Origin of the sequence: Streptomyces sp. NBC_00258, from assembly GCF_036182465.1 — a bacterium.
GTDB lineage: Bacteria > Actinomycetota > Actinomycetes > Streptomycetales > Streptomycetaceae > Streptomyces.
The window spans coordinates 11,477,528-11,535,198 of the sequence record NZ_CP108081.1 but is presented as its reverse complement, the minus strand read 5'-3'; the positions used below and the strand labels follow the sequence as shown (position 1 = coordinate 11,535,198).

The window sequence follows — 57,671 nt, the reverse complement described above, 5'->3', positions numbered from 1 at the left end:
TGGCCGCCCAGGGGGATGTCCACGTGGTAGGAGCCCAGTTCCCCGAACTTGATGCGCACCTCCGCGCCGAATGCGAGACGTCCGATTGTGAGCGGACCGAGTGCGACGATGTCGTACCGGGCCATGAACTCAGCGCTGCCGTCGGGCACGTCGATGAAGTTGGCGTAGAAGCGTTCTTGGATGACCTGCCGAGCCTCGTCCACATCCGTCGTCCGGAACTTCAGCAAATCCTGGCCCTGGTTGGGCGAGCGGTGCATACCCCAACTTCCTGCGCCTTTGGACCGTACGAGGGTGCACACTATCGTTGCCCACTGCTTGCTACCGTGGCCCTATTTTTCCTTCTCGCGGCGGGTTTGGCCGGACCGGGACTCCGCCTCAGCCTGACCTTGTCGGAGATCTTGGTTGCGCCGTGAGGCGCTGTGGTTCGAGTGGAGGTGAAAGACCATCACCTCTGGCCTGTCGCAGCAGGTCAGAGTAGCTGAGGGCAGCCTGATCCGGGTGGTGCCGGGGGAGGCGGGAGCGGCCCTGACAAAGCCGGGATGTACCAGTACTGCCAGATGGTGCGGGTCCGGCGAGCGAGACGAAGAGGAGTACGCGAGGAACCGGCGTAACTACGTCCTTCAACCCCGACACCGGCTCGAACCTGGTGGATCTGGGCCGGGCGCGGTGCATCACGTCGTCCGAAGGGTCGGCGAGAACTTCCACGACCGTATTCAAGAGCGGGCGTGGGAGGCCACGAGGAAAGCCTGCGGCGTACTCATGGCGAGGCCGCTGGGACACAGTCGGGCTCCTACTTCGACAAACGAACCACAGTGAACACGGGAACCGTCCGGTCACAGCTCCGTGCTCCTCATCTCCCTGATGAGGACTGCGGATAGGCGCACCGACAGCCGAACGGATCGGGCGGGGCGGAGCCGCCGTAGTACTCCGAGGCCGGGAAAGCCGGTCACTTGGGGAAGGGCGGCAGCGGAGAACATGGAAGGAGGGACTGCAATGCCAGAAGACACCTCGCTGAACAGCGGGGATCTGAGCCCTCGGGCTCGGGTACTGGAGATGCAGACCAAGCTGCACCATTGGGCGACGGCAGATCCGGGCCGTCGGTTCGATGACCTGTTCAACCTCGTGCACGACCCGGCGACGCTGACCATGGCGTTCGCCCGGGTCGCCGGAAACCAGGGTGCCCGCACTCCCGGCGTCGACGGCCTGACGGTCATCGAGGTCGAAGAGCGGATCGGGGCGCCCGGGTTCCTGCACGACCTGCGGGCCGCTCTCAAGGACGGCTCGTTCCGACCTCTTCCAGTGCGGGAACGCAAGATCCCGAAACCGGGCGGGGCGGGGAAAGTCCGCAGCCTCGGCATTCCGACGGTCGCGGACCGGGTCGTGCAGGCCGCGCTGAAGCTGGTGCTGGAGCCCGTCTTCGAGGCCGACTTCACGCCGGTCTCCTACGGTTTCCGGCCCGGCCGGCGGGCCCAGGACGCGATCGCCGAGATCCACCACTTCGGCACCAACGGCTACCGCTGGGTGCTGGACGCGGACATCGAGGCATGCTTCGACCGGATCGATCACGTGGCCCTGATGGACCGCGTGCGCGCCCGGGTGAAGGACAAACGCGTTCTGGCCCTGGTCAAGGCGTTCCTGAAAGCCGGAATTCTGACGGAGCTCGGCGAGAACAAGGAAACCATGACCGGGACCCCGCAGGGTGGAATCCTCTCCCCGCTGCTGGCCAACATCGCCCTGTCGGTGCTCGACGAGCACCTGATGGAGCCATGGAAGCCGGGTGGGGCGATGTCCACCGCATGGCAGCGCCAAAGCCGCCGCCGTCGCAAGCAGCTGCCGAACTGGCGAGTCGTCCGCTACGCGGACGACTTCGTCGTGCTCGTCAACGGCAGCCGCGAAGACATACTGGCGGTGCGCGAGGACGTCAGTCAGTTGCTCAAGCCGCTGGGTCTTCGCCTGTCACAGGAAAAGACCCAGGTCACGCACCTGGAGGACGGAATCGACTTCCTGGGGTTCCACATCCAGTGGCGCCGCAAGAAGGGGACGGATCAGTGGCACGTCTACACGTTCATCGCCAAGCGCCCTATCCGGCAGCTGAAGGCGAAGATCCGAGCCCTGACCCGCAGGCAGTCGCAACAAGATCTCAAGTCCCTGCTGATCAGGATCAACCAGATCGTGCGGGGCTGGTCCGCCTACTTCCGGCATGCCGTGGCCAAGAACCAGTTCAGCGCACTCGCCGATTTCATCTGGTGGCGAGTGATGCGGATGCTGAGGGTCCGGCACCACTGGACGTGGAAGGACATCCGCCGACGGTTCGTCACCCCCAGTGGGGTGTGGCGGCCGATCTCGGCGGAGGGGACCGAGCTCATCGACATGGCAGCGGTGGTCGTCACCCGATACCGCTGGCGAGGAGCCCGCATCCCCAGCCCATGGACTGAGATTCGAGCCTGATGGGTGTCTCCGTGGAGAGCCCGTTGCGTTGAGAGGCGCACGGCGGGTTCGGCGAGAAGTCCGGGGAAACGGACCGGGAGTGATCCCGGCACCGCGCCCCGGGCTTACTCAGCACTTCTGAAAAGGCCTCTCCGTCCTTCAACCTGGGTTGGACGTCGACGGAGTGGAGCCAGGATGATCCTGGCTCCACCCGTGGTGCGGGCGTGTCACTGGAACTGTGCGAAGAACCTCCAGATCTCTGCTTTGGTCCAGGTGGTGACGCCGCTTTCGCCGGAGGAGCCGTCGACCGGACCGGGTATGTGGCCTCCGTCGAACGCGGCCCATTGGACCGGGTATCCGGCACGGCAGCCCGAGTAGGTGGTGGTGATGTGCGTTCGGCTGCCCGGGGCGGGCTCACGCGGGCTTTGGGCAGTGCAGCCGTTGTTGGCGACGAACTTGTCGCGCAGGGACCGTCCTTGCCCGATGTTGAGCACGTTGTCGCTGATGCCGTGGATTCCGAAGTAGGCGATGGGCTGGGTGCCTCCGCTGCACCCGCTGATCTGAGCGCCGGAGATGACAGCGACGGCCCTGAAGACGTTCGCCCGGCTGCAGGCGAGTGCGTAGCTCATGCCGCCGCCCCAGCTGAATCCCGTGGCGAAGCGCTGTGCCGGGTTGACACAGAGGCCGCCCTCGATTCGCCGGATCATGTCGTCGACGAAGGTGATGTCCTCATCGCCCGAATTGGCCCAGCCGTTGCCGAGGCCCTGTGGGGCGACGAGGATGGCGCCGTTGTTCGACTGTTCCTGTTGGCCGTAGTAGGACCAGGCGTTCCCGCTCGTGCCGCCCGAGGCGACGTCGCCGGCGGTTCCGCCCCGCCAGTGGAACGCGAAGATCAGCCGGTAGGGGTGGCTGTTGTCGTAGTTGGCGGGAACCCTGAGGATGAAGCTGCGGCTTTTGCCGCCGCTCTGAATCGTGTGCGTACCGCTCGCCAGAGTCGGGGCGCTGCCGCATCCTCCGCCACCGCCGCCGCCGGACGACAGCTTGACCATCTGCCACTGCTGGTTGGCGCCGGCCCAGTCGGAGTACTGGACGACGTTGCCGCCGTCGGCGGTGGAGGCGCCCTGCACCTCCACCGCCTTGCTGCTGGTGCGGTTGATCAGCCGGACGTGGCCCGCGTCCGAGTCGGCCAGGCGGAACTGCTGGTTGGCCCCGTTGTGGTCGGCCCACTGCTGGATCGCGGCACCGTCTGCGGTCGAGGCGCCGGCCACGTCGAGAACCTTGCCCGAATGCCGGGCCTTGAGGCGGTAGAAGCCGCCGCCGGAGTCCACGAACTGCCATTGCTGGTTGGCTGCGTCGTTGCGCGCCCACTGGCTGACCCGCGCGCCGTCAGCGCTGGACGTGCCAGAGACGTCCAACGCCTTGCCGCTGTTGCGATTGACCAGGACATACCAGGCATTGGTGTCCACCGTCGCCGCCTCGGCGGGCGCCGGATTTACCGCAGTGAGCATGCCGATCGCGAGGGTCGCCGCCACCACGGCGGCGACCCGGGACCACCAGCGGTGTCTGCGCGGAGCGGCGGGGGAAGCCGCACCGTAGGTCTTCATCGATTCACCCCTTCGTCTGTGACAGGTCCCATCAGGTGCGGGTCCAGCGTTGGTTGCTGCCGTTCGCGCAGGAGGAGAGCTGGATCAGGGTGCCGTTGGCGGTGCCGCCTGCGACGGCGTCGAGGCAGAGGCCGGACTGGACGCCGGCGATGGATCCGTCGGAGTTGAGGCGCCATTTCTGGTTGTCGCCGCCCCAGCAGCTGTAGATCTGGACCTTGGTGCCGTTGCCGGTGCCGGCGGCGTCCAGGCACTTGTTGCCGTAGACCTTGAGTTCGCCGGCGGTCGTGTACGTCCACTGCTGGTTGGTGCCGTTGTGGCAGTCCCACAGTTGGAGCTGGGTGCCGTCGGTGGTACTGGTGCCGGGCACGTCCAGGCAGCGCCCTGAACCGACGCCCTTGATCGTTCCGGAGTCCGAAGGGGGCGTGGAGGAGCCGCCGTTGAGTGCGTTGAGGACCGCGGTGTAGGCGGGCTTCTTGCTGCCGTCGCCGTTGAACAGCAGCGGCGTGTGCTCCGGTCGCCAGGAGTCGCTGTCGCGCACACCCCAGACGGTGATGCCGAGGCAACGCGGGACGGCCAGGCAGTCGTTGGTCACGTTGGCGTAGGTCGTGGCCGAGGCGCCCTGGATGTCGAGTTCGGTGATGGCCACGTCGACGCCGAGGGCGGCGAAGTTCTGCAGAGTGGTGCGGAAGTTGCTGTTGTAGGGGCTGCCGCTGTTGAAGTGCGACTGGAAGCCGACGCAGTCGATCGGCACGCCGCGCTGCTTGAAGTCCCGGACCATGGCGTACATGGCCTGGGTCTTGGCCCAGGTCCAGTTCTCGACGTTGTAGTCGTTGTAGCAGAGCTTGGCGGCCGGGTCGGCTGCGCGCGCGGTACGGAAGGCGACCTCGATCCAGTCGTTGCCGGTGCGTTGCAGGTTGGAGTCGCGCCGGGCTCCCGAACTGCCGTCGTCGAAGGCCTCGTTCACGACGTCCCACTGGGCGATCTTGCCCTTGTAGTGGGCCATCACGCCGTTGATGTGGCCGATCATCGCCTGGCGCAGCGTGCTGCCGCTGAGGCTCTGCATCCAGCCGGGCTGCTGGGAGTGCCAGGCCAGGGTGTGGCCACGCACCTGCTTGCCGTTCTGCACGGCCCAGTTGTAGACGCGGTCACCGGCGGTGAAGTTGAACTGGCCCCGCTGCGGTTCGGTGGCGTCGATCTTCATCTCGTTCTCGGCCGTCACCGAGTTGAACTCACGGCCCGCGATCGTCGTGTACGCCGAGTCGCCCAGCCTGCCCGAGGCGATGGCGGTGCCGAAGTACCGGCCGCTCTGCGCCGCCGCGGCGCCGAGCGTGCTCTCGGCGGCGTGCGCGGTCGGCGGCGCGACCAGTGTGGTGACCGCAGCGAGGACGCCGACTACCAGCGCCAGCAGCAGTCCGCGGATCTTCCGGGGGATAACGGGTCTGGGAAGGGCAAACGAGCCCATGGCTGTACCTCCAAGGTGGAAATCACGGAAGGACTGAAGCGCAGGGAAGTGCGTCGTCCGCTCCCACTCGGCAGACGGACGGGGCGGGCCGGAACCCGGGCAGCACGGAATCACCGGACACCGGGGTCATGGGACCGGGACGATCTCAGCCGGCACGAGACGACAGCCGGTCGGCGGTCGGCGGTCGGCGGTCGGCGGTCGGGTGACGTACGGCGGGCGGTGGCGGTGTTGCGACACAGGCATGGGGGTACTCCATCGCGACTCAGCCGGGGGGACCGCCACGCGGCGTCGCGTACCTCTCCAACTGCGCGAAGCCAGGATGCGCTGGTGCGAACCTCACCGGAACGAAACGGGGTGGCGAAGGTGCTTCGGTGCGCGGATCTGCGGTGCGGCTTGCGTGGATCTGACGTCCAGCACAGCCACTCAGGGCGACGTAGTTCGGGATATCGAACTGCGCTCGGTCACTCAGTGAGGGGATGATTGAGGGATTGACGGTGAATCGTCAATACTCACTGCAGAGAAAGTTTCTGCATGTCGCCCGAATCTTTCGGAACCTTGGCGAGCACCAGACACCGATTACGGCGAGCACCGGACACCGCCTACTCAACTCCCCTCCCCCGCACAGATCCTTGGATTGGCGAGCCTTATCGCGAACTTCCGGAGTGCCGGGAGGAACTGTTTGTGGACAGATCGGCGACAGACCTTGACCAGAGGGCCCCACATTCCTAGCTTGTGGCGTCAAAGGTTCGGAGAGGTCTTCGAAAGTTTCGATACTATCTGTGCCCCCAGCACGGCCGCTCCGCGGTTCATCGGCATCACCTCTCCCCGCCCCAAGGAGGCCTTCTGATGTGGTTTCGCCGCCCGTCCCCGGTCCGTCCAAGACGCTTACTGGCAATCCTCTCGCCCTTGCTGCTCGTGGCTACTTTCCTCGGTGCCCAGCCCGCCAACGCGGCGACCGTAGACCCCAACGCCTCGTATGTGCTGGTCAACCGCAACAGCGGCAAAGCCCTGGACGTCTACAACATGGCGACCAACGACGGCGCCCGCATCACCCAGTGGGCCAGGAACGATCAGAACCAGCAGCAGTGGCAGTTCGTCGATTCCGGGGGCGGCTACTACCGCATCAAGTCCCGCCACTCGGGCAAGGTGCTGGACGTCCACAACCAGTCCACCGCGAACGGCGGCTCGATCGTCCAGTGGGCCGACCTGAACGGCACCAACCAGCAGTGGCGTCTGGCCGACAGCTCGGACGGCTACGTGAGGCTCATCTCGCGCCACAGCAACAAGGCCCTCGAAGTACAGGGCGCTGCCACCGCCGACAACGCGAACATCGTCCAGTACGACGACTGGGGCGGCACCAACCAGCAGTGGCAGCTCGTCAAGGTCGGCGGCAACGATCCCGGCCTGTGCGATCTTCCGTCGACATATCGCTGGACATCAACGGGCGCGCTGGCGCAGCCCAAGCAGGGATGGGTCTCGCTCAAGGACTTCACCGTCGCCCCCTACAACGGCAGGCAACTCGTCTACGCGACGACGCACGACACGGGGACGAGTTGGGGTTCGATGAACTTCGGCCTGTTCACCAACTGGTCGGAGATGGCCTCGGCCAGCCAGAACACGATGTCGGCTTCCACCGTCGCGCCCACGCTCTTCTACTTCGCGCCGAAGAACATCTGGGTGCTCGCCTACCAGTGGGGTAGTACCGCGTTCTCCTACCGGACGTCGAGCGACCCGACCAACCCCAACGGCTGGTCCTCACCGCAGGTGCTCTTCTCCGGGAGCATCACCGGCTCCGGTACAGGCCCCATCGACCAGACACTCATCGCCGACGGGTCGAACATGTACCTGTTCTTCGCCGGAGACAACGGCAAGATCTACCGGGCCAGCATGCCGATCGGGAACTTCCCGGGCAGTTTCGGCTCGACCTACACAACGATCATGAGCGACACGACGAACAACCTGTTCGAAGCCCCGCAGGTCTACAAGCTGCAGGGCCAGAACCGCTACCTCATGATCGTCGAGGCGATCGGCTCACAGGGCCGCTACTTCCGCTCGTTCACGGCCACCAGTCTGAACGGCTCATGGACACCCCAGGCCGCGACCGAGAGCAATCCCTTCGCCGGCAAGGCCAACAGTGGCGCCACTTGGACCAACGACGTCAGCCATGGCGAACTGCTCCGCACCAGCGCCGATCAGACCATGACCGTCGATCCCTGCAATCTGCAGTTGCTCTACCAGGGACGCAGCCCCAACTCCGGTGGCGACTACGGCCTCCTGCCCTACCGTCCGGGTCTGCTGACACTGCAGCGCTGACGGCGTGACACGAGGTCCGGCTCCCGGAGGGAGCCGACGTGGCGGGCTCGGCGCAAGGCCGAGCCCGCCCGGGTCACGCGACAACGTCAGCTCTCATACGGCGACGGAGCGCGGGGCAGGGCAACGCTCCACAGCCCGAGGGCCATCCCATAACGCGGTGCCGCCGCCTGTGGCGCCTACCAACAGTCCAAGCGCACCGGGCCGCTTGGTGCACTGCGGCGGACGAGCCAGGCTGCGGTGATGTGGGTGAACATCGCCTCGGCTGCACCGTTCGGGTCGTGGGCGGCGATGCGCTCGCACACGCGGCGGTGGCCGCGGTTGGCGGCGACGCACATGGCGCCCTCGGACCGGCCCATATACCGCGCGGTGGTTCAGTGACCCTTCGCCCTACCGGGCCGCTCCCTCCTGAACGCCCGTCCGGCCAGCCCCGGGCGACCGGATACAGTGCGCGAGACGGCAGCACGGTCAGAGAGGGGAAGCGTGACCGACACCAGCGACACCCGGCCCGCCGACAGCGAGGTGCAAGCTCCGCGGCAGAGCCGGCTGCACCGAGTGATGCGCTATATCCCCCTGATCGCCCCCGTCCTGTTGTGGGCCGTGCCCTGCTGGGTGCTCCTGTACGCCGGTCAGCACTGGCCGCTGCCCGTCACGCTGGTCGGTACCGCCCTGTTCGCCCTCGGCCTCGTCGGTATGCCGGTCGCAATGGGGCGCGGCCACGGCCGACGCCAGCAGGACCGGGCGGCGATAGTCGGTGACACCCTGCTGGGCGCCAGCTGGGTTCTGTTCACCTGGTCCGTTCTGCTCGGCGTCCTCCTGCGGCTCGCCCTGACCGTGGCCGGCGTCGGCGAGAGTCAGGACCGGGCCCGCATCGTCACGTGGGCCGTCCTCGGCGTCACCGCAGTACTGCTCGCCTGGGGGTACGCCGAAGCCCGCCGCGTGCCACGCGTGCGCCGACTCGACGTACAACTCCCCCGGCTGGGTGCCGGGTTGGACGGCACCCGCGTCGTCCTCATCACCGACACCCACTACGGGCCGCTCGATCGCGCCCGCTGGTCGGCACGGGTATGCGAGACGGTGAACACGCTGGAAGCCGACCTGGTCTGCCACACCGGCGACATCGCTGACGGCACGGCCGAACGCCGCCGCGCCCAGGCCACCCCACTCGCCACCGTGCGGGCCACCCATGCCCGTGTTTACGTCACCGGCAACCACGAGTACTACAGCGAAGCCCAGGGCTGGGTCGACCTGATGGACGAACTGGGCTGGGAGCCACTGCGCAACCGCCATCTGCTGCTCGAACGCGGAGGCGACTCCCTCGTGGTCGCCGGCGTGGACGACGTCACCGCCGAGTCCTCCGGCCTGGCAGGCCACCGCGCCCACCTCGCCGGAGCCTTGAACGGCGCCGACCCCGACCTACCCGTCCTGCTCCTGGCACACCAGCCCAAGTTCGTCGACCGGGCGGCAGACGCAGGCATCGACCTCCAGCTCTCCGGCCACACCCACGGCGGCCAGATCTGGCCCTTCCACCACCTGGTCCGCATCGACCAGCCCGCTCTCGCCGGACTCAGCCACCACGGCACCCGCACCCTCCTCTACACCAGCCGCGGCACCGGCTTCTGGGGCCCGCCGTTCCGCATCTTCGCCCCCAGCGAGATCACCCTGCTCGTACTCCGCTCCCCGGACCTGCCCACCTCGCCGTAGCACTGGACGGGCCAACACATCCGCCAGGAGCAGTCCACGAGCAGAGGGATGCGGCGTCGGCAGATGACCAGTCCCGTCTCACCGAGGACAAGATCCGGACCATTCCCGGGCCGGCCGCTTCAACGAGCCATGCCTGGCCACGTCTTACGCAGGTCAGCGACACGTGACGCCCGTACCGCCAGCAGACCAGCAACCTTCTGGTGTCGTATTCGGCGAGGAAGCTGGGCTTCTTCTAGACATACGAGAAGGGCGCCTGAACAGGGAAGATTCCTGTTCAGGCGCCTTTCGGGGCGCGCAGTCGAGCGGTGAGTTGACAGGTCGAAACGGCTGTGACCTGCTAGGACGAGTTGCAGAGGTGATCGGAGGCAGTCAGAGGAAAACGCTCTGATTCGAACCCGCTTGCCCGTGCGGCGGCCGAGCGAGTCGGCAAACAGGGCCCGGTAGATCGTCTCCGGGCAGGCCCGCATCGTCGGATCGGTGGTGTGTTCAGGTGCCGGGATATCTGCCGGGTGACCACTCCAGCGCCTGAAACGCCTGCCCTGGCGGGACCTGCCCCTGCCGGGCAAGACCCGCGCCACCGCGCACGGCCGCGACGAGATCAGACGGGTCAAAACCGCCACCGTGGCCGACCTTGACTTCCCGCACGCCGCACAAGCGGTGCAGATCGTGCGCCGCCGGCGCACCATCGCTGCCGGCGCGGTCACCCTCGAGCGCGTATTCGCTGTCACCGACCTCGCGGCCGACCAAGCAGACGCTGCCGACATCGCGCTCCGCATCCGCCGGCACTGGGCCATCGAGAACCAGCTCCACCACGTACGTGACACCGCCTGGACCGAGGACGCCTCCCGTGTGCGCACCGGCATCGCCCCTCGGGCCATGGCCAGCCTGCGCAACCTCGCCATCGGTGCCCTCCTCCTGGCAGGGCACCGGAGTATCGCCGCCGGCCTCCGCCACCACGTGCGCAACGCCAGCCGCCCCCTGACCACCCTTGGCATCACGTGATCAGACCGCACAACGCTCCCAACTGACGTTCAGCGCCCTGTACCGCACGGCAAGGCTGACTGAAATCGTGGATTGTGCTACATAGTTTTGAACGCGTTCAACTCTTTGGTCTAGGCTCACCCGAGACGAAGGAGGGGAAGCCGATGAAGATTGTGATTCCTGGGGGCACCGGACAGGTCGGCGCGGTCCTGAAGCGCGCACTCGACGCCGCAGGCCACGAGGTCGTGATTCTCACCAGACGCCCCAGGCGCGAGGGCGAGGTCCGATGGGACGGTCGGACCCTGGGGCCATGGACGGCTGCGGTGGACGGCAGCGATATCGTCATCAATCTGGCCGGACGCACTGTGAGTTGCCGATACACGCCGGCCAATCTGCAGGAAATGATGGACTCTCGGGTCGACTCCACCCGGGTCGTGGGCGCCGCGATCGCGGGCGCTGCCCGACCGCCCCGGGTCTGGCTGCAGATGAGCACCGCCACGGTGTACGCGCACCGCATCGACGCCCCCAACGACGAGGCCACCGGTGTGATCGGCGGTACCGAACCGGGCGTGCCGGACTACTGGGCGTACAGCGTCGAGATCGCCAAAGCCTGGGAGCAGGCTCAGCAGCAGGCCGAAACGCCGGCCACGCGCAAGGTCGCTCTGCGCTCGGCCATGGTGATGAGCCCGGACCCCGGCGGGGTCTTCGCCGTCCTGCTGGGACTGGCCCGCCTGGGTCTCGGCGGCCCGGTCGCCGGTGGGGCACAGTACGTGTCGTGGATCCACGAACACGACTTCGTGCGCGCGGTGGAGTTCTTGATCGACAAGGAAGACATCGCAGGGCCGGTGAACCTGGCGGCTCCCCACCCCCTTCCGCAGCGCGCATTCATGCATACCCTGCGCTCCGCGTGGGGTATACCGGTGGGTCTCCCTGCGACCAAGTGGATGGCCGAGGTCGGCGCGTTCGCTCTGCGTTCCGACACCGAACTGCTGCTGAAGAGCCGCCGTGTCGTCCCGGGCCGACTGACCCAGGCAGGCTTCGACTTTCAGTACGCACAGTGGCCACAGGCCGCGAATGAGCTGGTGCGTCGGGTGCGCAAACGGGTCGAAGGCGGTTCCGCGACACGCCGGTGAACGGATCCGGGACGGCGGCCGATCTGGCCGCCCCGTCGTCCCTGGCCAGCCTGTGCTGCACCAGCCACCATGCGCGCAACACCACCCTCCCCCTGGCCAGCCTCGGCATCACGTAATCAAACCGGACAGACCCACTGAACGACGCCGCCCTGGTCCGCGACCAGAGCTACGCCGGCCAGGCGGCGGTCGCCGACGACCTACGCCTGCCCCCGCGTACACCGTGCACGGCGACCCGGTGCCGGGGCAGCGGAAGCGGGGAGCTGGACGTGTTCGGCCGTCCCGCGGGTTTCAGCCGCGTCGGCAACCACGTGTCGCAGCAGTTCCCGCCGCGGCCTCAGTCCTGGACGAGTTGATGGGCCAGGCGATGTGCCTGAGCCAGCAGGGTTCCGTATGTCACCAGCGCATCCGGGTCGTCGGACACGGCTCCCGGTAGCCGTCGGCGGAATGCGTCGAGCGCGCGGTGAAGCTCCCCGACCGCCTCGCGCAGTTCCTCTGCGGCGGAGGCGTCGCGGCCGCCCGGGGCGAACCGGGTCTGGCTGTAGAGCCGGATGGCGCGCGCCGTCTGGCGCAGGAAGTCCGCGTAGGCGCGGGTGATCCCCGCAGGCGGCCGGGCCGCCCTCCCGCCGTCCGCGGTCTCCCATACCGTCCGCGTGACGCCCGAGGTGTGGACGGCGACGTAGTCGAGCACGGCCAGCGCATCGGCGTACGCCTTGCCGGGCGTGGCAAGAGTCCGCTTGCGGCGTCCCCTCGGATTGACACGCATGCTTTCGTGGCTCCAGCCGATCGCCGACCTGGCCTGGTCGACCAGGCGGCCCAGATGCAGCGCCCGCTCGTGCCAGTCCCCGGCGGGATGGCCGTCCCACTGGCCGGTGGCCAGACCGTCGGCCACCGCGTCCAGGATCTCCTGCGCCTCACAGGCCGCGTCCTCCAGCGCGGAGCGGGAGTCGCGCAAGTACACCGGGGGCCGAATCAGCGCGTTGACCACCACGCCGACCACCGCGCCGAAGACCGCCTCCGCGATACGGGCGGCCGACGAAGCGACGGTCACCTGGCCACTGGTCAACACGAAAAGCGCCCCGGTGGCAGCGTAGACACCCTGGCTTCCCAGTCGCCGCCACTGTCCCATCAGCAGCACTGCCGGGAGGACCAGGGCCATCGCGGCCATCGTGCTGTCCAGCATCAGCGCCACCGCTGTCGCCACCGCCGTACCCACCGCGATCGCCGCGAGTTGCTGCAGACCGTGCGCGACCGATCGGTACACGGTCGACTCCACCAGCACGACCGCCACCCACGGCGCGACGAACGCCATCGGGGCCGCGAGCCACCAGCCCGCCACCGCCCACGCCACCCAAGCGGCCAGGGCCGCCTTGGCGGCCTGAGCCGCCAGATCCCGCTCCCGTCCCGGGCCGGCCCACGCCCGCCGCACTGTCGGTGCGGCAGCCCCAACACAGCGTCGGACAGCCCGTATCGCCATACGAGTCCACTCCATGGCACATCAAGTGCCACGCCAGGGGCGAGACGCACCTCCTGACCGTGATGGCACTCGTCACCAACCGCGCACGTCGCGGACGCGCCCTGTGGCGGTCCGACTTCCTCATCCCCGCCGGATCCCCACCCGGCCGTTCGGCCGGGTGGGGATCCGGCGGGGCGCAGTAGCCGCTCGCGTGGGGCGCCTTGCGTTGTACTGCTGTTGGAGGTGGGCGGAGGGCCGGGCGAGCGTGGGGGTGGCTGTTGCCGTTCTCCTGGGTGCCTGCGGCGTCAGCGGATGCGGAACGGTGGCGGAACGACGGGACGACGTACGCGACACGACGGCCGTGTTCGAGCGGGCCCTCGGGGAAGGTGCGTACGACCGGGTGTGCGCCGTTCTCGCGCCGGCGACCGTGGAGGAGCTGGAGCAGCAAGCGGGCAGCCCGTGCGCAAGAGCGATGAGTGAGGAGTCCCTGCCGCCGGGCCGGACACCACTGACGGCCCTCAACTCCCGCCTCGCACACCTCCGGGCAGCGAGGCCGGGGCAACGCGCCCGATCATTGATCCACTGCGACCAGTTCGCCACCATGGCCCCGCTCTGCGAGCACCAGGGGGATGAGATGTGCGTGCCGAACCGGGCGGAACCGTCGACCTGCAGACCGTCGGCCAGGAGGACGGCACAGCATCGCCCGCATCACCCGCGCCCTCAACGATGCAGGCGTACCAAGCCCGTCCGCCGCCGACCTCAGCCGCAACCCGCACCCCGCCGGCCACCGGTGGATCCTCACAACGTCCGCGCCATCCTTCTTCATGACTGTCCGATTCATCGGCCACCGCTGGAGCTCGATTGGCCGAAAATACGCACTCCAAGCCGAGTGTCACGAAATCTCGAACGCGGCGAGGCGCCGGTAAATCGCCTGAAAACGCCGGATGCCGCATGCCATGGATCAGCGGCGGCAAGTCAGTTCGGGTACCACACAGTTGTGCCGCGGTAGCCATTTTCCGACGAAGTGAAGTCGGCCCTTCGGCGGGGCCCGTGTGCCTGGTGTGGTGACTAGCATGAGCGACGTGCTTGATCCGGAAGATGCCCTACCGTCTTCCGGGTTCTCGGCGACGTCTCAGCCATGGACGCACCCCCTGCTCACACGGACCGAGGGACCGCGGAATGCCAGTGCCTGCTCGCCCCCGCCAGCGCCGATCCGCGCAGACGACGGGTTCCTCCCCAGCCGTGCTCTCCGCACTCCTGGTCGTCACGGCCGCGGGAGCCGGAGCGGCCGTCGGCCTCGCCCCCGAGGGAGCCCGCCCGTGGGTGGCAGGCACGGCGATCGCAGCCTGGGGCTGCATCGCGGCCGTTGTCGCCCTCGCCTCCGCCCGGTTGCGTCAGGCCCACCGTGAGACGGTGTCACGTACCGGTGAGCTGGAGATGACCAAGAACAACTGGATGCAGCACGGCGCCGAGACGGACCAGCTGGTCAATGTGACCCTGCCGGCGATAGCCAAGCAGCTCAACGAGGGCGTCGGCGCCGACGGGGTCCTGTCCGGGCTGCCCACCCCCTCCGACCCGTACCTGCGCCGGATGCTGCACGTCTTCACCACCGAGGTCGCCGCGTCGGTCCGGCGAACCGCCGAGGCTCAGTCGGACCTCGACATGATGCGTCGTGAACTGGCCCGGGGGACAGAGGAACTCGAACGCCTCACCAACGACACGCTGCCGGCCGCGGTGGCCCTGCTGCGCGAGGGCAGCTCGGCCGACACCGTCCTCGCGAAGTTGGACTGGCCGAGCATCCCCCTGTTGCGCTCCCCCGCGGAGTCGTTCATCCGTGAACTCGCGTACGCGGAGCGCCGTTCCGCCGCCGCCCAGGCCGCCTCCGCGAAGGCGCTGAGCCGGGTCCAGGCCAAGACCGTCGGCATGCTCGCCGACCTGCGGGACATGCAGGACCGCCACGCCGGGGAGATCTTCGGCGATCTGCTGCGACTGGATCACAGCACCTCCCAGCTGGGCCTCATGACCGACCGGCTCGCCCTGCTGATGGGCGGCCGCTCCAGCCGCGTCTGGAACAAGCCGATCGTCATGGAGAGCATCCTGCGCGGCTCCGTCGGCCGGATCGCCGCGTACCGGCGCGTCCGTCTGCACAACTCCAGCAAGGTCGCCATCGCGGGCTTCGCGGCGGAGGGTGTGATGCACCTGCTGGCCGAACTCATGGACAACGCCGCCAACTTCTCGCCGCCGATCGACGAGGTCCATGTATACGTGGAGGAGCGCAGCGCCGGTCTCGTCATCACCATCGAGGACAGCGGCCTGAAGATGTCCGACGCCTCCATGCGCCGGGCGGCGGAGTCGGTGTCGGGCCAGGTCACCGACCTCGCCTCGCTGCAGGGAACCCGGCTCGGTCTGAGCGTGGTGGGGCGGCTCGCCGCCAAGCACGGCATCAGCGTCAACTACCGTCCCTCCTCGCGCGGCGGCACCGGCGTCGTCGTACTGCTGCCGCCCCAGCTCGTGGCGCAGCAGCGCGAGCCGGTCACTCCCGAGCCCACGCGTCGTGGCGCGGAAGTTCCGACCCCCGCGTCGGCTCTCGCGGTCGAGGAAGCACTCCCCCTGCGGCCTCAGGCGGTCGCGCCCGCGGGTGAGGCGCCCCGGGCCGACGTTCCCGTCAGGCCCACCGCTGCCACTCCCAACGGGCTGCCGGTCCGGGCCCCCGGACGCACCATGGCCGAGGCAGAACGAGGACGGCCGAAGACGACGGCGGAGCCGTCCCGGGCGCAGCCCAGCGGAACCGGTCCGGCGCGCGACGCCGGAAGCCAGTTCGGTGCCTTCCACCGCGGCCGACAGGCCGGAGGGTCCTCCGCCGGCTCTCCCGCCGGTCCCGGCGATGAGGCCGGGCACGAGACCGGGGCCGAGGCGGACGACTAGATCCGGGCCCTTCGCACACCTCAGGGGCACCGCAAGCCCCCTCCGCATTGATTCGCCGCACCCCGTTGGATTGGAGGAACGGGCCGGGTGACCACCAAGAGGTCATGACCCGTCCCGCCCATCATGGAGACCACTGACAACAGCCTCACCTGGCTCTTGATGAACCTCATGGAGCGCACCCCGGGCACCCGCCACGCACTCGTCCTGTCACGGGACGGCCTGAAGCTGTGCTGGACGGACCACCTGACCCTCGACCAGGCCGATCAGCTGGCGGCGATCTGCTCCGGCATCCAGGCTCTCGCGCAGGGCGCGTCCGTGGAGTTCGGCGACGGAACGGGCGGCGTGCGGCACTCCATGACCGAGTTCCACGGGGGTCTCCTGTTCATCGTGGACGCCGGCCAGGGCGCGCATCTCGCGGTCGTCGCCGAGGAGAGCGCCGACCCGGGTGTCGTCGGCCATCAGATGACCGAGCTGGTGGATCAGATCGGTGACCATCTGCGGGCCGAGCCCCGCGCCTCCGTCACCGGGGGTGCCTCGGCGTGATCCACAAACCCGTGGACGTCGGCGACCCCGACCGGCTCTACATGGTCACGGGTGGACGCAGTGAGGCCGACGACGCCTTCGACCTGGTCACACTGATCGTCAGTGAGTGCGAGCCCACCGCCGGGATGCAGTCCGAGCACACCCGGATCCTCGAGATGTGCCGGCACCCGACGGCACTGGTCGAGATCTCGGCCGAACTCAAGCTGCCCATCACCGTCGTACGGATCCTCCTCGGCGACCTCCATGCCATGGGCAAGGTGAGCGCCCGTCACCCCCGCGCGGCCGAGTCCGTCGCGGCCCTCCCCGAAACCGCCCTGCTGCAGGAGGTGCTCCATGGGCTCCGCAACCTCTGAGCTGCCCGCCCAGCGCACACCGCTGGCCGATGCCGCCGAAACCGGCCTGAAGATCGTCGTCGTGGGCGGTTTCGGTGTCGGCAAGACCACCCTGGTCCGCTCGGTCAGCGAGATCCGGCCGCTGAACACCGAAGAGGTGATGACGCAGGCGGGGCAGGGCGTCGACGAGACGACGGGTGTGGAGCGAAAGACCACGACGACCGTCGCGTTCGACTTCGGGCGTATCAGCCTCAGCAGGCGCATGGTGCTCTACCTGTTCGGCGCACCGGGCCAGGAACGCTTCTGGTTCCTGTGGGACCGTCTGTTCTCCGGCACTCTGGGCGCGATCGTCCTTGTCGACACCCGGCGTATGGAGGACTCCTGGTACGCGATCGACAGGCTCGAACACCACGAGACGCCGTTCGTGGTGGCCGTCAATCGTTTCGACGACGACAAGCGCCGGCTCTCGCTCGACGAGATCCGGCAGGCACTCGCCTTGGGCGAACACGTACCCATGGTCGACTGCGACGCACGGGTCAGGTCGTCGGGCAAAGAGGTCCTGATCACTCTCGTGGACCATCTCTACGCACTGGCACTGTCCCAGGAGGGGACCTCGTGAGCGACTCCACCGGCTCCCCGTCCCCGGGCACGCCTCCGCCGGGCTGCCCGGCACATGCCTCCGCCGTACCCCTGGGCGGTCTGGAGTACCAGCAGACGCCCTCGCAGCTGTACCGCACCATGCGCCGGGAACACGGGGCGGTGGCGCCGGTCCTGCTCGACGGCGACATCCCGGCCTGGCTCGTGCTCGGCTATCCCGAGGTCAGCTTTGTGACCAGCCATGACGAGCTGTTCGCGCGGGACTCCCGGCGGTGGAACCAGTGGCCGAACATCCCGGAGGACTGGCCCCTGCTGCCGTTCGTCGGCTATCAGCCGTCCGTGCTGTTCACCGAGGGCCAGGAGCATCAGCGCCGGGCGGGCGTCATCACCCAGGCGCTGGAGGGGGTCGACCAGTTCGAACTGGCCCGCGAATGCCAGTCGATCGCCGAGCAACTGATCACCTCGTTCGCCGGCAGCGGTCAGGCCGAGCTGATGAGCGCGTACGCGCATGCCCTGCCGGCCCGTGCGGTGCTGTGGATGTGCGGCATGCCGCAGGGCAGTGCGGATACGGAGCAACTCGTCGACGATCTGCGGATCTCGCTGGACGCCGGTGAGGGCGACGATCCGGTGGCGGCGTACATGCGTGTCGGGGAACGCATCATGCAGCTGGTGAAGGAGAAGCGGGAGCGCCCCGGTCCCGACGTCACCTCCCGGATGCTGCTGGATCCGGCGGGTCTCAGCGACGAGGAGATCGTGCAGGACCTGATCTCCGTCATCGCCGCGGCACAGCAGCCGACCGCCAACTGGATCTGCAACACCCTGCGTCTGCTGCTGACCGATGAGCGCTTCGCGATCAACGTCTCGGGCGGCCGGGTCAGCGTCGGCGACGCGCTGAACGAAGTGCTGTGGCTGGACACGCCGACCCAGAACTTCATCGGCCGCTGGGCCGTGCGCGACACACAGCTCGGCGGGCGGCTCATCCGCGAGGGCGACTGCCTGGTCCTCGGCCTCGCGGCGGCCAACACGGACCCTCAGATCTGGCCCGACGCACATGTCGGCGCCGAGAACTCCGCGCACCTGTCCTTCAGCAACGGCGAGCACCGCTGCCCCTATCCGGCTCCGCTGCTCGCCGACGTGATGGCACGCACGGCGGTGGAGACTCTTCTGGAGCGGCTGCCCGACCTGGTGCTGGGCATCGAAATGGCGGAGCTGACCTGGCGTCCGTCCATCTGGATGCGCGGACTGACGTCCCTGCCGGTGCAGTTCACTCCGGCGTCGCGGTAGCCACGTCCTCCGCGAGCCGAGCAGGGATCCCCGGGGCCCCTGGCACGCGGAGAACGTGGATCGCCACCGGGCCATCGCTCAGGTGGTGACCGGGGTGAAGCGCACCGGCAGTGACTGCGGGCCGCGGGTGAAGACGCCCTGCTCGACGGGCTCGTAGCCGTCGGCGAAACGCAGATCGGGCATCGCGTCGAGCAGTTGGTTCACACCCACTTCGACCTCTGCCTTGGCGAGCAGCGCGCCGACGCAGAAGTGTCGGCCCAGCGCGAATGCGAGGTGGTCGGCAGCGGCCGAGAACGCAGAGGTCGTGGCGAGGTCGTCTCGGAAGATGTCGAACCGGTCGGGGTCGCGGTAGCGGCGCTCGTCCCGGTTGGCAGCTCCGATGAGACACGTCACCGTGGCTCCCTGCGGGATGGTGCCGCCGGAGACCTCGACCTCGGTGGCCGACTGTCGCATGATCATGTGGACCGGAGGCGTGTAGCGCAGCGTCTCGGCGAAGGCCGCGGAGATCAGACTCCGGTCCTCGCGGACCGCCGCCAACTGCTCGGGGTGCAGGAGCAGGTTGGCGAGGATACTGGCGATCGCCTTGTCAGTGGTCTCCCCGCCGGCAGCGAGCAGCAGGCTGCAGAACGCCTTGATGTCCTCGTCGCTCATCCGGACACCGTCGACCTCGGCGGCACAGAGCGAGGACAGCAGGTCGTCGCCGAGGTGGTCGCGCCGCTCGCGGATGAGCGGAATCATGTACTCGGCGAACTCCACACGGGTGCGCTCGCCGGCGGCGGTCACCTCGGGATCACCGGAGAGGTTGCCGAGGAAGGCGATGACGGCGGTGTACCAACCGTGGAAGCGGGTGTGGTCGGCTTTGTCCAGGCCCAGCATGTCCGCGATGACGTTGACCGGGAACCGGGTCGCGTAGTCGCTGACGATGTCGGCCGAGCCGGAGTGCCGGAAGGCGTCGATGAGTTCGCGCGAGTTGCGCTCGATGACCGGCAGGAACCTCTCCTGCAGATCGCTGCCACGGAACGCGGGGGCGACGAGTGCGCGCCGCACCGCGTGCTCCCGACCGCTGAGCTGGAGAATCGTCTTGCCGTGGACCGGCTCCAGCTGCCAGTTGTAGTTGTCGGTCGTGAACTCGGACTTCTTGTCCTTGAAGACCCGCTCGACGTCGTCGTAGCGGGAGATGATGTAACTCTGGGTGGCCTCGTGCCAGATCAGGGGGTTTTTCTCCCGCATCGCCACGTACGCGGGATAGGGATCCGCAGCGAACTCGGGCGAGAGGATGTCGGGCACCTGCTGGGCAGTGGACACGGTACTCCTCGTAAGTAGATGCGTGCCGTCGAGGGACAGGTTATTGATCTTTCGATGGCTCAAACAGTCCAGTCTGGGCCGAAGTTGATTGCCTGACCGTCGGGCGTCGAACATGCGGGACGGACCACTGGGCACCTGGCCCCTGAGCGACACGGAGGCAGAAGGGGCGGTGGCGGAGGGCCTGCGCCTGGACTGGTGACCGAGTCCGGGTGCTCCTGGCTGGCGGCGTGGTGGTCGAGGGCGACGAAGTCCTGGTCGCCGTCCGCGCCCCGGCCGCGGGCGTCGTCCTCCTCGTCGTCAAGCGCCGCAACCGGCGCCGGGAGGCCGCGACCGAGGCCGGCGAAGACGCGCGTACCGAAGTGAGTGACCGGCCCGGCCCGGCAGCACGCCCACCCGATACGGGAAGCCGTCAGGTGGTCGCCAGGGGCAGCGGGGCGAACGTGTGCCGCTCCCAGAGGCGGCGGGAGGCCTCCTCGGGGTAGGCGGCCACCGTGGGGACGGAGTCGAGGAGTTGGGTGAGGCGTTGCTCGGTGTCGTAGGCGGGCCAGCCAGGGTCGCCGGTGGTGGCGAAAGCGGTCCAGGCGGAGCGGAAGCGGGCGGAGAGCGCCTCGGTCTCGGGTGAGGGTGTGGGGCCGATGAGCAGGGCGCCGAGGCCGCCGTACACGCCGAAGGTCAGGGGCACGTCCAGGCCGTGGCAGGCGCCCAGGGCTCCGCCGCTCGCCGGTGCGGACCAGGTGAGTTCGTACAGATGCGCCCGGCCACCGCCCACCGCGTGTGCCTGAGCGAGGTGCAGCGAGGGCATGCGGAACAGCCAGTCGGACTGGACGAGTTCGAACAGGTGCTCCGCGGAGGCTTCCGGGAACGCGGACCGGTAGGCATGGCCGGCGTCCGGTGTCGGGCCGAAGAGGCTCAGGGCCGTCGACGCGAGGCTGTCGTCCACCTGGCCGAGCAGCCCGCCCAGCAGGAGGAAGAGCCGGTACTCGTCCCGGTTGTGCCCGACGATCAGCTCGATGTCCCGGGCCTCACCGCTCGCCAACGCCTCCCACGGCGTGGTGGGCAGAACCTCGCCGTCGACGACCGGCGAGAACGGCGTCGGAGTGAGGGCGACCGGGCCCCACCGGTGCACGTACTCACGCATCCGGGCGCTCACCGCGGCTCCGGCCTCGGTCAACTTGCGCGGGTCGACACCGGACAGGTCGGCCGCCGTCGGCCGCAGCCCCAGCTCACCCGCGATGGCCCCGGCGATGTCCACGGCCAGCTCGTCCGAGAAGAACGTGCCCGGCACACTCTGGGCGATGGCCCGTCGGAACAGTCCCCGGGCGGACGGCATGGCCATCAACGCGGCGATGGACCCGGCACCTGCCGACTCGCCGAAGACGGTGACCCGGTCGGGGTCACCACCGAAAGCGGTGACGTTGTCCCGCACCCACTCCAGAGCCGCGACCTGGTCGAGGAGACCGCGGTTGGCAGGGGCTCCCTCGATCCGGGCGAACCCCTCGATGCCGACCCGGTAGTTGAGGGTGACGACGACCAGGTCGCCGTCGCGGGAGAGGCGGCTGCCGTCATAGGCCGGGTCGTCGGTGGAGCCGAACTTGTAGGCACCGCCGTAGATCCACACCATCACGGGTCGGCGGGCCGCGCTGTCCGCGTCCGGTGTCCAGACGTTGACCGTCAGCCAGTCGTCACCGGTCGGGACCCCACCGGCGGGCGCGGTGCCGGGCCCGAGCGGCTCCTGCGGGGGCGGCGGACCGAACGCGAACGCCTCCCGCACACCGTCCCAGTACCGAACCGGTCGCGGCGCCGCGAAGCGCGCCTCACCCACCGGGGGCCGTGCGTACGGGATACCACGGAAGACCGCCAGGCCCTCCTCGCGACGGCCGCGCACCGCACCCGCCAGGGTCGTGACCTCTGGAAACTCGGCACTGCTCATGATGGCTCCTCAAGTGGCCGCCAGTCGGCGGCTCCGGTCCGTACGCGGGATCAGATCCCTGTCGTGCAACAGCCAGGACGGCCGTTCGGCGAGCGAGGCCGCTCGCCTCGGCGCGGCCATCCTGCCTCTACATCCTTGAACTATCAATTAGATGTCCGAGAGACGGGAGTCCCGCGGAATACCTCACTCCACCCCATTGACACCCACCCGCCGCGACCCGAGACTCGTGGCCAGCCTCCAGTGAACCCCACTTCACCTGGCGAACATATCGCACATGTTCCTGGGCGTCCCCCTCTTCAAGGACGAAGATGAACTCCCCCACCACATCTGCCGCATCCCGTCGCCCGCACACGTTCCGCACAGTGTTTCCGGTCCTGGCCCTGTGCTGGCTGGCCGTCTTCTTCGACGGCATGGATGTCAACATCTACGGCGCGGTCATGCCGCACATGCTCGACGATTCAGGACTCGGACTGACCCCGGCCACCGCGGGCACCATCGGCAGCTGGACCACGTTCGGCATGCTCATCGGCGCACTCACGGCGGGCAACCTCACAGACTGGCTCGGCCGGCGGATGATGCTGGTGGCCAGTGTGACGCTGTTCTCCCTCGGCTCGGCGATCTGCGCCGTGGCCGGAGGCGTCGGGATCTTCGGAGCCGGACGGTTCGTCGCCGGGCTCGGTCTCGGAGGGCTGATGCCCCTGTGCCTGGCCATGGTGATGGAGTTCGCCCCGCCCCGCCGCGCGGCCCTCACGACCGGCCTGCTGATGACCTCGTACCACTTCGGGGGCATGGCCGCGACGGGCCTCGGCCTGACGGTTGCTCCGGACGCGGGCTGGCGCTGGGTGTTCTGGGCGGGTGTCCTGCCGGCCGTGATCGCCGTACCGCTGCTGCTGAAGCTGCTGCCCGAGTCACCCGGCGTACTGCTCGCCCGTGGCTGCACGGGCGAGGCGTACGCCGTCGCCGACCGCTACGGTCTGCCCCGGCCCTCCCCCGTGGCGGCGCCGGTCGCCGGAGCCAAGGGACGACTGGCCGCCGTACGGGCCCTCTTCGACCAGGACTCCCGCTGGGCGACTCCACTGCTGTGGCTCGCCTCCTTCTCGGGCCTGCTGCTCGTGTACGGCGTGAGCACCTGGCTGCCACAGATGATGAGGGCCTCCGGCTACGGACTGACCTCGTCGGTCAGCTTCCTCATGGTGATCAACGCGGGTGGCATCGTCGGCCTGCTGATCGCGGGCCGCACCGCCGACCGGTTCGGCGCGGTACGCGTGTCGGCGGTCTGGTTCGTGCTGACCGCCGTCGGCGCCCTGCTGCTCAAGTCCCACCTCCCGCTGGGCGCCACCTACGTCGTGGTGGCCGTCACCGGAGTGTTCCTGTTCAGCGCACAGGTCATGGTCTACGCCGCCACCAACACCGTCTACCGCGACAGCGAGCGCGCCGCGGGCCTCGGCTGGGTCACCGGAGTAGGCCGCACCGGCGCCGTCATCGGCCCCTGGCTGATCGGAGCGCTCGCCAACAGCGGCAACCAGAGCTGGGGCTTCACCACCTTCGCCCTGGCCGGACTGCTGGGCGCGCTCGCCATCGCCCTCGTACCGCTCGCGCGGCGGATCGGCCGGAGCGACTCCCCCGCACCGGCATCCGTCGCGACGGCCTCCGTCGGCGTCGGCACGTCGGACAGCTGACGCCCGGTCCCGCCCAACCACCGGACACCCGGGGCCACTTGCTCGACCTCTACATCCCACGGCTCGGGCGGCCCGTCCCGCTGGTGCTCGTCACGAGCGGCTCGCGCTGGCTCGCGGACACCGGACGCACGGGCGCCGACAAGGCAGCCGCGCAGCTCAACCCGCACGGCTTCACGGTCGCGGGCGTGGCGATCCGCTCCAGCGGGCAGGCGCGGTTCCCATAGACGAGACGAGACGTGACGGGCGTCGCGGACACGTGCCGCAGCGGCCGCTCAGAGGTGGCCGTCCAGGAACTCCCGTAGCTCGGCGATGGTCATAGGCCCCGAGCCGTGCGCCACCGCCTCCCCCTCCTTCAGCAGGACGTAGGACGGGGCTCCGGTGATCCCGTATCGCTCGGTTGCGGCCGGACAACGCGTGATGTCGGTGCGGACGGCCGTCAGGCGACCCGTGCAGTCGTCGGCGATGCCACCCACGACGAGGTCCATCACCCGGCAGGGCTCGATCGCCTTGGGCCATGTCCCGGTGAAGTACGCGAGAACCGGAACTTTGCTCATCCCGAGGATGAAATCGAACTCCGCGTCCTCACGGGGTCGGTGAACCCGCTGCGCCATGGAAGCTCCTGACCTCGCGCTCCGTCATTCCGCCCCATCATCCCTTGCGCGGTGAGCCGGGCCGGCACGGTCGGTCGTCCGGCTGTCCTGTCGGTAGGGAGGCACAGGGCCGTCACAGGACCACGGTGGTCCCCGGGCGCGAACGGCCCGGCCCTCTTCCCCGGGCCGCACGAGCCGGCTGACGGCACCGAGACCGAGGCACGACTCCTGGAGCGCTCGCGGACCCGGTCGTGGACGGTCGACCTACGCCTCAGCTGCCCCGAAGACCGACCGCCAGCGTCAGTTCAAGGACCCGGTGTGGCGATGCGAGATCCGGAAACAGCTCCCGCAGCTGCGACATCCGGTACCGGACTGTCTGGGGATGGACGAACAACGCCGCCGCCACCTCGTCCCGCCTGCCCTGGTGCAGCAGCCACGCCCGCAACGTCTCCTCCAGCCGCCGTGCGGTCGCGACTGGCAACGTCCGCAACGGTGCGAGGGCTCGGGCACGCAGGTCTGCGTACGCGTCCACGTCGGCGCTCAGCACCAGCTCGGGCAGGTGGTCCTCGGTGTCGTGAATATCGGAGGAGAGGGAGCGGGCGCGTACGGCTCGTGCGTACGAGGCGGACGCTCGAGTCCACGGCCGGGCCGGGCCGACCACGGCGGTGCGGTCGGTCAGCTGCCGCAAGAGATGTGATCGGTCGGCATCGGGGACGAGCAGCACACCGGTGGAATCCGGCAGATCGTCGAGGACGAGGGTGCTCGGGTCGAGCGCGCGGTAGGCAGGCCGGGCCTGGGCGGCGGGCAGCAGGACCGCGGTCAGCGAAACCGGAGGCTGCCACCCGGCCCGGTGAGCAGAGGCCAGCAGCACGTCCGGGCTCGCGTCGGCGAGGAGGTCGCGGGCCAGGTGTTCCAGGTGGCGCTCGTGGTCCCTGCCCCGGGCGGCCAGCTCGTCGGCGTGGCCCGCGGCGCTCGCGGCGGAGAGCTCGTCGATGTAGGCGAAGGTCAGCTCGGCGAACTTGGCGACCTCGGCGGCGGGCAGACCTGCGGGTACGGCACCCGCTGCCAGGCATCGCCAGGCCACGCGGGCGCCGACGCGGTAGGCGCTGAGCAGGGCGTCCATCGAACGGCCGTCGCGGACCTCGCCGCGGCCCAGCTCGTAGGCTGCGTCACCGGCGTCGCCGCCTGTGGCGTTCCCGCTCGCGAGGTCCAGGTAGTGCCCCAGGGCGGTGCGGACGGCTCGGCGGATGGTGGCGCCCATACGGCCCGAAAGGGCGTTGGCGTAGGGAGGGACCTCGTCGATGATCGCCTGGACGACCTCGTCGGCGGTGCCCGTCAACGCGCCCCGAAGTGCGGTGACCGTCGTCTCATCCAGGGTCAGTTCGCTGGCCCTCCGGGTTGCATGACTCATGTTTTTGTTCCCTGCGAACAATTCGGTCGACCAGATTTACGTCCTGTGGTCAGGACTTTACCCCTTGAGGCGCAGCAAGCTGGAGTCATGACGAGTGCAGCCCTCCGCAGCAGGGCGTGGAAAATGCTGGAGATGGTCACGACGCCGCTGCTGCCGTCGGACTACCTCGACCTGGTCAGCCCGCTGCGTGCGGGCGCTGACCTGCGTGGGCGCATCGAGGCCGTGCACCCCGAGACGGGTGACGCCGCGACGATCGTGATCAGGCCGGGACGGGGCTGGCGCGGCCACACAGCCGGTCAGTACGTGCGGATCGGGGTCGACGTCGACGGGGTGCGCCTGTGGCGTGCCTACTCCCTCACCTCGCCGACGAACCGCCAGGACGGCCGCTTCACGATCACCGTGAAGGCGATCCCGGACGGCAAGGTCAGCAACCACCTGGTCCGCAGGACGAAACCGGGCACACTGATCCAGCTCGACCAGCCGACCGGTGACTTCGTGCTGCCGCAGGCCAAGCCCGCCAAGGTGCTCTACCTGACGGCCGGCAGCGGCATCACGCCCGTGATGGGCATGCTCCGCGACACCGAGTTCGACGACGTCGTCATGGTCCACTCCGCGCCACGGCCGCAGGACGTGATCTTCCGCAACGAACTGCACGACCTGGCCGCGGACAAGAAGCTGCGCCTCACCGAGGTGCACACCGACACGGACGGCATGCTCGACATCACCCGTCTCGACGAACTCGTGCCCGACTGGGCCGAGCGCGAGACCTGGGCCTGCGGGCCCGCCGGCCTGCTCGACGCCGCCGAAGAGCACTGGACCGAGCACGGCATCCACGAGCGCCTGCACACCGAACGCTTCCGCCCCAGCATCGTCGTCACCGGCGACGGCGGCGAGGTCACGTTCAGCGCCACCGGCAAGACCGCCGACGCGGACGGCGCCACGCCGTTGCTGGACATCGGTGAGGAGGCCGGCGTGCTCATGCCCTCGGGGTGCCGCATGGGCATCTGCTTCGGCTGCGTCACACCGCTCAAGGCGGGCGCCGTCCGCGACCTGCGCACCGGCGAGATCACCGAGGCCGAACCGGGCGTCCTCATCCAGACCTGCGTGTCCGCCGCGGCGGGCCCCTGCGACATCGAACGGTAGGAGCACCTTGACCGCCATCGACCCCACCGCCCACCTGACCGCGGAGCAGATCGAGGAGCTTGGCCGCGAGCTGGACGCGATCCGCGACGAGGTGATCGCCGACCGCGGCGAGAAAGACGCCGCCTACATCCGTAAGGTCATCTCGGCGCAGCGCAAGCTCGAGCTGGTCAGCAGGGGCGTGCTGCTGTTCTCGATCTTCCCGCCAGCGTGGCTGATCGGCACCGCCGGGCTGTCCGTGGCGAAGATCATGGACAACATGGAGATCGGCCACAACATCCTTCACGGCCAGTGGGACTGGATGCGGGACCCGAAGATCCACTCCACCACCTGGGAGTGGGATCACGTCTCGCCGTCCGAGCAGTGGAAGCACTCGCACAACGAGCTGCACCACACGTACACCAACGTGATCGGCAAGGACAACGACCTCGGTTACGGCATCATGCGCGTCGACGAGGACCAGAGGTGGCACCCGTTCCACCTCGGTCAGCCGCTGTGGAACTTCCTCAACGCCTGCTTCTTCGAGTACGGCATCGCGGCGTACGACCTGGAGCTCGGCAAGAACCTGCAGAAGCGCCGCCGCAAGAACCCGGAGTTCCGCGCGCGGGCCAAGGCCGTGGGCCGCAAGATCCGCAAGCAGGTGCTCAAGGACTACGTGATCCACCCGCTGCTGTCGGGCCCGTCGTTCCTCCCCACACTCGCCGCCACGTTCACCGCGAACCTGGTCCGCAACGTCTGGACCCACTCGGTGATCATGTGCGGGCACTTCCCCGAGGGCGTACAGGTCTTCGAGCGCCGGTCGATCAAGGGCGAGACGCGCGGCCAGTGGTACCTGCGCCAGATGATGGGCTCGGCGAACATCAGCGGCAGCAAGGCCATGCACTTCATGACCGGCAACCTGTCGCACCAGATCGAGCACCACCTGTTCCCGGACCTGCCGAGCAACCGGTACGCCGAGGTCGCGGTGAAGGTGCGCGCGCTGTTCGAGAAGTACGAGCTGGAGTACGTCACCGGCCCGCTGCCCAAGCAGGTGTTCTCCGCGTGGCACAAGGTCTTCCGGCTCTCACTGCCGAACAAGAAGCCCAAGGTCAAAACGCCGGACCGCGAGCAGGAGCTCGTCGCCGCCTGATTCCCGATATTGGTTCGGATCTCCCGGCCGTACCGGCGGCATCGCCGGGTTCGGTGAGATCCGTTGCGGACGGTGGGCGACCGCGACGTCGGACCGTACGACACGGGATCCGGTGCAGCCGGTGTTCGGCTGCACCGCCCGTTGGACGTGCGCGAGGAGCTCAGCACACGGCCGTTCGCGCCGCGCGGGCACGAGCGGCTCTCGCTGGAGCGGTTCAGGAGGACTGACGTCCGGTTCCGCGACGGTCGTTCACGAACCGACGCGTCAAGGCAGAGCGAACACACGTCGTGCCCCGCCCCCGCGGTTCCACCGGACGGAGCCTCATGCCGCCGCGGGCGCCCACAAGAACCCGTCCGGGTCGGTGAAGGTCTCGGTGCCGCCGCCGATGGTCAGACGGTGTGACCCGCTGCCCTCCGGCGGGACTCCGGCGACCTTGGCGAGACCGCGGCGTCCGTACAACGACAGCTTGATGGGACTCGACGAACCGTCGAACTCGACGTACTTGCTGCCGAAGCTCTTCGCGACCTTGAGGCCGCGGTCGACGTAGAACCGCTTGGTCGCGGCCATGTCCGAGACGCCAAGCAGGACAACGATCTCATCGATGTGTCGGCTGTCCGGGCCGGTGTCCTTCTTCGACGAACTTGCGAGCTGCCAGATCGTCCCGTCCGGGGCCTGTACGACGCCGCCGTAGCCCCACAACGACTTCTTGGCGGGCTTCAGCTCGGTGGCGCCGGCGGCCAGGGCTGCGCCGAAGAATCCGTCGACGATCGACGGCTGGGAAACCACGAGGGACACCGTGAACCCGCGGAAGCCGGACGTTGGCTCCTCCGAGGCCCGCAGACGTACCTGTTTGCCCAGGCCGAAGGCATCCGTGTAGAAACGCTCGGCGGCCGTGGGGTCGGCCACCTCGAGGGTGAGGCAATCGATGGAGGTCATGAGATTCACGCTAGCGGCGGCTCGGTGACCGGCGCTTCTTCAATCCTGATCGGTCTTGCCACCTCTGGTGCCACGCATGAGGCGGCAGGGAGTGCACCCGGGAGTTACCCGACTCGGCCGCCAGTGGCCAGACCATCGCTGCCACGCGGGGTTCTGGCCTGACCACCAACGGGTCGACGGAGACCGGCGCGGTCGCATCGTGCTGTTCCCCGGCGGAACCATTCCTGCTCGTCCCTGGTTTCGCCCGTGAGGGTGACGATGACGCTGTCCAGGCTCAGGTTCCGCACAATGGCAGCAGCGTTGGGGAACACCTGCTTCCAGCTCAGAGGAGGCCGCGGCGTCGTAGGACGCGGCATGCTGAAAGCCAGCCGAGCGGCGCCGGACGCCAGCCGGATCGCCATGCCCTGCGGTCCACGGCCGGACAACGACGCGCAGCGGATCGCGGAGGAACGCAGTTGGTCCTGCACTGCACAGTCCTTCGACGGGCAGTCCCTCCTGATCGTCCGCGACCGTCCACCGCTTGGCCTGCGACAGGAATCCCCGGTGCCCGGGGTCCCGTTCCTGTTCGGTGGGTGTCCGTGACCGTGCCGGACGAGTCCAGTGCCAGGGTCCCCAGGGCATCCTCGACGCAGCGGACTTCGAAAGTCCCGTCCGGGGCAGTGACGGTTTCGGAAGCCCGGGCTTCGACGACCGCACCCAGGATGCCGCGGAGTCGGGTGGTCAGCGACTGCACCACGGAGGCGAACACCTCAGCCGAGACCGGAGGGTGTGAGGGGCGGCCATGGGCCTGTCGGCCGCGACGAGTTGGCAGCCGGTCCCGGCCGGCGGAGGCGGTCGTACGCTGCACGGTGACCGCCTCCGCCTCCATCTCTGGGATCAGCGGCGGCCCCTGCTCGGTCGCGGTACTTCCAGTTCGTTCAGGCGGGGTTCGTCGCCGTCCAGGACGCGTCGCCAGGCCTCGCGGTAGAGAGCGGCCACGGGGCCGGTCGGCACGATGACGCCCAGGGCGGCTTCCTCGCCGTCGAACAGGTCGTACAGCGGCACCTTCCACCGCTCCGTCGGAATGTGCGGCTGCGGGAGGTGGGCCCAGCCGCCGGGCAGGAACAGTGAGCGTCCGGCTCGGCTGCGACTGCCCTCGACCACGAGATCGGTGGCGGCGAGTTCGGCACGGGCGGCCCGCAGCCGGGCCGTTCCACCGCGCTGCTTCGTCCAGCCCGTCCAGCTCGCGGTGTTGCGATCGGTGGGATCCGGCAGGGCCAGCAGCATCAGATAGATGACGGCGGCGTCCTCGCCGATGCCGCAGCGCTCGGCCACTTCACCGACGAGGTCGGGCACCGACCGGGCCGGGTCCTGCGGCCACCACAGACCGTCCGCGTCGCGCTCGCCGGCCACCGGGTCGCCGGGATCGGCGAGCAACTCCGCGAACCGCTGGTCGTGGACGAGGCGGAGGGAGGTCTCCCCCGGGCTCGGCCGCTTGCCGGCGAACAGCGCCGCCAGGTGGGGGTCGCTCCCGGCCGGGTCCAGCAGCACCGGGGCGACCACGGGCATGGGATCGTCGTCCCTGGTGGACACCACCACCGCGCCGTAGCGCACGAAGTCGCCGCCGGTCTCCGTGGGAGCCCCGGCAGCCCGGCGGAAGGACTCCAGACCGACCCGTATCCCGAGGCTGACCAACAGGTGCGGGTTGGCCAGCCGTTCACGTATCGCGGTCAGCACCGTGGGCAGGACGGCGCGAATCGGATCGCCGGCCGGAAGGCGGTGGGCAAGCCAGGCAGCCAGGGCCACCGAACCGTTCAGGACGTCGGTGCCGAAGCCGGGCCCGTCCCCGTCGGAGCGGAGGTAATAGCCATTGGCGATCGACCAGTTCAGATCACGGGTCAACCGCGGTTCCGCCGCCACGTCCAGGAACCCACGCAGCGCGTCGGACGGTTTCCACCACGCGGTGTGCTGCAGCGAGCGGAACGCGTCGTGGAGCACGTCCTCGGGCAGGGGCGTCAGCCGGCCCACCCGCCGGTTGAAGACCTCCGCCGCCGCGGCCACGTCCGGGCCGTCCGTCCACAGCCCGGACGGCTCGGCGGGCAGCAGCGCCGAAAGGACGGCCTGCCAGACGCCGGAGTTCGCGAACTGCACGGAGTCGCAGCCCAGAGCCGCTCGCGCCACCCCCACATCGGCCGCCTTCACTCCGATGGCCTTCAGCGTCTCGGCGGGCACGGGCCTTTTCCCGTCGTCGGTCATCGGTACTCCGGCCACCACCAGCCGGGCCATGGTCGGAGTGATACCGGTGAGCCGGGCGAACTCCTCGGCAGCGGCCGGGAACCAGGGCGCCGGACCGCGCGCGGCGAGCTCGGACCGGAAGGCCGTGAACCAGCCGGGCGCCCATGTCCGCCCTGTGACGAACGGCTTGGCGGACACCAGGGTGTACGGAGCGGGCGCCTCGAACCGCCCGGACGGATCGTGGAAGAGCGCCCCATACACCCGGCCCCCGTCGACGTGCTGATCCGTGCCGAAGGGGAAGACGACGAACGCGCCGCCGTGCAGCGGGAACACGTTCCCCGTGGACGTGTAATTCCCTGCGCCGGGCCCCTCGAAGATGCTTTGGTCCAGGCGCAGTTCGACCCGGCGCCAGTGGTCCGGGTCCAGCACCGCGAGTTCCCGGGCGTCGAGTTCGGCGAGGAGCGCGTCCAGCGCCTCCCGGTGGTGGTCCCCGGTGCCCGCCGTACCGGCCCGGAGAGCCACCAGCGCGGACAGTGTAGGCAGGTCCTCCCAGCCCATGACGCGCAGACAACCCTGTTCGGGCAGAGCGAGGTGCAGACGACCTGCCGGGACCGGTTCGGTGATGCCCCGCAGGGCCTCCCCGAACAGCCGCAGCAGCCGGAAGATGTCGTCACCGCCGTAGTAGTGGTACGACCTGCGGTACGACCACCACCGGTCGCCGTTGACGCCGAGGCCCTGCAGTGCCGCGGTGAGCGTGCCGTCGTCGGGCTCGGCCCGGCGCTCCTCCCGGACACTGCCCGTGACCGCCGCGTCGAGCCGGGTGCGCGCCACGTCCAGGATGCGCTGCTGGTCGGCGGCGAACCGCAGCACCCCGGCGATGCCCGTGCGCAGTGCCTCATGGGAGACCTGCGGCAGCAGGGTACGGACCACTCCGGCCAGCCGGTCCCGGCCGTCCGCTCCCGCGCGCTCCTCGTCCTGGCCGGTCGTGTTCTCGACGCTCTCGGCGTCCTTGGTGTTCACGGACTCGGCCACGGCGGCCGTCAGCAGGGCCGTCGCGGTGTTCTCGTCGACCTGGCGGAGCGTCGCGGAGCCCAGCGGGTCGCGGGGCTGGAGCAAGTGCCAGAAGCGCAGGGGCGGCAGCAGGCGAGTGCCCGCGGTGAAGGGTCCGGCGGTCTGGTCCCGGGGGATCCCGGCCATCTCCACGCCGTCCGCGTTGAGCAGACGGATCTCGCTGTACTGCCTGATCACCGCCAGCGGCCGGTCGGTGCCGGGGAACTCCAGTGCCCACCGCGGGCTCTGGCCGGTCCCGGGCGGTACGACGACCGAGCGCCCGGCCAGGTCCTCGCCCCGCCGCGAGCCGTCGGGCAGCGTCACCACCCGCCAGCCGAGCAGCCCGTCCACCGGGGAACACATCGGACCGGGTACGGCGGAGGGGTCGGGCAGCAGCCAGCCCGCCTCCAGGGTGCTTCCCTCCGGCGCGGCGCGCACACCCTCCCTGAACCAGTCCGGCAGCCCGGGTTCGCCCTGTGCGTTGCTGACCGGGTCGTACTCGAACCAGGTGTGGTCCCGCCGCTCGGGCCCCACGCGGTCCCACACCCAGTACGACGTCCCGTCGCTGATCACCTGCCGAGCCGGTGGCACGACGGTGTCTCCTCGGCGCAGTACGCCGCCACCGGTGGCCCGGCCGCCCTTGGGGAGCGGGAGGGAGACGCGGCCCAGGTCGTCTCCCACACGGGAGGCACGGGAGTAGCCGGCGTACTCGACCGGCATCACCTGGGAAGGGTTCTGGTGCCAGTAACCCTCCTTGTCCTGCGAGTCGTACGAACTCCACCAGACGAACAACTCGCCGTCCACATAGTGACAGTTGGCATAGCTGGGGTAGCGCGTCAGCTTCTCGGGGAGGTTCAGCTCGTGCGTGAGCAGGGTGCCCTCCGCGCCGATCACGCGGATCTTCAGGCCGAGCCGCACGATGAGGTGCGGCCAGGCATCCGAGACCTCGAAATTCTGCATCGAATCCAGCTTTTCGGGCGCCGCCGCGACCGCCTCTTCCCAGGCGGGCCAGCCGAGTTCGTCGAGGATCCCCGTCCGCAGAGAGCGGGCCAGTGCCGGGGCGATGCCGGTGCTCAGCGCTTCTCGTACCGCTTTCTCGGCGACCGCCAGTACCTCGCCCGGCAGCCAGCCCAGCGTCCTGAGAGCACCGGCGTGACCGGCGTTCGCGGGAAGCTCCGCGGCGACGTACCACCGGCTGACCTCGCCCACCCACGCGGCGAGCATCGGCCGCGCACCAGGGCACTCGGCCAGGGCGCGGACGGTCCGCATGCCATCCCGTCCTTCCTCCTGGGGGCAGCCATTGCGGAACGCCGCATGGAAGCGGGCGTCGGCTTCGAGGGCGACGAGATCGCGCCGTTGATCGCAGCCCGCCCACGCCCTCAGATCCAGTGCAGCGCCCTCCCACGGATCCGCCAGCGGAATGCCGAAGGCCAGCAGCTGGTCGAGGAGGTTCACATCACCGCACGGGGGCGGCAACGTGCCCTCGGATGTGGTGAGTTCGGTGCGCAGAGTGCCGGCCATGCGGTCGACGAGCGGATACAGTTCCGCCGGAGCGAGGTGGCGGTAGTCGATCTCGCACAGTTTCAGGAATCTGCGGGTCCAGCCTGCCGTGCCGTCGGCGGGACGCACTTCGGCGGGCAGGGTGGTGTCGCAGAGGCCGGCGGTGGCACCGGACTTCTCCAACAGGTCGAGCCACTGGGGCAGTTCTTCCCGTTCCCATCCCGAGGGCATCAGTGCCAGCAGGGTGGCGAGGAAGGCGGGTTCCTGCCGGGTGAGTTCCAGCAGGGCCGGCCGGTGGGTCTTCCACCAGGTGGGCGGTGCCTTGACGGTACCGGGCTGGGACAGCATCTCGCGCAGATAGGCGATCTCCTGCGCGAGCGCGTTCCTGCCCGCGGCCGCCTTCGCCAGTCTGCGCAGATCACCCGCGCCCGGACTCGACGGAGCCAGCCCGTTGGCGGCCAGGCGTATAAAGAGGTCGCGTACGTGCCGGAACGCCGTGGCGGCCGGTACCCGGGAGGACAGTCCCTTGGCATAGCTGGAAAGTACCTTCGTCGGCACGGCCTGGGCCAGGGCGAACTCGAGGAACACGGCGTCCATGCGTGCCTCGTCGAACGGCAGCGCGTGCGCCGTCTCGGCCTTGCGCGCGTTGACGAACATCTGGGACGCGTAGGCCCTCTCGTCGGCGGCCAGGAACACCCGGCCCGCCTGCTCGTAGAAGGCCGGCAGGAAATGCGGCACGGAACCCGCCAGCCGCTCGCCGATCGACTCGTAGGCGGCCCGCGCCTTCTTCGGCCGGGATTTCGCCGTCCGCGCCACCTTGTTCATCTCCTCGACCAGGGACATGGCCAGGTGGCCGTCCGAGGGATGATGAACCAGCACCCACTCCGGGAAGCCCAGCGCCCGCGGCTGCCCCAGACCGACCTCCACCGGCCCACCCTGGGGTTCCAGCCCGAGGAAACCGGTGCCTAACCCGCCTCCCTGCTCGGCGGCGACCAGCCGTACGACGATCCGGCCGTCCAGGCCCGGATGCCGGTAGGCCTGCGTGAACACGGGCACCGCCCGATCACCGCCCCCGGTCGTCCCCGGCGGCAGTACCGCACCGGCTCGCAGCAGTTCCTCAGCCTCGGCCACCGCCGTCGCATCGCCCCGGGCCACCGCGCCGTTGGCCACCGTGTCGTTCATGATTCCGTGCCTTTCGCGGCCGTGCGGCCGGTACCCGGGGCGATGCTCGTCCGTGCGCGCCCGTCGGTCTCTGGTGTGTGCGGTGCCCCGGCCACGGCCGGGGCCGGGGGGTGTGCCGCCGTCCGTGCCGCCGTGTCGCTCACGCGGTGTGGTCCGCGGCCACGGTGCGGCCGGCGTGCAGGGCCGCGGCCATGCGCATACCCTCCGACCAGGCCACCGGGCCGACCTCGGACAGCCGCAACCGGTCCCGCCCATGGCACCAGCTCAGATCGCCGGTCCGGCCCCCTTCGTCGTAGTACGGATTGCCGATGCCGACCGACGCGGTGAAGATCCGCCCGCCGTCCCGGATCCGGCCGGTGACACAGCCGTCGGCGACCTTGTAGCCGAGCGAGGCGGCACGGGCGGAGAGATGGAACCACGAGCCGTACTCGGCACCGGAGAACTCACTGACCCTCTCGGCGTCAGCGTCGATGTCACCCGGCCTGCGCCAGGTGGCACGGTGGATCTGCTCGACACCCTGGACCACACCCAACTCCGCCGCGAACACCCGCAGTTCCTCCAGCTCCGGAAGCAGAACCGGGTGGGGCATGGTCACCGTGCGGGCGCAAAGGCGGACGGTCTCACCGTCCAGGTCCACCACCCGAAGCTCACCCGAATCGTCCGCGTCCCGCAGAAAACCGACCTCACCGGGGCCCTCGCCGACCACGACCACATCACGCAGTGCCGACCGCCACGCCTCATCGGGCCACACCCGCGCCAACAGGCCGGCCGGCACCGGCAGCGAGGACACCATCCAGGTGTCGACCTGCGCCGCACACTCCACCGCGTGCCGCTCCAGCCACTCGGCGAACCGCTGCAACTCGACCACTTCGGGACGGTCCCGTAACTCCCCCGGCAGCGCTCTCAACCGCCCTGCCGGGGATGCCTCCGACGCGGACCGGGCCACCACCTGCCCCTCCACCAGAGCGATCTCATAGGTGTCGTCCACCGCAAGCCAGCCCATTGGTCTTCTCTGCCTCTTTCACCGTTCGGAAACCGGCACAGCGCGACCGGCGGCCCGAAACGACCCACCCCGCTGTGACGAGGTGCCAAAGACTAGGTGCACTCACTGACAGTTGACGTGCCGTCCATCCAGTCGGGAGTTCGGCTGTTCGTCCGGCGTCCTCCCCGGTCCACCGGATGACCGGAGCGCAGCACATCCAGCTCCGTGAAGACGCCGCCATTCAGCCGGGCCACGGCGGCCCGCTGACCTGCTGCTACGAAGGTTCCTGCAAGCTGAGGTGGCGTCGGCAACCGGCAGGTTCAGGGCCCTGAGTGCGGCGATGTGGCCGATGGCCTCCGCGTCGATGGGCACGGTGGTCGGGGCGGGCCGGAACAGTGCTCCGTGCGGGGTGTCGTCGAATCCGTTGACTTCCTCCCCCTCCTGAAGGACTCCGTTGGGAAATCCACAAAGCGGCTCTCGGGAGCGGGTCATGCCGTGAGGGTGAGGCGTGCGAGGTGGGAGGCGCGAGTGGTGCCGAGCGGGGTGTCGTTCAGCCAGGCGTCGGCGCGGGTGATGTTGAGGGCGGTGACGGAGAGGACGTTCGCGAGGTGGGTTTTGCTCTGGCCTCGGTAGGGAGTGCGTCGTAGGTGGGTGCGGCGGACGGCCTGGGAGATGGTGCCCTCCACCCCGGCGCGCACGTCGTAGCGTTCCTTCCACGCGTCGGTGTGCTGCTCGGTGCGTCGTTCTTCGAGGATCTGCTGTTGCTCGCGGGGCAGCAGGGTCAGGCTGCGGCCCCACTTGCCATTGGCTGCCTTGGTGCACCGCGGTCTCAGCGGGCATGCGTCGCAGTCGGCGAGCGCGAAGTGCACCCGGACGAGCGGGGTCCCACTGGCCTTGCGCTGCTGGGACCAGCTGACACTGGACGCACCCTGGGGGCAGATGACCTTCCTGGCCTCCCAGTCCGTCGTGAAGGCGGCCTGGGTCAGGTCCGGCGCCTGCGCGTCCTGTCCGCTGTGGTGGGTGTCGATCCCGACGGGGCCGACCAGGTCGATGCCGTGGTCCTCGCGGGCGGCCAGGATGTGGGCGGCGGTGACATATCCGGCGTCCACCACATGCTCGCGCGGTGTCAATTCCCGCTCGGCCAGACGCTGGTGGATTGTCGCGGTGACCTCGGTGTCGTTGACGGTGGCATTCGTGGTCTCCACGTTCGTGATCAGATGCGGTGCGTCCGGCTCGCAGGTCTCACTCAGGTGGACCTTGTAACCGCACCAGCCCGACCCGCGCTTGATGCCGTAGTGGGCGTCCGTGTCATACGGCGAGGACAGCCGGTCTCTGGCCGGCGGGAGGTCCTTGCCCTCCCGCCAGCGCACCCCCTGTCCATCCCGGTGATACTGCTCCGCCCAGGCCCGGCGCAGGATGCGCACCGCGGGGACCTCGCGCAGCCAGGCCGGAGCGGCCGGCCGATCGATGGCGTCCAGGAGAGCGAACCCGTCCCGGCCGACCTGCTCGGCCCATTCCCGGCGGACGTCCTCCCCCTTGGGGAAGCGGTAGTTGTCGACCCTGGCCCCGTAGCGCTCCACCCAGCCGGGGCTGATCAACGGCGTCAGCCAGTCCGGGGCGGCCGCGGCCAGCGCCTCCAGCGCCGCCCGCAGTGTCTCGCCGACGAACTCCATGCGGTTCAGCGTGCGCACCGCGGCCAGCACGTGCGTGGAATCGGTCCGCTGCCGACCGCCGGCCCGCAGCAGTGCGGCGTCCGACAGCCTGGCCAGCACCACCTCCAGGACCCGCTCTTCCAGCCCGTGCGCGATCAAACGGGAGCGGAAGTCTCCCAGGACGGTGAAGTCGAACCCCGGATCATCCAGCTCCAGCCCCAACAAGAACTTCCAGTCCATGCGCGCTCGCACCTGGTCAGCGGCCTGACGGTCGGACAGTCCCTCGGCATACTGCAGCACCGACACCAGCGCCAGAGCCCCTGGCGAGATCGCGGGCCGGCCCCGATCAGGAAAGGCCCCGGAGAAATCCTCGTCCGTGAACAGCTCACCGAGGACTTCCCGGATCCGGATGGCCAAGGTCCCCTTGGGGAACGAGGCCCGCACCACCCGGGCCGTCAGCTCAGGCACCCCATCATCCGACCGCGACTCCAGCGACATCCCGCTCCCCCATCCCGCCAACGACCATAACCATCAGCAAGACGAACGACACAGCCCCGCTCGAATCACGACTTTCCCAACGGAGTCCTGAAGGAGGGGGATTCCTACGGCTCGCGCCGTAGGGGTTTCTGCTTCATCGCAGACTGCCCGCCCGGAGTTCTCCGTTGAGGTCTTACACCAGCTCCACAGACAGACGCCGTCAGCCCGACGGCCAGGATGTTCTTCGCCGCGTTCACGTCCCTGTCGTGGGTCGTCCCGCAGTCGCACGTCCAGGTGCGGACGTTGAGCGGCATCTTGTCCTGCAACGTGCCGCAGGTGGAGCACAGCTTGGAGGAGGGGAACCAGCGGTCGATCGCGATCACTTCGCGGCCGTACCACTGGGCCTTGTATTCCAGCATGCTCCGGAAATCCGACCAGGCCGCATCGCTGATAGCCCGGGCCAGGCTGCCGTTCTTCACCATGTTCCGAACGGTGAGGTCCTCGATCACGATCGTTTGGTTTTCACGGACGAGTCGAGTGGTCAGCTTGTGCAGGTGGTCACGCCTGCGGTCGGTGATGCGGGCGTAGACCTTGGCGGCCTTCCGGCGGGCCTTGGCCCGGTTCGCGCCGTCGCCCTTGGCCTTACGGGCAAGCTGCCGCTGGGCCTTGGCCAGGCGCGCGCGGTCACGGCGCTCGTGCCGGGGGTTGGAGACCTTCTCCCCGTTCGAGAGAGTCAGCAAGTGGTCGAGTCCGACGTCGATACCGATGGCCGCGTCGGTGGCAGGGAGCGGCTTGACGGACGGGTCTTCGCACAGCATGGACACGTACCAGCGTCCGGCCGCGTCCTTGGACACGGTCACCGTGGACGGCGCCGCACCCTCCGGGAGCGGGCGCGACCACACGATGTCGAGCGGCTCCGCCATCTTCGCCAGCGTCAGCTTGCCGTCCCGGAACCGGAACGCGCTGGTGGTGTACTCCGCCGACTTGCGCGACTTCTTCCGCGACTTGAAGCGAGGGTACTTGGCCCGCTTGCCGAAGAAGTTGGTGAACGCCACCTGGAGGTGCCGGAGAGCCTGCTGGAGCGGGACGGAGGAGACGTCGTTGAGGTACACGAGTTCCTCGGTCTTCTTCCAGGCCGTCAGCATCGCCGACGTCTGGTTGTAGTTCACCCGCTCCTGCCGCGTCCACGCCTCCGTACGCGCCGCAAGGGCCAGGTTGTAGACCTTCCGCACGCACCCGAACGTGCGCGACAGCTCCGCTGCCTGCGTATCCGTCGGATAGAAGCGGTACTTGAACGCCCGCTTCACGCGAGTGGTCTTCACGGTTCACATATTACTGGATCAGTTTGTGAAGGCCGGTAGTTGGGGGTGGACGCCGGTCCGCCCTGGCGGCGAACCGGCTTTTCCTGCTCCTGCTCCGCAGGAGCTTCGTTTCCCCCCGGCTGAAGCCGGGGGTATCCACGAAGGAGAGCCCCAATGACGGCGAGCTCTTGGGTGCCCGCAGCCCGATGGGGCGCATCGCGGCGACTGCCACAGGTGCGACGTCGTCGTAGGCGGCGAGGGCGCTGAAATTGCTCACTCCAGCAGCCGCCTCTCCTTGGCGACCGCCACGGCCCCCGCCCGCGTCTCCACCCCCAACTTGCCGTAGATCCGCCCGAGATGGGTCTTGACCGTCGCCTCGCTGATGAACAGGGCTCGGGCGATCTCGCGGTTGCCCAAGCCACGGGCGAGTTGTCCGAGGATCTCGTGCTCGCGCGGGGACAGGGTGGGACTCGGGCTGCGCAGCCGGGTCATCAACCGGTCGGCCACCGGGGCCGACAGAGCCGTGCGACCGGACGCCGCGTGGCGGATCGCCGTGAACAGTTCATCAGGGTGTTCGGCCTTGAGCAGATAGCCGGTGGCACCCGCCTCGATGGCCCGGGTGATGTCGGCGTCGGTGTCGAACATCGTGAGCACCAGGACCCGGGGGCCCGTCCCACCACACTCGGAGGTCAGGCGACGGGTGGCTGTCACACCGTCCATTCCGCCGTCGAGCTGGAGGTCCATCAGCACAACGTCCGGACTCAGCCGGGCAGCCATCGCGAGTGCCTCCTCGCCGGTGGCCGCCTCACCGACCACTTCGATGCCGTCGGCGCTGGACAGGAGGGCGCGCAGCCCCGCACGTACCACGGCGTGATCGTCGCACAACAACAGTCGGACGGGCGTCACAGGACGGGCTCCTTGGGGGTGGTCGAGGGGAGCAGTGGCACGGACGCCAGGGGTGCCAGGGGGATCGCCGCCGACACGACGGTGCCCTCGCCCGGGGTGGACTCCACAGTGAGTGTGCCGCCCACCTGTGCGGCCCGGATACCCATGGCGGGCAGCCCGTGCCCGCGCGCGCTGTCCGGGGGGCCGGACGAAGCGCGCGAGGAGTCCGCCTCGAATCCGCGCCCGTTGTCGGCGACGTCCAGCGAGATCTGGTCGTCCAGGCAGGTCAGGGTCAGCGCGGCCCGGGTCGCCGCCGCGTGTTCGCGCACGTTGGCCAGCGCCCCCTGTGCGATCCGCAGCAGCGCCGCCTCGACCCGTTCCGGCAGCCTGCCCGGCTCGCCGTCGAGCCGGAACTCCACGGTCAGCCCAGGACCGCTCTCCCGTTCGGCGAGTACGGCGAGCGCGCCCGGCAGGGTGTCGTCGGCGAGGTCGGCCGGCGCCAGGTCGTGCACGAACCGACGGGCCTCCGCGAGGCTGCGGGAGGTGATCTCCGCCGCTCTGTGAACGTGCTCGCGGGCCGCGTCCGGGTCGGTCAGCCAGACGCGCCCGGCGGCCTGGAGCAGCATCCTCTGACTCGACAGGCCCTGCGCGACCGTGTCGTGGATCTCCGCGGCCAGCCGCTGGCGCTCCGCCAGGACACCCGCCCGCCGTTCGGTGACAGCAAGGTTGTGACGCGTATGGACCAGGTCCTCGATCAGGACGCGTTGCCGGGCTCCCTGCCGCTGCAGATGCACCATCACGGCGGTGGCGACCGCGGCGACAGCGGGCGGGGCGATGACCATGTTGGGGTTCAATGCGCCCTCGGCGACGCGTACTTGGGAGGCCACGACCAGCACGGTGAGCACGGCCGCCACCGGCACCGCGATCCGCGGGGGCAGCGCGTGCAGACCCGCGAACAGCAGCGGCATCGCGCACCACGTGGCGCTCGGCGCGAGGGCCAGGAGCACGACCCAGACCGCGGACACCGAGCCCAACCAGACCAGATGACGCCTGGTCGGCGGCGAGCCGGAGGGCGGCGCCGGAGCCAGGAAGCGACCGAGGACGTACAGCAGACAGAAGACCGCGAACAGCGCCACCACCCACCCGGTGCGCGCTCCGCCGGCGTCGCGGGTCAGGAAGCGGACGAACGAGGAGCCGAGCAGCAGGAAGAACGCGGCGTGCACGACCGCGCCCAGCCAGCGCTCGTCCGGATCACTGTGTCTCATCCTCATCCTCCGTGTCTAACGCGTCGGGCGCGGCACCGCGTCAGCCGATCGGCTGACGCGGCCGTCCCCCGATCCTCCGCAGGACCGCAGCCTGTTGACCGAGCCGACCGCACCGCTCCCGCACCGAGGCTGAAACCACACCTTGTACCCCTCGGAAAGGCAGCGAGCGCATGTCCTCGAAGAACCTCACCGCCAACCGCGCCGCCCTCGGCCACCGCATCGGTTACGCCCTGCGCCACCCGGACCGGGTGCCCCGCCATCTGACCCGCGCCGCCCGGGACCTGTGGCTGCGCCACCGTCACGCCGACCACGTCTCCTACTACCGTGCCGTGATGCGCTCCGACACCCGGGCCGACCCGGACGCGGCGGTCGGCAGCCGCAGCCGTGAGCGATGGCTCGCGCTGGGGGCGATGCAGTTCGACTACCTGCTCGGCCACGGCCTGCGCCGCGAACACCGCATGCTGGAGATCGGCTGCGGCAACCTGCGGGGCGGCTGGCGGTTCATCCGGCACCTGGAGCCCGGGCACTACCACGGCATCGACATCTCGCCCGACATCCTCGTCGCCGCCCAGGACACCGTCGTGGAGATGGGCCTGCAACAGCAGCTCCCCACACTGACCCCGGTCCGCGACCTGACGCTGCGGTTCCTGCCCGACGCCCACTTCGACGTGGTGCACGCGCACAGCGTCTTCTCGCACTCGCCGCTCTCCGTCATCGACGAATGCCTGGCCCACGTCGGCCGGGTGCTCGTGCCGGGCGGCTGGTTCGACTTCACCTTCGACCGCACCGAGGGGGAGGAACACCATGTCCTGCGGGAGGACTTCTATTACCGCACCGAGACGCTCACGGCCCTGGCCGAACGACACGGTCTGCGGGCGCGCTTCATGGACGACTGGGAGGAACTCCCGCATGGCCAGTCCAAGATCCGTGTGACCCATGGGGACCTCGGTCCTCGGTGAGACAGAGCACGGTCCGGTATGCCTGCTCGATGCGGTCCAGGTTCTTCCTGGAGAGCGTGCAGGTGCCGGTCTGCCAGGCACGCAGGGTGCGGGCGGTGACGGTCAGTCCGGCCTGCCGGGCGGCACAGCTCGGCGTCGACTTTTGAGGGCAAGCGGGAGGTGAGTCTGTGATCCCGCGAGCCCCTCCGGCGCCGTTTGAATCATGGGCTCTTTGCGGCGATCCACAACCCTTGCACGCCGAACCGACAGCCGGTGGAATCGCCTCGGCCACCTGGCCCGGGGGCCTGGTTCTGGGTCCACTACGGTTTCCTGGCGAGACTGCCGAGAGGGTGGTCGTCGATCAGGAGTCGTCATGCTTCCACACGTCGGTCTGTACTACCCGTTCATCCACTTCCGCGACGAGCGATGGCTGAAGACGGCCGCGCTCTACTGGCGAGAGCTGGCGCGAGTCGTGCCGGACGGCTACCGGCTGTCCGACTCGCGGACCGCCCGTGTCCTGCGTGAGGACCTCGACTTCATCAGGCAGGTGGATCCGGCGGAACCCGCTCGGCAGGTGGCACCCATGTTCCTCGAAGTCCTCACCCGTCACGGGGAGGCCTTACGCGCAGCGGGATTCGGTGTGCAGCCGGCGTGGGACGACTGGGACCGCCGTGCGAGGCATCCCTTCGACCCAGTGGCTCCGCCCTCGTTCGGGCATGGGTCGAGGCACACCCACAGCACGGGAACGGCACGTCCTGGCATCGCAGCGGTCTACTGGGAGGAGTTCACCCCTCAACTGCGAGAGGCATTCCTGGAATCAGGGTTGGCAGCCGATGTTCGGCGCAGTCCTGGACTTCGGGAGCGACGCTCCCTCGCGAACGGCCGCTGGATGGCGATGGATGCCGGGCTCGCCTGGGTCTACAAGTGTGCGTTCGTCGAAGTACTCTCCCGCCAGGGCCGGTACACCCCCACGACGGACCAGCCCGACGCGCACCTGGCGTCGGACGGCTGGGATGCCGACCGGGTTGCCGAGACCCTCCTCGGCAGCGCGGGTATGACAGGGACTGCCCAGCCGGACGGCTTCGCCGACGCGGTCGGCCTGCTGGCCGTCCGCCTGGCCGTACCGGCCGGACTGGACAACGTACCGGTCGAGAAGATCGTCAAGCTGCGGGAGAACCACCGCGACGAGTTCGCCGCGTTCAACGCCACCGTGTCGCAGACCGTGGACGAACTGCGGCAGGAGCTGACCGGGGTGACATTGGCGGTAGCGCGCGAGAGCTATGTGCGGATGGCGGTCGAGCAGCGCTTCGATGAACCCTTGAGGAAACTGCGCGACGCGATGAAAGCGCAGGGCATCGGCACGGTGTACGGCCTGGCCAACGTGAAGTTCGAACTGCCTTCCGTGGTGAGCGCGCTCGCCCCTGCGGCCGCCGGTGGCTTCCTCGGCCAGCCCGCGGCGGGTGCAGCGGTCGGTGCCGCGCTCGCCGTCCTGAACGCCCGCCACACACACGGACAGCAGGTCAAAGACCTCAAAGCCGGGAATCCCGCCGCCTACCTGCTGTCGGTGCAACGCGGCCTCCAACCGCGGTCCCTCCTACGGAAGATCACCCGGCTCGCCTGACCTGGCAGGCGCGTTGGGCCGTCTCCTCCTGGATTCCGGCTGCCTACCGGCTTGCAGGCGCCACGGCTCTCTAGAGGCTGTTGGGGCAGCCCGTTCTTCCGCGCCGCGCTGCGAGATGCCCAGCCCGTCTTATCCTCGGGTCGACTCGTCGACGTCCTCACGCCTGCCGCCAGCTGGGGAGCACGGTCGGTGACCTGACCGTGCCGTCGCGCCGGTTTCCTGGTGCGAGCGTCCCAGTAGCGTCACACTCTGCCGCAGTCGCACGCCGTCATGAGGTGCTTCCCGCATCGCGGATGCCCTCGACCAGAGCTCCCCGAACTCATCGTTCGGTGCGGCCAGTTCTTACGAGAACCTGACACGACGGCCCAACTCCTTCGTCTCAGCAGCCCCATGAACAACTCTGGCTCCTGAACGACAGCTGGACGGAAAGCATCGACAGCCGCAGGAGCCGCGAGTGAACGGACCAAGCAAGCCCGACAGTTCGTTCCCATGCGGGCCAGCTCCGGAAGTCACGATCGCCGGGACGCTGGTGCTCCCCCTGACAGCGCTGCGAACACGGACAGCGTCCATCACGCGTCGGCTCGTCAGGATGCTTCGCACGACGGCCGACTGACCTTCGTCATCAATGGGTCCCTCAACGGGGCCAACTGGCAACACATCACTTACTTCTGGCCCGACCTCGCCCTTCCCGAAGTGGCGTTTCGCCCAGAAGAGTTCGGAGGAAACCATGCGGCGCAACGCGCGCAAACGCTCGAAGACCACTGGTGGCAAACTCATGGCTGCCGCTGCGGCTCTCACTCTGGGAGCAGGCGGACTGGTGGTCGTGAACGTGTACGCCTCCGCCCATGAGACGTCGGACGCCGACACCCTCAAACGATCGTCTCAAGGTGGGACCGGCCAAGCTGCGGCGTCGGAGGCCTCGACCATTGACTGCCCTGATGTCGGTGACCGGCTGCAGCAGGTGCCGGAACAGGCCCGGGCGGAGGTCGACAGGGAACTCGCTTCACTGGACAACCAGATCTCCGAGGCGTACCAGAGGCTGCAGAGTTCGACCCGGGCCATGCAGCAGGACAGCGGCTTCGCGAACAACGCCATCATGGGTCCCCTCAAGGACAAGCGAGTCGCGACGATCGACCGGATCGCCCTTTCCATCGGCCGAGTGGGGAACAAGCCGCAGGGCCTTGAGTCACTGGCCGCCTGTTCGCTGCGCGCTGCCGACGGTCAGAACGGCCAGGAGCAGGGCCAGGGGAACGGTCAGGGGGAAGAGCAGGGCAACGGGCAGGGGCAGCCCGCCGACGGCGGACAGACAGGCAACGGGCCTGTCGCAGCGGACTTCGTCGACATCACCGCTGTCCAGCCCAACGTGGCAACACCCCGCCGTTCGAAGCAGGCTTCCCGGGGGACCTTCACGACCCAGTGCGGCGTGAACGAGAACAAGCTGTACAACAGCGACAACGTCATCGTCGCACCCGGTGTGGACAACGGTGCTCACCACACGCACGACTACGTCGGCAACCAGGCGAACGACGCGTTCGCCGACAACGACGACTTCGCCGGCGGCGAGACGACATGCCAGAACCCGGGTGACAAGTCCTCCTACTACTGGCCGGTCCTCCGACTGCAGGACGGCACCGAGGAATTCGACGCCAAGCAACAGGGCGGCGGCGCCGAGGGCAATACCGGCAAGATCCTCACCGCATCAGAGGTGACTCTGGACTACGTGGGCAACGCGAGCAACAAGGTCGTGGCCATGCCCAAGTTCCTGCGGATCATCACCGGCGACGCCAAGGCGTTCACCAACGGCACCACGAACGCCAACGCGGCCTGGAGCTGCACCGGTTTCGAGGACCGCCAGCTCACGGACAAGTACCCGGTGTGCCCCGAGGGCAGCAGCCTGGTGAGGACGTCCAAGTTCCAGAGCTGCTGGGACGGCCAGAACATCGACAGCGCCAACCACCGCGCCCACGTCGCGTTCGCCGATCCGAAGTCGGGCGCCTGTCCCAGTGGCTTCAAAGCCATTCCTCAGCTCGTGCAGCGGCTGGTCTACGACGTGGACGCGCCCAGCCTCGACGACAACGGCCAGTCCAGCCCGTTCTACGCGGTGGACGGCTTCCCGGAGCAGATGCACAAGCCCATCACGGATCACGGTGACTTCGTCAACGTCTTCGACGAGCAGCTGATGACCGAGATGGTCCAGTGCATCAACACCGGCCGCAAGTGCCAGTGACTCCCCTGCCCTGACCGCTGTCCGCATCCTCGACGGCAGCCGGCAGAACCCACGACTGAGACCGAGGCTCGCCCGGCGACGGATGCACGAACTCCGTTGCCCGGCGAGCCTCTTCAGCGAACCTCGACCCGATGTACTACCAGGAGTTCATCGACTTTCCGCCACCTCGCGAATTCCGGAGCGTTCCGGTCGGCGTCCACGGCGTGCACGCAAATCTGTCGATCAGCAATATGGACTTCGCGGAGTTCACAGAGGCAGCGTTCCGCGATCCCGGCACAACGCTCTGGCGCAACAGGGTGGCGGCCGGTCAGGAAGAGGGCTGCTCCACCCCCGTGCTCTGTTCGGCCGTGGCCCCGTCCCGGTGCCGGTGGCGGGTCTCACGCACGATCAGGTCCAGCATCTCGTCCAGGGCGAGCCGCAGTTCGCGTTCGTCGGCATCGCGCTGACCAGCCGGGGTCTGACCTGTAATCGGGGTGCTCGGGGTCGTGTTCAGGGCGAGGCTCAGGGCGTGTCGCCGGAGTAGTGGAAGCGGCACATCACACCCGGGCCGGGGATACGGGGTTCGCCAGGGTGCGGGTCGTACAGCGCACGGCCGCCGGGCCACCGCGACAGCTCGGTGGACAGGGCGGCGCCGTCGTCGACCTCCTCCGGTCGCCATCCCGTGATGTCCAGCAGCAGTCCGTCCAGCGGCCCGCCTATGAGCGCCGCGTACGTATGGTGCGGCCGCGGGCCGGGGTCGGGGTCGTCGTGGTCGTGGCCGTACACCCGGCCGCGCAGCAGCTGCTCATCGCCGTTCATCCGACCAGCTTTCCAGCCGCCACCGACAACGGCGAAGGCGTGGATCTGGCTGCAAGCGTCTGCACCCGTTGCCGTCCCCATCGCGATCTGGGGATCATCGGCTTGTCTCTTGCTTCGGCAGGCCCTGCACGTACCCGGAACTGTGGCTTCCACCACGGCGAATGTGATCTTGGCGTGGTGAGATCGCCGGATGCTCGGTTTCCTTCTCCGCCTCCTGCCGTTCTGGGTCCGCGAGCCCCTGCTCATCGCGGTCGGGTCCGTTCTCGGCGTACGCATCATGTATCTCGCCGTCCACGATCACGATCGGGTCGCGGCGGGTCTTGGCGTGGTGTTTCTCGTGTTCACCGCAGTACGCATCCACGCGGTGGTCCGGGCCCTGCGCGCGCGCCGGAACCCGCGTCCGGCAGCCTCCGCAGACGGGACGGCGGTCGATACTGCCGCCCAGGCCCAGGCCCAGGGCGGAGCCGGGCCGCGGCCCGGCCCGGCCACCCCGGAGAAGGAGCACAACGCATGGGGCCAGGCCGTTGCGGCCGTGGCCGTGGTCGGGGCACTGGGGGCCGCCCTGTGGGTGGCCCCCAGTGTGATGCCGTCGGACGACATTGCCTCGCAGCCCGCCTCGTGTTCGGGCGAGGCACGCGAGGAGCTGCCGAGGGCCTACAGACAGACGCCCCAGCCTGTGACCGGTGAAGAGCTGTGCAAGGCGCTCAACCGGCCAGACCTGGCCAAGCTCCTGGAAACGCCGGGAGAGACCACGACCACTGCTTCCGGCACCAGCAACACCGCTCCTCTGACTGATGGGAAGGTCGCCCAGCCGGAGGCCGAGGTCGCGTTCGACACGTACAGCGTGAATGTCTCGGCCACTTACAACGAGCTGTCGATCGACCAGTACGTGAAGCTGATGAAGTTCGGGGACGAGCAGGACATCAAGACGCTTGCGGTTCTCGGTCGGCCCGCGGTCCTCTCCTCGGCTCACACCATGAAGATCGAGATCAATCTCGGGAGTGGCGGATCCGGCGGACCGGTCGAACAAGGCCCCCTGGCCAGAACGCTGTCCGTGGCCATGGACCGCAAAGACCGGGGCGGCTACTGCGAAATCACTGTGTGGAGCAAGTCCGGAGCACTCCCGAACGACGGCGTTCTCCTCGACATCGCCGGCAAGGTTCTCGCGAGGATCCCGGAGCGACCTGTCCGATGAGAGGTGCGCGGTTTGCCGGGCTGCTGGTGCCCGGGAGGGAAGGCACACCGTTGGATCCGGTAATTCCTGCTGACAGTGCCGCGAGCGGGAGCGCAGCGTCACCCCAGGGATCCCGTGCAGACGGCTGTGCTGTCCTTGCCCTGATGCATTGATGCATTGATGCATTGATGCATTGACGGCGGATGGTGCCGCTACGCCGCAAACGTTGCCGCGGATCGACTCGCGTGACTCGTCGTTCAGTCGGGTGTCTCGGCCGAGTCGGCCGACTCGGAGTCGTTGTTCAGGGCGGACCGCTCGATGTCGTGGTTGGTCGCGGCCCAGCTGGCCAGCAGGTTCAGGGCGTCCTGCGAGGGTGAGTGGGGCTCGGCGGTGTAGGTGAGGAGGAACTGGCTGGGGCCGTCGGGGAGCGGGAAGGTTTCGAAGGGCAGGTCGAGGTCGCCGACGACCGGGTGGTGGAGGAGCTTCACGCCGGTGGTGTGCATCCGGACGTTGTGGGCCGCCCAGCGGCGACGGAATTCCTCGCTGCGGGTGGACAGCTCCCCGATCAGGTCCGTCAGCCGCCGGTCGTAGAGATCACGGCCGGCCTCCGCGCGCAGCATGGCGACCGCGTCGTTGGCGACTTCGTCCCAGTGGCGGAAGAACTCGGTCGCGTGCGGGCTGAGGAAGACGAACCGGGCGTTGTTCGGCGGCCGTGCCGAGTCGGCGTAGACGGGGGAGAACAGGGCGCGCCCGAGGTCGTTGGCGGCCAGGATGTCCCCGCGTCCGCTGAGAATGAACGCGGGCGTGCCGGCCATCGAGTCGAGGACGCGCTGCACGGCAGGCCGTACACGATGCTGGGCCGGGCGGCGGCGCGGTGGACGGGTCGTGCCGGCGCCGCGCAGAAGGTCGAGCAGGTGGATGCGTTCGGCCTCGTCGAGCTGCAGTGCTTGCGCGATGCCTTCGATGACGCTCTCTGAGACACCGGTGGCGTTGCCGCGCTCCATCCGCGTGTAGTACTCGCTGGAGATGCCCGCGAGCAGGGCGACCTCCTCGCGGCGCAGGCCGGTGACCCGTCGGCGCTCTCCCCCGTACACGGGCAGTCCGACCTGTTCCGGGGTGACCCTGGCACGCCGCGTGCCGAGGAATTCCCGGATCTCCGCACGGAAATCATCACGGATGTCGCGGTTGCCGCCTTGCGGGTCGTTTCTGCCTGCCATGCACTTCACTCTACGAGCGCTTCCGCCCGGCTGGGGGTCCCTGTCAGTGACCCCCTCATCAGGGACTCCCACACCCGCGTGACAGCGGGTTTTGTTGGTGGTGCACCGCCCCGGCGGTGTGAACGGCCCGGACAGGGAGGCGCTCGCGCCGCCGGTCTCCAGGTCCCCCGGTGGCGCTGTCGGCGCCGCAAACATCCCCCGCACACACCAGGTGCCGGATCACGGCGCCTGAAAGGAATCCCCTCATGAGCAAGGTCATTCTCGTCACCGGTGCCGGACGCGGTCTGGGAACGGACATCGCCCGCGAGGCCCTCGCGGCCGGCCACCGGGTCGTCGCCACCGGCCGCCGCCCCGAGGAGGTCGAGAAAACGCTGGGCGGGCCGCAGGACAACCTCCTGGTCACCCAGCTGGACGTCACCAGCCCGGAGGACGCCGAGGTCGCCGCGCAGGCCGCCGTCGACCGCTTCGGCCGCGTCGACGTCCTGATCAACAACGCCGGGAGCCTCTTCACCGGCTACTTCGAGGAGATCTCGCCCGCGCAGATGCGCCAGCAGTTCGAGACCAATCTCTTCGGCCCGATGAGCGTCACCCGCGCCGTCCTGCCGATCATGCGGCGGCAGCGTGCCGGCCATGTCATCACCATCACCTCGACCGCCGGCCTGGTCGGCATGGAATTCACCTCCGCCTATGCCGCCTCCAAGTTCGCGGAAGAGGGCTGGATGGAGTCGCTGCGCTACGACGTGGAGCCGTACAACATCCACACAACCATCGTGGAGCCCGGCTACTTCCGCACCGAGTTCCTCGTCGACGGCTCCACCGCCTGGCCCGAGCTCTCGATCGACGACTACGCCCCGCGCACCGCCGCGAGGATCGCGGGGATGAAGAGCATGAACGGCCGGCAGCCTGGCGACCCTGCCAAACTCGCCCGCGCGCTGCTCACCATCGCCGGACAGGACAAGCCCCTGCAGCGCTTCGTCGCCGGCGCGGACGCCATCGAAGCCGCCGAGGCCAAGGCGAACGAACTCCTCGCCCAGGCTCACGCCTCCCGCGACCTGGGCGGCGCCCTGGCATACGACGACGCCCACGTCTGAGCCACACGACCCGCACCCCGGCCGCGACACAGGACCGCTGGCGGGTGACTTTTCGACAGCGTGGAGAGAGGCAGCATGCCGCTCAAAGGCGAGTACGAGCCGAGCAGGGCGCAGTTTGTTCGGGACCAGGTGGAGCTGTACGAAAGCTCCGGCGGTACGCAAGGAACGACGCTGGGTGTCCTGGTCGCACGAGAAGACCACGAGAGGCTACGGGACCTGCCCGTCGTCATCCTGACCACCCTGGGTGCCAAGAGCGGCAAGATCCGACTACGCGGAGCATCAGAAGAACACGGACCGTGATATCCCGGTCCTCGTTCTGGAGTCGACGGCCCAGGAGCACTGATCTGGCGCAGTCGATTCAGCCCACGGATCTCCGCCGCCTGTCCCTGGCGACACCAGCGGCGCCCCGGCCCACAGCCGCCGGCTCGAATATCCCCCTGGACGGCCACTGCGCCCCCGGTCGCCGGGACGGCGAAGCCAGACGAAGCCATGTGCCTCACCGACTTCGGTGTCGAGGCCGGCTGCGCAGTCCCCGAAACGAGCCGCCAGCTGGCCACGCGGTCATGGCACTCACCGGCCATGACCACCGACCGGGCCTGACGGCCACTACACCGCTGCACAAGGAGTACCTGATGAAGCACGTATCACTGGGCGGGCTCGATGTCTCCCGCATCGGCCTGGGAGCCATGACCATGGCCGGCACGTACACCACCGGCGGAGGGCTCGATGACGCCGAGTCGATCCGCACCATCCACCGGGCCCTGGACCTCGGGGTCACCCACATCGACACCGCCGAGATCTACGGCCCCTTCCACAGCGAGGAAATCGTCGGTAAGGCCATCAAGGGCCGGCGGGACAACGTCGTCGTGGCGACGAAGTTCGGCCTCGTCTCCCACGCCGGCGACGGCCCCGGCGTCATCGACAGCAGCGCCGGCAACGTGAAGGCGGCGGTCGAGGGCTCACTCAAGCGGCTGGGCACCGACCACATCGACCTCTACTACCAGCACCGCGTCGCCCCCAACACACCCATCGAGGAGACCATCGGCGCGCTGGCCGAGCTGGTCGCCGAAGGCAAGGTCCGCCACATCGGACTCTCCGAGGCCGGCCCCGACACGATCCGCCGGGCACACGCCGTGCATCCGGTGGCCGCGCTGCAGACCGAATACTCGCTGTGGACCCGCGACGTCGAGGCCGAGATCCTCCCGCTGCTGCGTGAGCTGGGCATCGGGTTCGTGCCCTACTCCCCGCTCGGCCACGGCCTGCTGACCGGGCAGATCCGCACCGTCGACGACTTCGCCGACGACGACTGGCGCAAGACCAACCCGCGCTTCACCGGCGAGAACTTCCAGCGCAACCTGCGCATCGTCGACGAAGTACAGGCCATCGGCGCCGAGATCGGCGCCACCCCGGCCCAGACCGCACTGGCGTGGCTGCTGACACGCGGCGACGACATCGCCCCCATCCCCGGAACCCGCCGGGTCGCGCGCGTCGAAGAGAACACCGCCGCCGAAAGCGTCGAACTCAGCGCCGCTCAGCTCTCCCGGCTGAACAACCTCACGCCGGCCGCGGGTGAACGCCACGACGAGGCGAACATGGCCAGCATCGACCGCTGACCGCCGGCGCCGCTGCGCCCGGCTCAGCCCACCCTCCTGGACTTCGCGAAGCACTGACGCCCCGGCGGAGTTCCTGACCCATCACACCCGGCCAAACTGCATCCATTCCCCCATCTCACTGATCACTGAAGAGGTTTTCTCATCACCGACACGCGGTGCGGGTTCGGGCAAGCTGATCCGTATGTGCGCCGCCGATGCACCGGCGGCACGTTTCGACACCCGGAATGGACAAGATGGCGAACAAGAACGTGGAAGTGGACCAGTTCATGGCTGCCCTCGATCACCCCAGAAAGAGACGATCGAGTATCTGCGAGCCGCTGTCCTGGGATCGGATCCTGGCGTCACCGAACACGTGAAGTGGAAGGCGCCCAGCTTTCTCCGTGGAGGCGAGGACCGGGTGACCTTCCAGCTCCGGGCCAAGAAGGGCGTCCAAGCCATCTTCCATCGAGGTGCCAAGGTGAAGTACGACCGGGCGGACTTCAGGTTCAGTGATGAAAGTGGTCTGCTCGATTGGATCAGCAGTGCCAGGGCCACGGTCATCTTCCAGGACCTGGACGACGCCAAAGCCAAGGAGGAAGCCTTCGTGACCCTGGTCAGGAGCTGGGTCAATGCCTAGCCCGCCCGATGACCAACTTGTTCGGCTTCGACAGCACGGCGTACACGATCGTTGCGGGCCGTGTCGGCATCAGACGGTGGTGGTCTGCTCAGCACCGGCCTTGGGCTTCGGCAGGGGCATCGATGAACGCACAGCCCTCGAAGAGCGGGCGCGGTTGGCCGTACAGGAACTCGCACGTTCCTCAGGCCTTCCGGTTGCGGCAAGTCGACGCTGCTGAACGTGACGGCCGGGACGATCCGCCCCGGCCGTTGGCGGAACGGGAGGAGATGAGCGAACCCGCGCTCCACGAACCGCCGTTGGGCGCCTCCCGAAACCCTGGCGAGTTGAGCCATCCCCACCAGGATGGAGGTCTCCCTGCCTCAGCCGAGGGCGGGCCTTAACCGCCGATGGCGGCCGGCTTAACCGGGTGCTCCCTAGCGTTTGCGGCATGGACAGTACAGGCAATCTTGGAGAGTTGGCGGCCCATCTCGGGCTCGACCTCATCGCGGTGACATTGCTGACGTGCGGTGTCTTCCACCCCCGGCACCGCAGGCGGGAGCTCGTGCCCGCGTACCTCGCGTTGAACGTCTCCCTGTTCGCGGTCGTTGCCGCGCTGGGCCGTGTAGGGAACACCGGCGGGTCGGCCCTGGGGTTCGGGCTCTTCGGAGTGCTGTCGATCGTCCGGCTGCGCTCCGACGCGGTGCGGCATCAGGAGGTGGCGTACTACTTCACGACACTGGTTCTGGGCTTGCTGTGCGGGCTTCCGGGGCTGGGACTTGATGTGGCTGCAGGGCTCGCGGGTGTGCTGCTGCTCGTTCTGTATGCGGCCGATCATCCGCGCCTGTACGCGCGGGAGCGTCGCACGGTCGTCACACTGGACGCGGTGTACGAGGACGAGGACGCACTCCGCGGGGAGCTGCGGCGACGGCTCGGGGAACCGTACGGGTGGACGGTGCGCGAGGTGGACTATGTGCGGGACCTGACCGTGGTGGAGGTGCGATACCGGCAGGCGGGAAGCGTGGGGGCCACCCGCACGGCTGCTTCTCGGATTTCGGTGCCGCGCGCCGCGACGAAGGAGCCGGCCTCGTGGTGAGGGACACGTCGGATGCCCTCAACGTCCTGGAAAGTGCCGCGGCCGCCGCGCACCCGGTGTCGCTGGCCGAACTCAACGCTCACGCCGAACTGCTGGCCCGGCACGACAACAGTTACGTCGTGCCGGCCTGGCTCTTCGAGGAATTCGCGGTCCGGCTGACCGACCGGCGTCGGCCGGGCGGCCCGCCCTTTTTCCGGGTTCTCGACATCGACGGCCGGCGCTGCTTCCGGTACCGCTCCACGTACTACGACACCCCCACGCTGCGCACCTTCCACGATCACCGTCAGCAACGCCGGCGCCGTTTCCGGATCAGGGAGCGGGTCTACGAGGACAGCGGGGAGCGGCAGTTCGAGGTCAAGCTCAAGAGCGGTCGAGGTGAAACGGTGAAGCACCGGCAGCGGATGTCCGAGGGCGACCGTCCACTGGACGGAGCGCGGCGCCGGTTCCTGGCCGGGGTGCTGCGGAAGGCGTACGGCATGCTCGACGTCCCGGAAGACCTCGTGCCGTCCTTGCGTACGGACTATCGGCGGGTCACGTTCGTGGCCGAGGGACAGCGGGTGACCTGTGACGCGGGGCTGATCGTGCGGGACGAGGCAACGGGCCGGGCGGCCTCGGCCGACGGCTCGGTGGTGCTCGTCGAGACGAAGACGCGCGGTCACCTGACGGAGGCGGACCGGCTGCTGCACGCCTACGGGGTGCGGCCGGCCGGGTTCACCAAGTACAGCGCCGGACTCGCCGCCGTGAGGCCGCAGTTGGGTGCGAACGCGTGGGCACGGGCGGTACGGACCGTGTTTCCCCAGGCGGTGCGGGTGTGAGGCGATCAGTCGGCGGCGGTCGGGAAGGAGAGTGTCACTTTCGCCCCCGGTGAGTTGGCTGCCTCGAAGGCACCGCCGGCCTCCTCCGCCGTGCGGCGGGCTATGTCCAGGCCGAGTCCCGTGGACCCCGCGCCGCTGGTTCCGCGGGTGGTGAGGTACGGGCCGTCGCCAGGGTCCGGGAAGCCGGGGCCCTCGTCTTCCACCAGGAGCTCCGCCATGTCGCCCGTCGTTCGGACCGTGACGCGAAAGCCTGTGCCCTGGGGGGTGTGGTCCAGCACATTGCCGATCAATGCGTCGAGCGCGGCGGTGAGTTCGTCGGGCGGTACAGGTACCGCAAGGGGGCCGGCGGGGGTGTCGATGTCGACTGCGCGGTTCTGGTCCTCGGCCAAGGGGAGCCAGAACGCGGCCCGTTCGCGGGCTGCGGCCGGCAGGTCGGCGGTGGGCTCGGCCTCGCGCAGGGGGCGCCGTGCCCGCCGGATGACCTCGTCGACGCCGTGTTCCAGTACGGCCACGCTCGCCGCGATCCGTTCCCCTTCTGCGGGATCGCGCAGGGTCTCGGCGTCCAGCCGGAGGGCGGCGACGGGGGTGCGCAGACGGTGGGCGAGATCGGCGGCGTTCTCGCGTTCGGCGGCCAGGAGTTCGTCGATGCGGGCGGCGAGCCGGTTCAACTGGTCTGCGACCAGGCGCAGTTCCGGTGGGCCCTGCGGCTCTGCGCGGGCCGTCAGGTCGCCCGCGGACAGCCGGTTCGCCGTCGCGGCGAGCGAGCGTGTCGCGCCCACGATCCGGGTGCCCAGTCGGTCGGCGAGAACGAGGCCGAGAAGGACGAGCGCGGCACCGATTCCGGCCAGGACGAGCCACGAGGTGAGGACGCCGTCGTGCAACTGCCCTCGGCTCACCGCCACGTGCACCACCGCGGTGCCCTCGGGGGCCCCGTGCACCGGGACCAGTACGACCCGCCCGCCGTTCGGCGGCTCGTAGGTGAACGCTCGTCCGGTGCGCGCCAGCCGGACCGCCTCGGTGAGCCGGGCGGGAGAACCGACGACGGTGCCGTCGGCAAGGATGAGCGAGGTCCTGGGCAGAGCGGGGCCGTTGACGCTCCGCAGGGTTTGTTCCATCTGGTCGCCGGCCTTGGCTCCCCGCATCCCGCCTGCCAGTGATGGCCCCACCGTCGCTGCCACCCACTGTGCCCGCGCAGTCGCCTCGGCGATGGCCCGGTCGGCGGCGTGCGTCCGCGTGAGCAGGGTGAGGGGCACCAGCAGAGCGGCCAGAACGAGGGCAGTGGTGGAACCGGTCAGCAGCAGGAGCCGGCGCCGCACTAGGACTTGCCCGTCACGTCGACCGCGTCCGCTGTGCCAGGCGTGGGCGCCGCCAGTTTCACCCCCACGGTGCGCACCGTGTGCAGGTAGCGCGGGTCCTGGGCGGTCTCCCCCAACTTCCGCCGCAGCCACGACAGATGGACGTCCACCGTCTTGTCGGCGCCGCCCAGCGGCTGCTGCCAGACCTCAGCGAGGAGCTCGCGGCGGGGCACGACCTGACCGGCGCGGCGGGCCAGATGGGCGAGCAGGTCGAACTCCCGGGGCGTGAGGTCGAGAGGGAGGCCATCGAGGGTGACCTCACGGGCGGCCGGGTGCACGACGAGTCCACCCACCCGCAGCGGCTCTTCCGCCTCGGCCTGGCCCAGGCGCCGCAGCACCGCCTTGATCCGCGCGTCGAGCTGGGCCGCCCCGAACGGCTTCACGATGTAGTCGTCGGCGCCGCCCTCCAGCAGGGCGACCATCTGCGGCTCCTCGTCCCGCGCGGTCGCCACGATCACCGGTACGTCGCTGACGGCCCGCAGCATCCGCAGCACCTGCCCGCCGTCCACGTCCGGCAGCCCCAGGTCCAGCACGACCAGGTCCGGCGGACTGGTCACGGCCGCGTCGAGCCCTGCCATGCCGCTGGGCGCTGTCGCGACCGCGTGACCTTTGTCCCGCAGAGCACGCACGAGTGCGCTGCGCAGAGCGGGGTCGTCCTCCACAACCAGCAGGTGAGCCATGACGACACGGTAGCCACAGGATTGATGCAGGGTGTACTGCGGGTGAAGTAAGGCTCCTCGGTGGGCCGTTCCTTTGTCCGTGTCTTAACCGGGCGTTAGGGAAGGCTGCGAGAAGGTCTCCCTGCCAGTCCGAGGTGGCGTCCCGATGAGGTGGAGAGGTGGTTCCGTGAAGTGGCGCAGGGCCCTGGCGACCGCGGCCTGGGTGGCCCTCGGTACGGGCGCGGGCGGACTGGCCGCGTGGCAGCTCGCCAGCGCCGACGCGGACACGCCCGCGCACGGACGTGCGCTGGACGACGCGGCGGTACGTCGCGCCTTGGCACAGGCGACACCGACCGGCTCCACCTCCCCCGAGCCCAGCGGCTCCCGCTCCCACCAGCGCCCGACGAGTTCCTCACGGCCCCCGTCCTCGCCGAACGTCTCCACCCCACCCGGCAGGGAAACCCTCCGCTTCACGGGCGGTACCGCAACCGTCGAATGCCGTGCCGACGGGACCGTCTACCTCCTCTCCTGGAGCCCGGACGACGGATACGCGATCGACGAGGACGTACAACGCGGCCCGGCCCCGGTTGCCCGCCTGGAGGCAGAGCCCACCGCCGACGGCGTCGACGACCTCGCCTACGACATCACGTGCACCCCCGCCGGGGCCCGCGCCCAGCCGATGGCCGACGCCGACGACTGAGCCGGGCGTCGCTGGACAGCGGACGGCGCCACGTGTGCGAACGCTGCACATACCCCAGCCGGCTCGGCCGGCCCGAGAACCCGGCCGCAGGGATGCGGTCGTCGCTACGGCACCGCCGCCAGCCAGCCGATGGCCCCTCCCCCCGACGACGACCACCTCGCGCAAGCACAGCGCCCAGGCCAGCCATACCTCCAGGGGACGGACGGCGCGCGGCAGCAGCCGGACGCGGTCGGGACGGCAGGCATCCGCGTCCGGCTTGCACCGCAGACAGGAAAAGGCGTGCAGGGCTGCCGCCCGCACCCGGGCGTCGGGGTCGTCGAGCCTGGCGATCAGCCCGTCCGTGGATCTCACACGGTGAACTCCCGTATCACTGTGTTCCGGAACACCGCCGT

The 57,671-nt window shown here is 69.1% G+C and carries 46 protein-coding genes and 1 pseudogene (2 of these 47 running past the window's edge); 27 read left to right on the top strand and 20 right to left on the bottom strand.

The genetic code is table 11. The features are described from left to right. Window positions 1-257, bottom strand: the beginning of a protein-coding gene (locus OG718_RS51140; protein WP_143643738.1) for an AraC family transcriptional regulator. 727 nt of this gene lie to the left of the window's left edge; 257 of the gene's 984 nt are visible here — the first part of the coding sequence; the start codon lies at window positions 255-257; the stop codon falls past the left edge of the window. Window positions 258-993: 736 nt separating this feature from the next. Here OG718_RS51140 and ltrA point away from each other — a divergent pair. Next, entirely contained in the window at window positions 994-2,448 is a 1,455-nt protein-coding gene (gene ltrA / locus OG718_RS51135; protein ID WP_328847504.1) for a group II intron reverse transcriptase/maturase, read from the top strand. Between the two features lie 206 nt (window positions 2,449-2,654). Here ltrA and OG718_RS51130 read toward each other — a convergent pair whose 3' ends face one another. Continuing rightward, entirely contained in the window at window positions 2,655-4,031 is a 1,377-nt protein-coding gene (locus OG718_RS51130) for an RICIN domain-containing protein (protein WP_443055305.1), read from the bottom strand. A gap of 31 nt (window positions 4,032-4,062) precedes the next feature. Further along, complete coding sequence (locus OG718_RS51125) at window positions 4,063-5,493, bottom strand: endo-1,4-beta-xylanase (protein ID WP_328847503.1); 1,431 nt, start codon at window positions 5,491-5,493, stop codon at window positions 4,063-4,065. An 846-nt stretch (window positions 5,494-6,339) separates the two neighbouring features. Between OG718_RS51125 and OG718_RS51120 the strand changes: the two genes are divergently transcribed. The 4 genes from OG718_RS51120 to OG718_RS51105 all read left to right on the top strand — a co-directional run bounded on the left by OG718_RS51120 (window position 6,340) and on the right by OG718_RS51105 (window position 11,621). After that, entirely contained in the window at window positions 6,340-7,806 is a 1,467-nt protein-coding gene (locus tag OG718_RS51120; RefSeq protein ID WP_143643740.1) for a non-reducing end alpha-L-arabinofuranosidase family hydrolase, read from the top strand. 480 nt (window positions 7,807-8,286) lie between these two features. Continuing rightward, a complete protein-coding gene (locus tag OG718_RS51115; RefSeq protein ID WP_328847502.1) occupies window positions 8,287-9,507 on the top strand; it encodes a metallophosphoesterase in 1,221 nt (406 codons plus the stop codon). Window positions 9,508-10,128: 621 nt separating this feature from the next. Beyond that, window positions 10,129-10,509, top strand: a complete 381-nt coding sequence (locus tag OG718_RS51110; protein WP_328847501.1) for a hypothetical protein — start codon at window positions 10,129-10,131, stop codon at window positions 10,507-10,509. Window positions 10,510-10,652: 143 nt separating this feature from the next. Further along, window positions 10,653-11,621 (top strand): TIGR01777 family oxidoreductase, encoded by a 969-nt coding sequence (locus OG718_RS51105; RefSeq protein WP_328847500.1) that lies wholly within the window; start codon window positions 10,653-10,655, stop codon window positions 11,619-11,621. A 334-nt stretch (window positions 11,622-11,955) separates the two neighbouring features. On the opposite strand, the gene OG718_RS51100 is transcribed toward OG718_RS51105, so the two are convergent. Further along, a complete protein-coding gene (locus tag OG718_RS51100) occupies window positions 11,956-13,095 on the bottom strand; it encodes an aromatic acid exporter family protein (RefSeq protein WP_328847499.1) in 1,140 nt (379 codons plus the stop codon). A 1,158-nt stretch (window positions 13,096-14,253) separates the two neighbouring features. On the opposite strand from OG718_RS51100, the gene OG718_RS51095 reads away from it, so the two are divergent. The 5 genes from OG718_RS51095 to OG718_RS51075 all read left to right on the top strand — a co-directional run bounded on the left by OG718_RS51095 (window position 14,254) and on the right by OG718_RS51075 (window position 18,755). After that, window positions 14,254-15,999 (top strand): ATP-binding protein, encoded by a 1,746-nt coding sequence (locus tag OG718_RS51095; RefSeq protein WP_328847498.1) that lies wholly within the window; start codon window positions 14,254-14,256, stop codon window positions 15,997-15,999. Between the two features lie 123 nt (window positions 16,000-16,122). Next, a complete protein-coding gene (locus OG718_RS51090; RefSeq protein ID WP_143643775.1) occupies window positions 16,123-16,542 on the top strand; it encodes a roadblock/LC7 domain-containing protein in 420 nt (139 codons plus the stop codon). Continuing rightward, the gene (locus tag OG718_RS51085; RefSeq protein ID WP_186001515.1) at window positions 16,539-16,895 is read left to right on the top strand and encodes a DUF742 domain-containing protein; all 357 of its coding nucleotides are present in this window, start codon (window positions 16,539-16,541) and stop codon (window positions 16,893-16,895) included. The genes OG718_RS51090 and OG718_RS51085 overlap by 4 nt, the downstream gene beginning before the upstream one ends. Further along, window positions 16,876-17,493 carry a GTP-binding protein gene (locus tag OG718_RS51080; protein WP_143643776.1) on the top strand — a complete coding sequence of 206 codons (618 nt, stop codon included), beginning with the start codon at window positions 16,876-16,878 and terminating at the stop codon, window positions 17,491-17,493. Before OG718_RS51085 ends, OG718_RS51080 begins: the two co-directional genes overlap by 20 nt. Continuing rightward, window positions 17,490-18,755: a cytochrome P450 gene (locus tag OG718_RS51075; protein WP_143643777.1), complete on the top strand. Its 1,266-nt coding sequence runs from the start codon at window positions 17,490-17,492 to the stop codon at window positions 18,753-18,755. Before OG718_RS51080 ends, OG718_RS51075 begins: the two co-directional genes overlap by 4 nt. Window positions 18,756-18,833: 78 nt before the next feature. On the opposite strand, the gene OG718_RS51070 is transcribed toward OG718_RS51075, so the two are convergent. Next, complete coding sequence (locus tag OG718_RS51070; protein WP_328847497.1) at window positions 18,834-20,060, bottom strand: cytochrome P450; 1,227 nt, start codon at window positions 20,058-20,060, stop codon at window positions 18,834-18,836. 409 nt (window positions 20,061-20,469) lie between these two features. Then, entirely contained in the window at window positions 20,470-21,990 is a 1,521-nt protein-coding gene (locus tag OG718_RS51065) for a carboxylesterase/lipase family protein (protein WP_143643779.1), read from the bottom strand. 308 nt (window positions 21,991-22,298) lie between these two features. Here OG718_RS51065 and OG718_RS51060 point away from each other — a divergent pair, with 308 nt between their 5' ends. Both OG718_RS51060 and OG718_RS51055 read left to right on the top strand, forming a co-directional pair. Further along, window positions 22,299-23,669: an MFS transporter gene (locus OG718_RS51060; RefSeq protein WP_328847496.1), complete on the top strand. Its 1,371-nt coding sequence runs from the start codon at window positions 22,299-22,301 to the stop codon at window positions 23,667-23,669. Window positions 23,670-23,707: 38 nt separating this feature from the next. Next, a complete protein-coding gene (locus OG718_RS51055; RefSeq protein ID WP_328847495.1) occupies window positions 23,708-23,893 on the top strand; it encodes a hypothetical protein in 186 nt (61 codons plus the stop codon). 48 nt (window positions 23,894-23,941) lie between these two features. Here OG718_RS51055 and OG718_RS51050 read toward each other — a convergent pair whose 3' ends face one another. Together OG718_RS51050 and OG718_RS51045 are read right to left on the bottom strand one after the other, a co-directional pair. After that, window positions 23,942-24,280 carry a thioredoxin family protein gene (locus tag OG718_RS51050; protein ID WP_143643781.1) on the bottom strand — a complete coding sequence of 113 codons (339 nt, stop codon included), beginning with the start codon at window positions 24,278-24,280 and terminating at the stop codon, window positions 23,942-23,944. A 250-nt stretch (window positions 24,281-24,530) separates the two neighbouring features. Continuing rightward, window positions 24,531-25,670: a PucR family transcriptional regulator gene (locus tag OG718_RS51045; protein WP_143643782.1), complete on the bottom strand. Its 1,140-nt coding sequence runs from the start codon at window positions 25,668-25,670 to the stop codon at window positions 24,531-24,533. A gap of 87 nt (window positions 25,671-25,757) precedes the next feature. On the opposite strand from OG718_RS51045, the gene OG718_RS51040 reads away from it, so the two are divergent. Beyond that, entirely contained in the window at window positions 25,758-26,813 is a 1,056-nt protein-coding gene (locus OG718_RS51040) for a ferredoxin reductase (protein ID WP_328847494.1), read from the top strand. Window positions 26,814-26,820: 7 nt separating this feature from the next. Then, window positions 26,821-27,939 carry a fatty acid desaturase family protein gene (locus OG718_RS51035; protein WP_143643784.1) on the top strand — a complete coding sequence of 373 codons (1,119 nt, stop codon included), beginning with the start codon at window positions 26,821-26,823 and terminating at the stop codon, window positions 27,937-27,939. A 321-nt stretch (window positions 27,940-28,260) separates the two neighbouring features. Here OG718_RS51035 and OG718_RS51030 read toward each other — a convergent pair whose 3' ends face one another. After that, window positions 28,261-28,875: a glyoxalase gene (locus OG718_RS51030; protein ID WP_328847493.1), complete on the bottom strand. Its 615-nt coding sequence runs from the start codon at window positions 28,873-28,875 to the stop codon at window positions 28,261-28,263. Window positions 28,876-29,229: 354 nt separating this feature from the next. On the opposite strand from OG718_RS51030, the gene OG718_RS51025 reads away from it, so the two are divergent. Next, window positions 29,230-29,457, top strand: coding sequence for a hypothetical protein (locus OG718_RS51025; protein ID WP_328847492.1), 228 nt, complete (start codon window positions 29,230-29,232; stop codon window positions 29,455-29,457). A 294-nt stretch (window positions 29,458-29,751) separates the two neighbouring features. Here the strand turns inward: OG718_RS51025 and OG718_RS51020 are convergent, their stop codons facing one another. The 6 genes from OG718_RS51020 to OG718_RS50995 form a co-directional block, all read right to left on the bottom strand. Further along, window positions 29,752-34,821: a DNA-binding protein gene (locus OG718_RS51020; protein WP_328847491.1), complete on the bottom strand. Its 5,070-nt coding sequence runs from the start codon at window positions 34,819-34,821 to the stop codon at window positions 29,752-29,754. Window positions 34,822-34,960: 139 nt separating this feature from the next. Then, entirely contained in the window at window positions 34,961-35,824 is an 864-nt protein-coding gene (locus OG718_RS51015; protein WP_328847490.1) for a DUF4132 domain-containing protein, read from the bottom strand. A 467-nt stretch (window positions 35,825-36,291) separates the two neighbouring features. Further along, the gene (locus OG718_RS51010; protein WP_443055186.1) at window positions 36,292-37,953 is read right to left on the bottom strand and encodes an IS1182 family transposase; all 1,662 of its coding nucleotides are present in this window, start codon (window positions 37,951-37,953) and stop codon (window positions 36,292-36,294) included. 104 nt (window positions 37,954-38,057) lie between these two features. Beyond that, window positions 38,058-39,254, bottom strand: coding sequence for an RNA-guided endonuclease InsQ/TnpB family protein (locus OG718_RS51005; protein WP_328847489.1), 1,197 nt, complete (start codon window positions 39,252-39,254; stop codon window positions 38,058-38,060). Between the two features lie 252 nt (window positions 39,255-39,506). Beyond that, window positions 39,507-40,139 carry a response regulator transcription factor gene (locus OG718_RS51000; protein ID WP_328847487.1) on the bottom strand — a complete coding sequence of 211 codons (633 nt, stop codon included), beginning with the start codon at window positions 40,137-40,139 and terminating at the stop codon, window positions 39,507-39,509. Continuing rightward, window positions 40,136-41,383, bottom strand: coding sequence for a sensor histidine kinase (locus OG718_RS50995; RefSeq protein WP_328847486.1), 1,248 nt, complete (start codon window positions 41,381-41,383; stop codon window positions 40,136-40,138). Before OG718_RS50995 ends, OG718_RS51000 begins: the two co-directional genes overlap by 4 nt. A gap of 170 nt (window positions 41,384-41,553) precedes the next feature. On the opposite strand from OG718_RS50995, the gene OG718_RS50990 reads away from it, so the two are divergent. The 4 genes from OG718_RS50990 (at window position 41,554) to OG718_RS54535 (ending at window position 46,615) form a co-directional block, all read left to right on the top strand. Next, entirely contained in the window at window positions 41,554-42,342 is a 789-nt protein-coding gene (locus tag OG718_RS50990; protein ID WP_143643196.1) for a class I SAM-dependent methyltransferase, read from the top strand. A 352-nt stretch (window positions 42,343-42,694) separates the two neighbouring features. Continuing rightward, a complete protein-coding gene (locus OG718_RS50985; protein ID WP_328847485.1) occupies window positions 42,695-43,942 on the top strand; it encodes a DUF6236 family protein in 1,248 nt (415 codons plus the stop codon). A 727-nt stretch (window positions 43,943-44,669) separates the two neighbouring features. Further along, on the top strand, window positions 44,670-46,169 hold the full coding sequence (locus OG718_RS50980) for a DUF1996 domain-containing protein (RefSeq protein WP_328847484.1): 1,500 nt from the start codon (window positions 44,670-44,672) through the stop codon (window positions 46,167-46,169). A 131-nt stretch (window positions 46,170-46,300) separates the two neighbouring features. Further along, window positions 46,301-46,615 carry a DUF6924 domain-containing protein gene (locus OG718_RS54535; RefSeq protein WP_443055304.1) on the top strand — a complete coding sequence of 105 codons (315 nt, stop codon included), beginning with the start codon at window positions 46,301-46,303 and terminating at the stop codon, window positions 46,613-46,615. Window positions 46,616-46,670: 55 nt separating this feature from the next. Here OG718_RS54535 and OG718_RS50975 read toward each other — a convergent pair whose 3' ends face one another. Further along, window positions 46,671-46,967 (bottom strand): hypothetical protein, encoded by a 297-nt coding sequence (locus OG718_RS50975; protein WP_143643192.1) that lies wholly within the window; start codon window positions 46,965-46,967, stop codon window positions 46,671-46,673. 190 nt (window positions 46,968-47,157) lie between these two features. Between OG718_RS50975 and OG718_RS50970 the strand changes: the two genes are divergently transcribed. After that, entirely contained in the window at window positions 47,158-48,162 is a 1,005-nt protein-coding gene (locus OG718_RS50970; RefSeq protein ID WP_328847483.1) for a DUF6215 domain-containing protein, read from the top strand. Window positions 48,163-48,398: 236 nt separating this feature from the next. On the opposite strand, the gene OG718_RS50965 is transcribed toward OG718_RS50970, so the two are convergent. Then, complete coding sequence (locus OG718_RS50965; protein ID WP_143643190.1) at window positions 48,399-49,358, bottom strand: helix-turn-helix domain-containing protein; 960 nt, start codon at window positions 49,356-49,358, stop codon at window positions 48,399-48,401. Window positions 49,359-49,603: 245 nt separating this feature from the next. On the opposite strand from OG718_RS50965, the gene OG718_RS50960 reads away from it, so the two are divergent. The 6 genes and pseudogenes from OG718_RS50960 (at window position 49,604) to OG718_RS50935 (ending at window position 54,565) form a co-directional block, all read left to right on the top strand. Continuing rightward, window positions 49,604-50,449: an SDR family oxidoreductase gene (locus OG718_RS50960; protein WP_328847482.1), complete on the top strand. Its 846-nt coding sequence runs from the start codon at window positions 49,604-49,606 to the stop codon at window positions 50,447-50,449. Between the two features lie 75 nt (window positions 50,450-50,524). Then, a pseudogene (locus OG718_RS50955) lies at window positions 50,525-50,716 on the top strand (nitroreductase family deazaflavin-dependent oxidoreductase); the annotation flags it as partial. A gap of 365 nt (window positions 50,717-51,081) precedes the next feature. Continuing rightward, on the top strand, window positions 51,082-52,062 hold the full coding sequence (locus OG718_RS50950) for an aldo/keto reductase (RefSeq protein ID WP_328847481.1): 981 nt from the start codon (window positions 51,082-51,084) through the stop codon (window positions 52,060-52,062). Window positions 52,063-52,243: 181 nt separating this feature from the next. Continuing rightward, a complete protein-coding gene (locus tag OG718_RS50945; RefSeq protein ID WP_328847480.1) occupies window positions 52,244-52,678 on the top strand; it encodes a DUF1801 domain-containing protein in 435 nt (144 codons plus the stop codon). 427 nt (window positions 52,679-53,105) lie between these two features. Beyond that, complete coding sequence (locus OG718_RS50940; protein ID WP_328847479.1) at window positions 53,106-53,750, top strand: DUF4956 domain-containing protein; 645 nt, start codon at window positions 53,106-53,108, stop codon at window positions 53,748-53,750. Then, a complete protein-coding gene (locus tag OG718_RS50935) occupies window positions 53,747-54,565 on the top strand; it encodes a VTC domain-containing protein (RefSeq protein WP_328847478.1) in 819 nt (272 codons plus the stop codon). The genes OG718_RS50940 and OG718_RS50935 overlap by 4 nt, the downstream gene beginning before the upstream one ends. Window positions 54,566-54,570: 5 nt before the next feature. On the opposite strand, the gene OG718_RS50930 is transcribed toward OG718_RS50935, so the two are convergent. Together OG718_RS50930 and OG718_RS50925 are read right to left on the bottom strand one after the other, a co-directional pair. After that, the gene (locus OG718_RS50930; protein WP_328847477.1) at window positions 54,571-55,881 is read right to left on the bottom strand and encodes a sensor histidine kinase; all 1,311 of its coding nucleotides are present in this window, start codon (window positions 55,879-55,881) and stop codon (window positions 54,571-54,573) included. Continuing rightward, window positions 55,881-56,600, bottom strand: coding sequence for a response regulator transcription factor (locus OG718_RS50925; protein ID WP_143643185.1), 720 nt, complete (start codon window positions 56,598-56,600; stop codon window positions 55,881-55,883). The genes OG718_RS50930 and OG718_RS50925 overlap by 1 nt, the downstream gene beginning before the upstream one ends. Before the next feature lie 166 nt (window positions 56,601-56,766). On the opposite strand from OG718_RS50925, the gene OG718_RS50920 reads away from it, so the two are divergent. Then, window positions 56,767-57,279, top strand: coding sequence for a hypothetical protein (locus OG718_RS50920; protein WP_328847476.1), 513 nt, complete (start codon window positions 56,767-56,769; stop codon window positions 57,277-57,279). Window positions 57,280-57,626: 347 nt separating this feature from the next. Here the strand turns inward: OG718_RS50920 and OG718_RS50915 are convergent, their stop codons facing one another. After that, window positions 57,627-57,671 carry the 3' end of a glycoside hydrolase family 32 protein gene (locus OG718_RS50915; RefSeq protein WP_143643183.1) on the bottom strand. 1,500 nt of this gene lie beyond the right edge of the window, so 45 of the gene's 1,545 nt are visible here — the last part of the coding sequence; the start codon falls outside the window, past its right edge; its stop codon occupies window positions 57,627-57,629.

Bases quoted from the DNA above. Each gene is read 5' to 3' on its own strand.
- ltrA (WP_328847504.1), top strand. From the start codon at position 994: ATGCCAGAAGACACCTCGCTGAACAGCGGGGATCTGAGCCCTCGGGCT.
- OG718_RS51130 (WP_443055305.1), bottom strand. From the start codon at position 4,031: ATGAAGACCTACGGTGCGGCTTCCCCCGCCGCTCCGCGCAGACACCGC.
- OG718_RS51125 (WP_328847503.1), bottom strand. From the start codon at position 5,493: ATGGGCTCGTTTGCCCTTCCCAGACCCGTTATCCCCCGGAAGATCCGC.
- OG718_RS51120 (WP_143643740.1), top strand. From the start codon at position 6,340: ATGTGGTTTCGCCGCCCGTCCCCGGTCCGTCCAAGACGCTTACTGGCA.
- OG718_RS51105 (WP_328847500.1), top strand. From the start codon at position 10,653: ATGAAGATTGTGATTCCTGGGGGCACCGGACAGGTCGGCGCGGTCCTG.
- OG718_RS51100 (WP_328847499.1), bottom strand. From the start codon at position 13,095: ATGGCGATACGGGCTGTCCGACGCTGTGTTGGGGCTGCCGCACCGACA.
- OG718_RS51095 (WP_328847498.1), top strand. From the start codon at position 14,254: ATGCCAGTGCCTGCTCGCCCCCGCCAGCGCCGATCCGCGCAGACGACG.
- OG718_RS51090 (WP_143643775.1), top strand. From the start codon at position 16,123: ATGGAGACCACTGACAACAGCCTCACCTGGCTCTTGATGAACCTCATG.
- OG718_RS51080 (WP_143643776.1), top strand. From the start codon at position 16,876: ATGGGCTCCGCAACCTCTGAGCTGCCCGCCCAGCGCACACCGCTGGCC.
- OG718_RS51065 (WP_143643779.1), bottom strand. From the start codon at position 21,990: ATGAGCAGTGCCGAGTTTCCAGAGGTCACGACCCTGGCGGGTGCGGTG.
- OG718_RS51060 (WP_328847496.1), top strand. From the start codon at position 22,299: ATGAACTCCCCCACCACATCTGCCGCATCCCGTCGCCCGCACACGTTC.
- OG718_RS51050 (WP_143643781.1), bottom strand. From the start codon at position 24,280: ATGGCGCAGCGGGTTCACCGACCCCGTGAGGACGCGGAGTTCGATTTC.
- OG718_RS51045 (WP_143643782.1), bottom strand. From the start codon at position 25,670: ATGAGTCATGCAACCCGGAGGGCCAGCGAACTGACCCTGGATGAGACG.
- OG718_RS51040 (WP_328847494.1), top strand. From the start codon at position 25,758: ATGACGAGTGCAGCCCTCCGCAGCAGGGCGTGGAAAATGCTGGAGATG.
- OG718_RS51030 (WP_328847493.1), bottom strand. From the start codon at position 28,875: ATGACCTCCATCGATTGCCTCACCCTCGAGGTGGCCGACCCCACGGCC.
- OG718_RS51025 (WP_328847492.1), top strand. From the start codon at position 29,230: ATGCTGAAAGCCAGCCGAGCGGCGCCGGACGCCAGCCGGATCGCCATG.
- OG718_RS51020 (WP_328847491.1), bottom strand. From the start codon at position 34,821: ATGAACGACACGGTGGCCAACGGCGCGGTGGCCCGGGGCGATGCGACG.
- OG718_RS51015 (WP_328847490.1), bottom strand. From the start codon at position 35,824: ATGGGCTGGCTTGCGGTGGACGACACCTATGAGATCGCTCTGGTGGAG.
- OG718_RS51010 (WP_443055186.1), bottom strand. From the start codon at position 37,953: ATGTCGCTGGAGTCGCGGTCGGATGATGGGGTGCCTGAGCTGACGGCC.
- OG718_RS50995 (WP_328847486.1), bottom strand. From the start codon at position 41,383: ATGAGACACAGTGATCCGGACGAGCGCTGGCTGGGCGCGGTCGTGCAC.
- OG718_RS50990 (WP_143643196.1), top strand. From the start codon at position 41,554: ATGTCCTCGAAGAACCTCACCGCCAACCGCGCCGCCCTCGGCCACCGC.
- OG718_RS50985 (WP_328847485.1), top strand. From the start codon at position 42,695: ATGCTTCCACACGTCGGTCTGTACTACCCGTTCATCCACTTCCGCGAC.
- OG718_RS50980 (WP_328847484.1), top strand. From the start codon at position 44,670: ATGCGGCGCAACGCGCGCAAACGCTCGAAGACCACTGGTGGCAAACTC.
- OG718_RS54535 (WP_443055304.1), top strand. From the start codon at position 46,301: ATGTACTACCAGGAGTTCATCGACTTTCCGCCACCTCGCGAATTCCGG.
- OG718_RS50975 (WP_143643192.1), bottom strand. From the start codon at position 46,967: ATGAACGGCGATGAGCAGCTGCTGCGCGGCCGGGTGTACGGCCACGAC.
- OG718_RS50970 (WP_328847483.1), top strand. From the start codon at position 47,158: ATGCTCGGTTTCCTTCTCCGCCTCCTGCCGTTCTGGGTCCGCGAGCCC.
- OG718_RS50965 (WP_143643190.1), bottom strand. From the start codon at position 49,358: ATGGCAGGCAGAAACGACCCGCAAGGCGGCAACCGCGACATCCGTGAT.
- OG718_RS50960 (WP_328847482.1), top strand. From the start codon at position 49,604: ATGAGCAAGGTCATTCTCGTCACCGGTGCCGGACGCGGTCTGGGAACG.
- OG718_RS50950 (WP_328847481.1), top strand. From the start codon at position 51,082: ATGAAGCACGTATCACTGGGCGGGCTCGATGTCTCCCGCATCGGCCTG.
- OG718_RS50945 (WP_328847480.1), top strand. From the start codon at position 52,244: ATGTGCGCCGCCGATGCACCGGCGGCACGTTTCGACACCCGGAATGGA.
- OG718_RS50940 (WP_328847479.1), top strand. From the start codon at position 53,106: ATGGACAGTACAGGCAATCTTGGAGAGTTGGCGGCCCATCTCGGGCTC.
- OG718_RS50925 (WP_143643185.1), bottom strand. From the start codon at position 56,600: ATGGCTCACCTGCTGGTTGTGGAGGACGACCCCGCTCTGCGCAGCGCA.